The 57,671-nt window shown below is 45.6% G+C and carries 42 protein-coding genes, 1 pseudogene and 1 other annotated feature (1 of these 44 cut by a window edge); of the genes and pseudogenes, 18 read left to right on the top strand and 25 right to left on the bottom strand.

The features are described from left to right. Positions 1 to 144: 144 nt before the first annotated feature. The 5 genes from lysS to xerD form a co-directional block, all read right to left on the bottom strand. Entirely contained in the window at positions 145 to 1,677 is a 1,533-nt protein-coding gene (gene lysS, locus ACED41_RS02545; RefSeq protein WP_017059330.1) for a lysine--tRNA ligase, read from the bottom strand. Between the two features lie 98 nt (positions 1,678 to 1,775). Then, a protein-coding gene (prfB, locus tag ACED41_RS02540; protein ID WP_100208942.1) for a peptide chain release factor 2 occupies positions 1,776 to 2,874 on the bottom strand; the annotation gives its coding sequence in 2 pieces (ribosomal slippage) (positions 1,776 to 2,798 and positions 2,800 to 2,874; 1,098 coding nt in all). 235 nt (positions 2,875 to 3,109) lie between these two features. Beyond that, the gene (gene recJ / locus ACED41_RS02535; RefSeq protein ID WP_371724416.1) at positions 3,110 to 4,846 is read right to left on the bottom strand and encodes a single-stranded-DNA-specific exonuclease RecJ; all 1,737 of its coding nucleotides are present in this window, start codon (positions 4,844 to 4,846) and stop codon (positions 3,110 to 3,112) included. A gap of 80 nt (positions 4,847 to 4,926) precedes the next feature. Further along, the gene (locus tag ACED41_RS02530; protein WP_017067617.1) at positions 4,927 to 5,706 is read right to left on the bottom strand and encodes a thioredoxin fold domain-containing protein; all 780 of its coding nucleotides are present in this window, start codon (positions 5,704 to 5,706) and stop codon (positions 4,927 to 4,929) included. A 26-nt stretch (positions 5,707 to 5,732) separates the two neighbouring features. After that, the gene (gene xerD, locus ACED41_RS02525; RefSeq protein WP_017059327.1) at positions 5,733 to 6,647 is read right to left on the bottom strand and encodes a site-specific tyrosine recombinase XerD; all 915 of its coding nucleotides are present in this window, start codon (positions 6,645 to 6,647) and stop codon (positions 5,733 to 5,735) included. 150 nt (positions 6,648 to 6,797) lie between these two features. Between xerD and fldB the strand changes: the two genes are divergently transcribed. Beyond that, entirely contained in the window at positions 6,798 to 7,319 is a 522-nt protein-coding gene (gene fldB, locus ACED41_RS02520) for a flavodoxin FldB (RefSeq protein ID WP_017062875.1), read from the top strand. 146 nt (positions 7,320 to 7,465) lie between these two features. On the opposite strand, the gene brnQ is transcribed toward fldB, so the two are convergent. Further along, positions 7,466 to 8,779 carry a branched-chain amino acid transport system II carrier protein gene (gene brnQ / locus ACED41_RS02515; RefSeq protein ID WP_371724415.1) on the bottom strand — a complete coding sequence of 438 codons (1,314 nt, stop codon included), beginning with the start codon at positions 8,777 to 8,779 and terminating at the stop codon, positions 7,466 to 7,468. Between the two features lie 314 nt (positions 8,780 to 9,093). Between brnQ and ACED41_RS02510 the strand changes: the two genes are divergently transcribed. Both ACED41_RS02510 and srmB read left to right on the top strand, forming a co-directional pair. Continuing rightward, positions 9,094 to 9,822 carry a tRNA1(Val) (adenine(37)-N6)-methyltransferase gene (locus tag ACED41_RS02510; protein ID WP_017059324.1) on the top strand — a complete coding sequence of 243 codons (729 nt, stop codon included), beginning with the start codon at positions 9,094 to 9,096 and terminating at the stop codon, positions 9,820 to 9,822. Positions 9,823 to 9,929: 107 nt separating this feature from the next. After that, positions 9,930 to 11,195 (top strand): ATP-dependent RNA helicase SrmB, encoded by a 1,266-nt coding sequence (gene srmB / locus ACED41_RS02505; RefSeq protein ID WP_017059323.1) that lies wholly within the window; start codon positions 9,930 to 9,932, stop codon positions 11,193 to 11,195. A 115-nt stretch (positions 11,196 to 11,310) separates the two neighbouring features. Here srmB and yaaA read toward each other — a convergent pair whose 3' ends face one another. Then, positions 11,311 to 12,087, bottom strand: a complete 777-nt coding sequence (yaaA, locus tag ACED41_RS02500) for a peroxide stress protein YaaA (protein ID WP_017059322.1) — start codon at positions 12,085 to 12,087, stop codon at positions 11,311 to 11,313. A gap of 208 nt (positions 12,088 to 12,295) precedes the next feature. Next, a complete protein-coding gene (locus ACED41_RS02495) occupies positions 12,296 to 13,723 on the bottom strand; it encodes a sodium:alanine symporter family protein (protein ID WP_032545312.1) in 1,428 nt (475 codons plus the stop codon). A 709-nt stretch (positions 13,724 to 14,432) separates the two neighbouring features. Between ACED41_RS02495 and ACED41_RS02490 the strand changes: the two genes are divergently transcribed. Next, positions 14,433 to 14,621 carry a DUF3545 family protein gene (locus ACED41_RS02490; RefSeq protein WP_017059319.1) on the top strand — a complete coding sequence of 63 codons (189 nt, stop codon included), beginning with the start codon at positions 14,433 to 14,435 and terminating at the stop codon, positions 14,619 to 14,621. 154 nt (positions 14,622 to 14,775) lie between these two features. Here the strand turns inward: ACED41_RS02490 and ACED41_RS02485 are convergent, their stop codons facing one another. The 3 genes from ACED41_RS02485 to nfo all read right to left on the bottom strand — a co-directional run bounded on the left by ACED41_RS02485 (position 14,776) and on the right by nfo (position 17,400). Then, the gene (locus tag ACED41_RS02485; RefSeq protein ID WP_017070073.1) at positions 14,776 to 15,327 is read right to left on the bottom strand and encodes a hemerythrin domain-containing protein; all 552 of its coding nucleotides are present in this window, start codon (positions 15,325 to 15,327) and stop codon (positions 14,776 to 14,778) included. An 86-nt stretch (positions 15,328 to 15,413) separates the two neighbouring features. Further along, entirely contained in the window at positions 15,414 to 16,094 is a 681-nt protein-coding gene (ung, locus tag ACED41_RS02480) for a uracil-DNA glycosylase (protein WP_017059317.1), read from the bottom strand. Between the two features lie 397 nt (positions 16,095 to 16,491). Beyond that, positions 16,492 to 17,400, bottom strand: coding sequence for a deoxyribonuclease IV (nfo, locus tag ACED41_RS02475; protein WP_102319761.1), 909 nt, complete (start codon positions 17,398 to 17,400; stop codon positions 16,492 to 16,494). A gap of 326 nt (positions 17,401 to 17,726) precedes the next feature. On the opposite strand from nfo, the gene grcA reads away from it, so the two are divergent. After that, the gene (gene grcA / locus ACED41_RS02470) at positions 17,727 to 18,104 is read left to right on the top strand and encodes an autonomous glycyl radical cofactor GrcA (protein ID WP_371724414.1); all 378 of its coding nucleotides are present in this window, start codon (positions 17,727 to 17,729) and stop codon (positions 18,102 to 18,104) included. A 77-nt stretch (positions 18,105 to 18,181) separates the two neighbouring features. Here grcA and thrC read toward each other — a convergent pair whose 3' ends face one another. The 3 genes from thrC to thrA are packed head-to-tail and all read right to left on the bottom strand — an operon-like array spanning position 18,182 to position 22,895. Continuing rightward, positions 18,182 to 19,465 carry a threonine synthase gene (gene thrC / locus ACED41_RS02465; protein WP_017059314.1) on the bottom strand — a complete coding sequence of 428 codons (1,284 nt, stop codon included), beginning with the start codon at positions 19,463 to 19,465 and terminating at the stop codon, positions 18,182 to 18,184. Continuing rightward, the gene (gene thrB, locus ACED41_RS02460) at positions 19,462 to 20,418 is read right to left on the bottom strand and encodes a homoserine kinase (protein WP_032545653.1); all 957 of its coding nucleotides are present in this window, start codon (positions 20,416 to 20,418) and stop codon (positions 19,462 to 19,464) included. Before thrB ends, thrC begins: the two co-directional genes overlap by 4 nt. Positions 20,419 to 20,435: 17 nt before the next feature. Further along, complete coding sequence (gene thrA, locus ACED41_RS02455; RefSeq protein WP_371724413.1) at positions 20,436 to 22,895, bottom strand: bifunctional aspartate kinase/homoserine dehydrogenase I; 2,460 nt, start codon at positions 22,893 to 22,895, stop codon at positions 20,436 to 20,438. A gap of 29 nt (positions 22,896 to 22,924) precedes the next feature. Continuing rightward, positions 22,925 to 23,043 (bottom strand) — a sequence feature (Thr leader region). A gap of 317 nt (positions 23,044 to 23,360) precedes the next feature. On the opposite strand from thrA, the gene ACED41_RS02450 reads away from it, so the two are divergent. Next, positions 23,361 to 23,819: a hypothetical protein gene (locus ACED41_RS02450; protein WP_017070076.1), complete on the top strand. Its 459-nt coding sequence runs from the start codon at positions 23,361 to 23,363 to the stop codon at positions 23,817 to 23,819. 112 nt (positions 23,820 to 23,931) lie between these two features. Here ACED41_RS02450 and ACED41_RS02445 read toward each other — a convergent pair whose 3' ends face one another. Next, complete coding sequence (locus ACED41_RS02445) at positions 23,932 to 24,417, bottom strand: putative 4-hydroxy-4-methyl-2-oxoglutarate aldolase (protein WP_017059310.1); 486 nt, start codon at positions 24,415 to 24,417, stop codon at positions 23,932 to 23,934. A 47-nt stretch (positions 24,418 to 24,464) separates the two neighbouring features. On the opposite strand from ACED41_RS02445, the pseudogene ACED41_RS02440 reads away from it, so the two are divergent. Together ACED41_RS02440 and arcA are read left to right on the top strand one after the other, a co-directional pair. Further along, positions 24,465 to 24,566: pseudogene (locus ACED41_RS02440) on the top strand (ribonuclease activity regulator protein RraA); the annotation flags it as partial. Positions 24,567 to 24,995: 429 nt separating this feature from the next. Further along, entirely contained in the window at positions 24,996 to 25,712 is a 717-nt protein-coding gene (gene arcA / locus ACED41_RS02435) for a two-component system response regulator ArcA (protein WP_004741534.1), read from the top strand. A gap of 136 nt (positions 25,713 to 25,848) precedes the next feature. On the opposite strand, the gene ACED41_RS02430 is transcribed toward arcA, so the two are convergent. From ACED41_RS02430 to ACED41_RS02415, 4 genes are all read right to left on the bottom strand, one after another. Then, positions 25,849 to 26,292: a hypothetical protein gene (locus ACED41_RS02430; RefSeq protein WP_017062884.1), complete on the bottom strand. Its 444-nt coding sequence runs from the start codon at positions 26,290 to 26,292 to the stop codon at positions 25,849 to 25,851. Between the two features lie 7 nt (positions 26,293 to 26,299). Next, positions 26,300 to 28,669 carry an aerobic respiration two-component sensor histidine kinase ArcB gene (gene arcB / locus ACED41_RS02425; RefSeq protein ID WP_017062885.1) on the bottom strand — a complete coding sequence of 790 codons (2,370 nt, stop codon included), beginning with the start codon at positions 28,667 to 28,669 and terminating at the stop codon, positions 26,300 to 26,302. Between the two features lie 174 nt (positions 28,670 to 28,843). Further along, complete coding sequence (locus ACED41_RS02420; RefSeq protein ID WP_017059307.1) at positions 28,844 to 30,595, bottom strand: diguanylate cyclase domain-containing protein; 1,752 nt, start codon at positions 30,593 to 30,595, stop codon at positions 28,844 to 28,846. A gap of 91 nt (positions 30,596 to 30,686) precedes the next feature. Beyond that, positions 30,687 to 31,640 (bottom strand): TIGR01212 family radical SAM protein, encoded by a 954-nt coding sequence (locus tag ACED41_RS02415; protein ID WP_017062887.1) that lies wholly within the window; start codon positions 31,638 to 31,640, stop codon positions 30,687 to 30,689. Between the two features lie 529 nt (positions 31,641 to 32,169). On the opposite strand from ACED41_RS02415, the gene gltB (ACED41_RS02410) reads away from it, so the two are divergent. From gltB (ACED41_RS02410) to ACED41_RS02365, 10 genes are all read left to right on the top strand, one after another. Then, on the top strand, positions 32,170 to 36,717 hold the full coding sequence (gltB, locus tag ACED41_RS02410) for a glutamate synthase large subunit (RefSeq protein ID WP_371724412.1): 4,548 nt from the start codon (positions 32,170 to 32,172) through the stop codon (positions 36,715 to 36,717). Next, positions 36,717 to 38,186, top strand: a complete 1,470-nt coding sequence (locus tag ACED41_RS02405) for a glutamate synthase subunit beta (RefSeq protein WP_017066517.1) — start codon at positions 36,717 to 36,719, stop codon at positions 38,184 to 38,186. The genes gltB (ACED41_RS02410) and ACED41_RS02405 overlap by 1 nt, the downstream gene beginning before the upstream one ends. 428 nt (positions 38,187 to 38,614) lie before the next feature. Further along, positions 38,615 to 43,078, top strand: coding sequence for a glutamate synthase large subunit (gene gltB / locus ACED41_RS02400; RefSeq protein ID WP_371724411.1), 4,464 nt, complete (start codon positions 38,615 to 38,617; stop codon positions 43,076 to 43,078). Between the two features lie 16 nt (positions 43,079 to 43,094). Beyond that, on the top strand, positions 43,095 to 44,507 hold the full coding sequence (locus tag ACED41_RS02395; RefSeq protein ID WP_050651923.1) for an FAD-dependent oxidoreductase: 1,413 nt from the start codon (positions 43,095 to 43,097) through the stop codon (positions 44,505 to 44,507). Positions 44,508 to 44,684: 177 nt separating this feature from the next. Continuing rightward, positions 44,685 to 45,113, top strand: coding sequence for a DUF1499 domain-containing protein (locus ACED41_RS02390; protein ID WP_010434771.1), 429 nt, complete (start codon positions 44,685 to 44,687; stop codon positions 45,111 to 45,113). A gap of 127 nt (positions 45,114 to 45,240) precedes the next feature. Continuing rightward, entirely contained in the window at positions 45,241 to 45,936 is a 696-nt protein-coding gene (gene mtnN, locus ACED41_RS02385; RefSeq protein WP_012603226.1) for a 5'-methylthioadenosine/S-adenosylhomocysteine nucleosidase, read from the top strand. A 10-nt stretch (positions 45,937 to 45,946) separates the two neighbouring features. Then, positions 45,947 to 46,900 (top strand): cobalamin biosynthesis family protein, encoded by a 954-nt coding sequence (locus ACED41_RS02380; RefSeq protein ID WP_371724410.1) that lies wholly within the window; start codon positions 45,947 to 45,949, stop codon positions 46,898 to 46,900. A gap of 1 nt (position 46,901) precedes the next feature. Beyond that, complete coding sequence (gene btuF / locus ACED41_RS02375; RefSeq protein ID WP_017062892.1) at positions 46,902 to 47,771, top strand: vitamin B12 ABC transporter substrate-binding protein BtuF; 870 nt, start codon at positions 46,902 to 46,904, stop codon at positions 47,769 to 47,771. A 74-nt stretch (positions 47,772 to 47,845) separates the two neighbouring features. Continuing rightward, positions 47,846 to 48,463, top strand: a complete 618-nt coding sequence (locus ACED41_RS02370; protein ID WP_017062893.1) for a TRIC cation channel family protein — start codon at positions 47,846 to 47,848, stop codon at positions 48,461 to 48,463. A 204-nt stretch (positions 48,464 to 48,667) separates the two neighbouring features. Continuing rightward, on the top strand, positions 48,668 to 49,513 hold the full coding sequence (locus ACED41_RS02365; protein WP_017059296.1) for a LysR family transcriptional regulator: 846 nt from the start codon (positions 48,668 to 48,670) through the stop codon (positions 49,511 to 49,513). Here ACED41_RS02365 and ACED41_RS02360 read toward each other — a convergent pair. From ACED41_RS02360 to secA, 6 genes are all read right to left on the bottom strand, one after another. Next, positions 49,464 to 50,243: a TSUP family transporter gene (locus ACED41_RS02360; RefSeq protein WP_012603222.1), complete on the bottom strand. Its 780-nt coding sequence runs from the start codon at positions 50,241 to 50,243 to the stop codon at positions 49,464 to 49,466. The two genes, ACED41_RS02365 and ACED41_RS02360, sit on opposite strands and share 50 nt — an antisense overlap. A gap of 195 nt (positions 50,244 to 50,438) precedes the next feature. Beyond that, positions 50,439 to 53,669, bottom strand: coding sequence for a carbamoyl-phosphate synthase large subunit (gene carB / locus ACED41_RS02355; RefSeq protein ID WP_017059294.1), 3,231 nt, complete (start codon positions 53,667 to 53,669; stop codon positions 50,439 to 50,441). Between the two features lie 16 nt (positions 53,670 to 53,685). After that, complete coding sequence (gene carA, locus ACED41_RS02350) at positions 53,686 to 54,840, bottom strand: glutamine-hydrolyzing carbamoyl-phosphate synthase small subunit (protein ID WP_010434758.1); 1,155 nt, start codon at positions 54,838 to 54,840, stop codon at positions 53,686 to 53,688. 503 nt (positions 54,841 to 55,343) lie between these two features. Beyond that, on the bottom strand, positions 55,344 to 56,168 hold the full coding sequence (dapB, locus tag ACED41_RS02345) for a 4-hydroxy-tetrahydrodipicolinate reductase (protein WP_020628676.1): 825 nt from the start codon (positions 56,166 to 56,168) through the stop codon (positions 55,344 to 55,346). A gap of 92 nt (positions 56,169 to 56,260) precedes the next feature. Next, entirely contained in the window at positions 56,261 to 56,659 is a 399-nt protein-coding gene (mutT, locus tag ACED41_RS02340; RefSeq protein ID WP_017062897.1) for an 8-oxo-dGTP diphosphatase MutT, read from the bottom strand. A gap of 348 nt (positions 56,660 to 57,007) precedes the next feature. After that, positions 57,008 to 57,671 carry the final stretch of a preprotein translocase subunit SecA gene (gene secA / locus ACED41_RS02335; protein ID WP_371724409.1) on the bottom strand. Its footprint extends 2,063 nt past the window's final position, so only the last 664 of its 2,727 coding nucleotides appear in the window; its start codon lies off the right edge, out of view; its stop codon occupies positions 57,008 to 57,010.

Here is a 57,671-nt window from a genome sequence, read left to right as displayed (position 1 = left end):
GTCTCAATAGTAAGACTATGTCAGAAATAACGATTTTTCGAATCAAGAGTGCGGTACAGACTAGGTTTTGAAGCCCCAAAACAGAAAAAGCCACCCGAAGGTGGCTTTTTAATTACATATGCTGTTACGCCCTATAAACGAGAATTACGCCTGTGGACGCATTGCCGGGAACAAGATCACGTCACGGATTGTGTGCGTGTTTGTAAATAGCATTGCTAGACGGTCGATACCGATACCTTGACCCGCTGTTGGCGGTAGGCCGTGCTCTAGTGCAGTAATGTAGTCTGCATCGTAGTACATCGCTTCGTCATCACCCGCGTCTTTCGCGTTAACTTGCGCTTTGAAACGCTCGTCTTGGTCTTGTGCATCGTTAAGCTCAGAGAAACCATTCGCAACTTCACGGCCACCGATGAAGAACTCAAAACGGTCTGTGAAGAACGGGTTGTCATCGCTACGACGAGCTAGAGGAGAGATGTCCGCTGGGTAGCCAGTGATGAACGTTGGTTGAATTAGCTGAGGCTCAGCCGTTTCACCAAAGATCTCTTCTAGAAGCTGACCACATGTCCAGAACGTTTCTACGTCTACGTGTACAGATTTTGCGATAGCAACCATCTTTTCACGGTCTTGTAGGTCTGCTTCTGTTAGCGCTTGAATCTCAGCGTGCTCAGGGTTGTAGTGTTTGATTGCATCGAACATGCTCATGCGAGCGTAAGTGCCACCGAACTCAACCGTTTCGTCACCGTAAGGCATAGAAGTAGAACCAAGAACGTCCATTGCTGCCGTGCTTAGCATCTCTTCTGTCAGATCCATAAGGTCTTTGTAGTCAGAGTACGCTTGGTAGAATTCCATCATTGTGAATTCTGGGTTGTGACGTGGAGATAGACCTTCGTTACGGAAGTTACGGTTGATCTCGAATACACGGTCAAAACCACCCACCACTAGACGCTTAAGGTAAAGCTCTGGTGCAACACGTAGGTACATGTCGATGTCTAGTGCATTGTGATGAGTGATGAACGGACGTGCAGTTGCGCCACCCGGGATCACGTGCATCATTGGCGTTTCAACTTCTAGGTAGCCTTTCGCGCTCATGAAGTTACGGATTGAAGATACAAGCTTAGAACGCACGATGAATGCATTACGAGAATCTTCGTTCACGATTAGGTCAACGTAACGCTGACGGTAACGCATCTCTTGGTCAGTTAGACCGTGGAACTTCTCTGGTAGAGGACGAAGTGCTTTAGTCAGCAATTCAAACTCTTCCATGTTCACGTAAAGGTCGCCTTTACCTGATTTGTGAAGCGCACCTTTAACACCGATGATGTCACCGATATCTAGGCCTTGGTACTTCTCTTTCAGTACTTTTTGAACGTCTTTCGCTGCGTATGCTTGGATACGACCAGAAGTTTCTTGAATCGCAAGGAATGGACCACGCTTCGCCATAACACGACCAGCGATCGCAACGATGTGGTTAAGCTCTTCTAGCTCTTCCTTAGTCTTCTCACCGAATTCCGCTTGAAGATCGCCAGCTAGGTGCTCACGACGGAAGTCATTTGGGTGACCGTTAGCTTTGCAGTTTTGGCGGATGTGATCCAGCTTGCTGCGGCGCTCAGCGATTAGTTTGTTCTCTTCAGGTGAAGAAGCTTCTTGTGCGTTTTCGTTTTGAACAGCATCAGTCATTAGAGATGTACCCTGCTTTTAAAATTTGGACCGCTATATTTTTGCAAATATAGGCATTTTTACCAATATTATTGGTAAAGCTTAATAGTTGATAAAGCTTACAGACCTGATTTCAGGCTAGCTTCAATAAACTTGTCTAAGTCACCGTCAAGAACCGCTTGAGTATTACGGTTTTCGATGCCGGTGCGTAAATCTTTGATACGAGAATCATCCAGCACGTAAGAGCGGATTTGACTGCCCCAACCGATGTCTGATTTCGTCTCTTCGCTCGCTTGTTTTTCAGCATTTTGTTTTTGAATCTCAAGTTCAAAAAGCTTAGCACGTAGCTGCTTCATCGCTTGATCTTTGTTCTTATGCTGCGAACGGTCATTCTGACACTGAACCACAGTGTTAGTCGGAACGTGAGTAATACGTACCGCTGATTCCGTGGTGTTTACGTGCTGACCACCAGCGCCAGAGGCACGGTATACGTCAATACGTAGGTCAGAAGGATTAATGTCGATCGTAATGTTGTCATCAATCTCAGGATAGATAAACGCAGATGCAAATGAAGTATGACGACGACCACTTGAATCAAATGGTGACTTACGAACTAGACGGTGAACACCAGTCTCTGTGCGTAACCAACCGTAAGCATACTCACCAGAAATACGTACCGTTGCGCCTTTAAGGCCAGCAACATCACCATCCGACACTTCGATAACTTCAGTCTTGAAGCCTTTCGAATCTGCCCAACGTAAGTACATGCGCAACATCATTGAAGTCCAGTCTTGAGCTTCTGTACCGCCCGAACCTGACTGTAAATCGATGTAGCAATCTGATGCATCGTGATCACCAGAGAACATACGACGGAATTCCAGCTTCTCTAGCTTAGCTTCAAGCTCGGCCAGTTCTGGTTCAATTTCATCGAACGTTTCTTGATCTTCTTCTTCAACCGCAAGCTCTAATAGGCCATCAACATCCTCAACACCTTGGTCAAGTTGGTCGATCGTTTCTACTACCGCTTCCAATGCAGAACGTTCTTTACCTAGCGCTTGAGCACGCTCAGGTTCGTTCCATACATCCGGTTGTTCTAATTCTGCGTTTACTTCTTCTAGACGCTCTTTCTTAGCGTCATAGTCAAAGATACCCCCTCAGGATATTTGTGCGCTCAGACACATCCTGCAGACGGTTTTTTATAGGATTGATTTCAAACATTTTAGCTCATCATTTATGAGTAGAATTTAACCGAAGAATTGTACTCAAAAGTGTGACGGAGATACAGAATTTTTTAGAGTGGTGAACCAAGATTCAACAACTTAATGGGATATAAAATTGACAGGCATAAAAAACACGTAAATTTTGTAAGGGCAGGAAGGAAAACAAGCCCTGTTTTTGAACAGAGCTTGTTGAATTTGGCACTATATGATGAGCATTATTGAGCCCAAAATCACTATTTGGCTTCGATATGATCAATCATCAGCTGCAACGATTGGTTGCCGCGAAATTCGTTGATATCGAGCTTAAATGCAAGATGAACGGTTTTTACTGATGCATCAGGCCAGCGACGTAGGTCGACGTTAAAGGCAATACCGTCAATCATCACATTGGTTGGGTGGCCTTTGTAGAGCGGCTCAAGCATCAGCTTAAGGTGCTTTTCACCCACCAGCTTTTGGTGCAGCACTTTAAACTCACCATCGAAGATTGGCTCAGGGAAAGCTTGTCCCCACGGGCCACCTGAACGCAGCGTTTCAGCGGTGTGCATCGAGAACTCTTCTGGTAACAGCTCACCATCAGACAAGATAATGCCCTTCAGTGCTGTTTCTCCAAGTTCATTCTTCACCACATCATTGAACAGCTTGCTGAAGCGTTCAAAGTCCTTTTCCATGATGGTTAAACCAGCCGCCATTGCGTGGCCACCAAATTTAAGAATCAAGCCAGGGTTTTGAGTATCAATTCGGTCCAATGCATCACGCATGTGCAGACCCGGAATTGAACGACATGAACCTTTGATACTGCCTTCGCCGCCATCTGCAAACGCAATCACTGGGCGGTGGTATTTGTCTTTGATACGCGAAGCCAAAATACCAATCACACCTTGGTGCCAATCACGTTGGAATAGTGCCAAGCCAGAAGGTAGGTCGTCTTTACCAAATTCAAGGCGCTCACAAAAAGCCATCGCTTCTTGCTTCATACCCTCTTCGATCTCTTTACGTGTTTGGTTCAAGCCATCTAACTCACTCGCCATTCGACGAGCCGCATGGATGTTGTTACTCATTAGCAGCTCAACACCAAAAGACATGTCGTCTAATCGACCAGCTGCATTGATACGAGGACCAAGAGCAAAGCCAAAGTCAGACGCCACCAAACGCTTAGCGTCTCGCTTAGCAATTTCGATCAAGGCTTGAATGCCCGGACGAGCTTTACCCGCACGAATACGTTGCAAACCTTGATGAACTAAAATTCGGTTGTTTTCATCGAGTGGAACCACGTCGGCAACCGTACCCAGCGCCACAAGGTCAATCAGTTCCATCAACTTAGGTTCTGTCATGCCGCGCTCTGCAAACCAACCCAATTTACGCATGTGAACACACAATGCCATCATCAGGTAAAAAGCGACACCAACCCCCGCTAGGGCTTTCGAAGGAAAAGCACAACTTTCAAGGTTTGGGTTAACCATAGCATCGACCATTGGCAGTTCATTGCCCGGCAAGTGATGATCGGTAACCAGAACCTCTAGCCCTTTCTCTTTAGCAAAGCGAACACCTTCAATTGAAGATACACCGTTGTCGACCGTCATGATCACTTCAGCACCAAGCTCGATTGCCTGTTCAACAACCTCAGGGCTCAAGCCATAACCATCTTCAAAACGGTTTGGTACCAGATAGTCGACGTTAGAGCTGCCGAGCATACGTAACGCTAAAACAGACAGCGCCGAGCTGGTCGCGCCATCGGCATCAAAGTCACCAACAATGATGATGCGTTTTTGCTGCTGAATAGCTTTGAACAACAGCTCAACCGCAGCATCAATGCCGCCCAGTTTTTGATAAGAGTGCAAGCCTTTCGCTGCTGTCTCTAGTTGGTCGGCACTGTCGATTCCACGACTCACATAAATGCGCTTTAACAAGTCAGGTAAGTGAGCAGGTAAGACTGAAATGTCGACCTCAGGACGGCTTTGGATCTCTATCATATAAAAATGGGCCCGATATCAATCAGGCCACTCCTTAAATCAAAAACATGGGGGATAAATTGGCAATACAGAAAACGAGATTATTGCTCTAAACGTTGAAGAAGTTGTGCTGGCGGTAAGTAACCACTCACCAACTCACCACTTGCTAGCACGATAGCCGGTGTGCCATTGATGCCAAGCTCACGACCTAATTGGTACTGTTTAGAAATGATCTGCTTTTGCTCTGCTAGGTCTTTACCAGACGCTGGCATTTGACGGTTTACTTTAGCGTCATGCATCGCTGTTTTTGGATCATCTGACGCCCAGATTGCTGCCATTTGATCGGCAACTTGCCCTGTCGCACCTTGGCGTGGGTAAGCCATGTAACGAACGGTGATACCCAAATCGTTGTAGCCTTGCATTTGGCTGTGCAGACGAACACAGTAGCCGCACGTAATGTCAGTAAATACCGTCACAACATACTTTTCGTTATCGGCTTTGTATTCAATAACCGTATCCGACATCGCTGCCACTTTTTCAGCATTCAGCGGAGCTTGACGCTCAGCCAAAACATCACTGAACTTTCCGTTTTCATCCAAAGAGTAAAGTGTACCGGCTAGAAAGTGATCGCCCTCTGGAGAAGAAAAGATAATGCCGCTGTTGGTTTGAACTTCTAAAAGACCATCGATATCCGAAGGCACAATCTTATCGACCTTAATACCGATTTTTTCAAAACGCTTAGTTAACGCAGCTGTATCAATAGCTTGAGCTGGAGCAGCTTCTACGGCTGTTGATGTTGTTTCTACTTTCGCTTCTGATGCATTACATGCAGTAATCATAAGAGGAAGCGCTAGTAGAGGAAGACGGCGTAATACGCTCATTAAGTTCACCTTAAAAATAAATGGATTTAAGCACGTGGGTGATGCTGCGCGTGAATTTGCTTCAGCCTTTCAGTCGCCACGTGAGTATAAATTTGGGTTGTCGATAAGTCACTATGCCCAAGTAACATCTGTACGACCCTGAGATCTGCGCCATAGTTCAGTAAATGCGTCGCAAAAGCGTGTCTCAATACGTGTGGTGACAACAGCTCTGTATCGATCCCAGCGACGACCGAGTAGTGCTTAATACGATACCAGAACGTCTGACGGGTCATTTGCTTGGCGCGTTTACTCGGAAAAACCACATCAGAACTGTTTTCGCCAAGTAGATGTGGACGACCTTGTTCAATAAAAGTCTCTATCCAATCCACCGCATTTTCGCCCATTGGTACTAAGCGCTCTTTGCCACCCTTACCAATAACACGCACCACGCCCTGTCTTAGGCTGATGTTTTCCATCGTCAAGCTAACCAGTTCTGTCACACGCAAACCGGTTGCATAGAGTAACTCAAGCATCGCCTTATCGCGAAGCTCAATCGGATCGTTCGGATCTGGCGCATCGAGCAAAGCATCAACCTGCTCTTCGCTCAAATCTTTCGGCAAGCGTTGCGGCAGCTTCGGGCTGATCAACAAGGCACTTGGATCATCGCCTCTGATTTTCTCGCGGTGCAAATATTGGAACAAGCGACGAATCGCCGACAACATACGGGCACGAGAGGTCTGCTTAAAATCGGCGTCGGCTAACCAGCCTTGATAATCCTGTAAACCTGAAAGGCTAATGAAGTCGAGGCGGTAATTGTTCTTTTCCATCCACGCTAATAACTTGGACAAATCGGTACGGTACGAGACAAGCGTATTCTCCGATAATCCTCGCTCCATCCACATAGCATCTAAAAACTGCTCAACGAGACCGTGGTCTGCGCTCTGCCCTTGAGGCGACTGCATAGTGTTACTCACAATATTGGAAACTGTTTTGAGAGTATGCCAGAGCAAATATGAATGCCATAAAAATTACGACTTGAGCGGATAATCGCTGCAATCGAAGTCGATTTATGGTTAGAATTCGCCATCTGAAATTAAAATCGAACGTTTGCTATGAAAATTGGATTATTTTACGGCTCAACCACCTGCTACACAGAAATGGCAGCAGAGAAAATTCGCGGCATTATTGGTGAAGACCTAGTTGATATCCATAACGTGAAAGAAAGCCCTCTTTCATTGATGGCGGACTACGACCTTTTATTGCTGGGCATCTCGACTTGGGACTTCGGTGAAATCCAAGAAGATTGGAATGAACTGTGGGAAGACATCGCAACCACGCCTATGAAAGGCAAGGTTGTGGCTCTGTTTGGTTTGGGTGACCAAGAAGGCTACGGCGAATGGTTCCTAGATGCGATGGGTCTATTGCATGATGAACTGAAAACCGCGGGTGCAGAGTTTGTTGGCTTCTGGCCAAACGATGACAGCTACGAGTTCGAAGCGTCTAAAGCGTTAACCGAAGACAAATCTCAATTCGTTGGTTTGGCGCTTGATGAAGATTCACAATACGAGCTAAGCGACGACCGTATCGCAAGCTGGGTTGAGCAAGTACTGGTTGAGTACAGCGAAAAGCTATAACCAAACAGAAGTACTCCCGGCTAAGTAGCTAACCAAGTAACTAGCTGGATATAAAAAGACCACAGAATACAAAAAGGCCTCATTACTGCGAAGTAATGAGGCCTTTTCTATTTCATCTCGAAAGACAATCTAATCTCAACGGAAGATTAAAAAGTCTCCTCAGCCATCTCTTGCTCTGTTGATTTACCAACGAAGAACATACAGATGATTGCAGCAGTCGTTGGAAGCAACCAACCCATACCGATCTCAAACAGTGGCAGCATCTTAAGTGCAGACACGTCTACACCCGCTACTTTAGCGCCATCAATAAGAGCAAACAGCAGTGACACTAATACTACTACGCGGTAAGCCACTTTTGGATTAGGGAAACGGCTACGTAAGAATGTCAGAGCAACCAACGCGATAGCGACTGGGTACAGTGCAAACAGTACTGGAACAGACAGAGAAATCAGTTGAGAAAGACCAACGTTCGCAACGGTTGCACAAGCTACACCATTGATGATTACCCAAGTCTTGTAAGACAGAGGCGTTAGCGAGCTGAAGTAATCAGAACATGCTGACACAAGGCCAATCGCCGTAGTTAGACATGCTAATAGTACGATCACAGAAAGCACTAGCTGACCAGAAGGACCAAACAACGATTGAACGTATAGGCTTAAAATAGCACCGCCATTGTCTGCACCAGCTGCGACTGTTGCACTTGTTGCGCCTAGGAAAAATAGAGAGATGTAAACAAACGCCAGACCCGCTGCGGCAATACAACCCGCGCTAATTAGGTACTTAGTCGTCGCTGCACGGTCAGTAATGCCCTTGCTACGAATCGCATCAACAATCAGCATACCAAACATCAAAGAAGCAAAAGTATCCATGGTGTTGTAGCCTTCAAGGAAACCTTTGGTTAGTGGTTGAGTGATGTACTCACCGTGAGCCGCAAGAATATCGCCTTGAGGGTTAACGAATACAGCAATCGCCAGCACAACCAAACCAACGAACAGTGCAGGTGTTAGCACCTTACCAATGACGTCAATAAGCTTACCTTGCGACCATGAGAAGAACATCGCTACTGCAAAAAATGCAATCGAAAAGAGAGTTAGGTGAGCTTGAGAGGCATCGATGAAGAACGGTTTCACCGCCATCTCATAGGCAACAAGGCCAGTACGCGGTGCAGCAAATGCAGGACCGATAATAATAAAGATCAGTACAGCCATGATGGTTGCTGCTTTCTTAGGAAGATCTTTAGTTAAGTGACCCCAAGAGCCACCAGCCACTGCGACCGCGACGATAGTGATTAAGGGCAGACCAACGGCAGTCAGCAGAAAACCAGACATCGCTGGAAGGAAGTGATCACCGGCTAATTGGCCAGCTAGAGGTGGGAAGATGATGTTACCCGCACCCAAGAAAAACGCAAAAAGCATAAAGCCCAATGCCATTATATCTGTTAGTTTTAGACTCTGTTTCACAGATAATCCTTAATTATATTTATGAATTTATGTTGTGCTTACATGAATGTTACAGCTCAAAGCTGCCAATCAATCTATAAAATAGTCGCGCATAATGACGAAACAACTGACTAGCTGCAAGTCACCACACAAAAACACCATATAAATTTGCATATTAGAACAAAAAGCAGTGGATTCCACTAGCTATAGAAAAATAGCCACAATTATAAACTAACCATAATGCACAACAATATTTTTTCAAGCAGAACATTAACTCATACAAGCGGTTAACATTAGAGCTAATCACTTAAAATATCTCGATACTCAGAACATTAATGAAAGACAAAACAGTGCAAACTAAAAGCTTCAATTTTAAGCAATTCTCAATTTACGGCGGGAAAAGCGGTATGCCAGTCAGTACCGATGGCGTATTACTTGGCGCGTGGGTAAGCCTGCCACAAAGATCATGTGTACTCGATATTGGAACCGGGACAGGTCTGCTGGCTTTGATGGCTGCGCAGCGTTTTGAAGATGCTTCAATCTCTGCGATAGATATTGATCAACACGCTATTGATGCTGCCACTGTCAATATTGAGCAGTCGCCTTGGCAAAATCGTATCTCCCTTGATCACGGCAGCGTGTTAACAGCCGACTTTCCACAAAGGTTTGATGCGATCATCTGTAACCCACCCTACTTCAACTCTGGAGAACAGGCGCAGCAAAGCCAAAGAGCCACCGCCAGGCACACCGACAGCTTGGATCATTTAGCGCTTGCCCAGCGTTGTTTCGAGATAACAACCGACGCCGCGACTGCCAGTTTCATCCTACCGACGCCTGAGGGGGAAGGTTTTATCAAGCTTGCCGAGCAATGTGGTTGGTATCTAGCAAAACGCCTTGATGTAAAAACAACAGATAAAAAGCCAGCTAGCCGAATTTTATTCGAGTTATCTAAAGATCCTGCTTGCGAGCAAGATTTGCAGCGTGAATCGCTTACAATTCACCATCAAGGTGGTTATAGCGAAGCATTTATTGCGCTCACTAAAGATTTTTATCTCAAGATGTAGCAAATACCATGTGATCCTAATCACTAATGCTTCTATAATGTCCGACTACTCTTTTTTATCGTCTGCTTTTTGAGGCAGAAACATTTATTGCTTGTGGAGAAACAACAGTGATCAGAACCTTTGCAGAACTCGATCTAAACCAAGAGCTGCTTAAAGCAATTGACGAAATGGGCTACGAACGTCCAACACAGATACAAGCTGAAGCAATCCCACAAGCGTTAGATGGAAGAGACGTTTTGGCTTCTGCGCCAACAGGTACTGGTAAAACAGCATCATTTGTATTGCCAGCACTGCAATACCTACTGGATTTCCCACGTAAGAAATCTGGCCCTGCACGTATGCTTATCCTGACGCCAACGCGTGAGCTAGCAATGCAGATCACCGAACAAGCACGTGAGCTTGCTAAATACACCAGCCTAAATATCTTCACGATCACGGGCGGTGTTATGTACCAAGAGCACGCAGATATCTTAAGTACAACTCAAGATATCGTAGTAGCAACACCTGGCCGTTTGATGGAATACATTGAAGGCGAGCGTTTTGACTGTCGTGCGATTGAATGGCTGGTTCTAGATGAAGCCGACCGCATGCTAGACATGGGCTTTGGTCCTGTTGTTGACCGTCTGTCTGCAGAGTGTCGCTGGCGTAAACAAACTTTACTGTTCTCAGCAACACTAGAAGGTAAAGGCATTGAAGGCTTCACTGAAGATCTACTTAAAAACCCAGCGGAGATCGATGCGAAATCATCACTTCGTGAGCGTAAGAAGATCACTCAGTGGTATCACCGTGCAGACACGGCAGAGCACAAGCTAAACATCCTAAAGCACGTCATCACAGAGCAAGCTGAGCGCAGCATCGTATTCTTGAAGACGCGTGATCGTCTAGGTGATCTACGAGCTCAACTTGAAAGCGCGCAAATCCCATGTGCGTGGATCCAAGGTGAAATGCCTCAAGATCGTCGTAACAACGCGATTGCTCGTTTCCGTGACGGCTCTGTAAACGTACTACTAGCGACTGACGTTGCTGCTCGTGGTATCGACCTTCCAGACGTAAGCCACGTAATCAACTACGACATGCCACGTACTGCTGACGTATACCTACACCGTATTGGCCGTACTGCTCGTGCTGGTAAAAAAGGTAACGCGGTTTCTATCATTGAAGCGCACGATCAACTAATGATTGAGCGTGTGGCTCGTTACACAGACGAACCAATCAAAGAACGCTTTATTGAAGGCATGCGCCCTACGCATAAGAAAGCGGCCGTGACTAAGAAGAAGAAGCCGAAGAAAGAAGATAAGAAAGCGGTAGAGAAACAAAAAATCGCGAAGAAGAAAAAAATCGCGAAGAAAAAGAAAGCAGCAAAGAAGAAGTAATCTACCAGCTTCAACGATTCAATAAAAAAGCCCCATGCAGTTCGCTGCATGGGGCTTTTCTCTATCTGGTCTGTTATCAGGCTAAAACCGAGAGCTACTCGTTAGCCAAGGACTACTAGTTTTGCTCTTCGCGCTTAAAGACAAGCTCTTTCGCGTTCGACTCTTCTTCAACGAAGTAGTAGCCCGCCGTATCAAACTGGGTCAGCGCCTCAACCGAGTCGATCTTGTTCTCGATGATGTAGCGAGCCATCATGCCACGCGCTTTCTTCGCGTAGAAACTGATCACCTTGTACTGACCGTTCTTGCAGTCTTTGAATACAGGGGTAATCACTTGGCCATCCAAGTTCTTCGGCTTCACGGCTTTAAAGTATTCGTTAGACGCCAAGTTGATCAACACATTGTCGCCTTGAGCATTCAACGCTTCATTCAGCTTGTCTGTGATTATGTTGCCCCAGAACTGGTACAAGTTAGTACCACGAGCATTGGCTAAGCGTGTACCCATCTCTAGGCGGTATGGCTGCATCAAATCTAATGGCTTAAGCAAGCCATATAACCCAGAAAGCATGCGCAGGTGGTCTTGTGCGTAGTCAAAATCTTCATCCGATAGCGTTTCAGCGTCTAGGCCAGTGTATACATCGCCTTTAAAGGCTAGGATTGCTTGGCGTGCGTTGTCTTGGGTAAAGGTCTCGCTCCACTGCTCAAAGCGCGCTACGTTCAACCCTGCGATTTTATCGCTGACTTTCATCAGTGCAGAAATATCTACTGGCGTCAGTTTGCGGCACTCTTCAATCAGCTCAGCAGAGTGTTCAACAAACTCAGGCTGACTAAAGCGTTCCGTCGCTAATGGTGATTCGTAATCAAGTGTTTTGGCTGGAGAAACGACAACTAACATAACTTTACCCTAATCGGTTATCTAACTGGATGCTGCTAGAGTATAGAAAAAACATCAACTTGTCTTTATGACTCTTCCTATTACTTCGATAGGGAGAATGAGCTTCGATAGACAGAATGAGACAAATGACAGGCAAACAAAAAGGCTAAGGTCGAAACCTTAGCCTTTCTAATCACTTTAGGATGAGCCGTTTATCGCTCCAACAAGATTACTTCTTGTTGTTGTCCCAAATACCGTCTTCCAGCTGAGACTTAAGCTCTGGGAAGTCATTCGAATCGAATGTTGGTACTTTACCCGCGTCTAGTTGGCGGTTGTAGTCTTTCGCTAACTTAATCACGATACCTGATAGCAGGATAATCGCCACCAAGTTAACAATCGCCATTAGGCCCATCGATACGTCAGCCAGTGCCCATACCGTTGGTAACGTCGCTAGAGAACCGAACATAACCATACCCAGAACAACGATACGGAACAGCACTAGGCCCTTCTTGTTGTTGTGCTCAAGGAAGATAAGGTTCGTTTCAGCGTACGAGTAGTTTGCAATGATTGAAGTGAAAGCGAAGAAGAAAATCGCTACCGCTACAAAAATGCCGCCCCATTCGCCCACTTGTGCTGTTAGTGCACGTTGCGTTAGTTCGATACCCGTTACTTCACCGTGTGGTACGTACTCACCAGACATCAGGATGATTGCGACTGTTGCTGAACAGATAACAATGGTATCCATGAACACGCCTAGCATTTGCACGTAACCTTGTGATGCTGGGTGCGGTGGGTAAGGCGTAGCAGAAGCTGCTGCGTTTGGCGCAGAACCCATACCCGCTTCGTTCGAGAACAAACCACGTTTGATGCCGTTAATCATCGCTTGTGCGATTGCGTAACCTAGGCCACCCGCTGCTGCTTCTTGCAGACCGAATGCACTCTTGAAGATAAGAGCCAGTACTTCAGGCACTTTCTCGATGTTCGCGAACATCACGTACATAGCGATCGCTAGGTAAGCCAATGCCATGATTGGAACGATGATTTCTGCTGTGCGTGCAATCTTACGGATACCACCGAAGATAACGAACGCAGAGATGATTACGATACCAACACCAACGTAGCTACGCTCAAGGTCGAATGCCGTATTCATTGCGCTTGCAATCGCGTTCGCTTGAACCGCGTTGAATACAAGACCAAATGCAATGATGAGGAAGATAGAGAATAGAACCCCCATCCAACGCATGCCTAGGCCTTTCTCCATGTAGTATGCAGGGCCGCCGCGGTAGTTACCGTCGTTATCACGCGTTTTGTATAGCTGTGCCAGTGTGCTTTCTGCAAACGATGTTGCCATACCTAGCATTGCGATTAGCCACATCCAGAAGATAGCACCAGGGCCACCAGCGGTTAGTGCTACAGCAACACCTGCCATGTTACCCGTACCTACACGAGCAGCGAGACTAGTACAAAGAGCTTGGAAAGAAGAGATACCAGCACTGTCTGCTTTACGGCTGTTTCTAAGAACAGAGAACATGTGGCCGAAATGGCGGAATTGAATGAAGCCTAGTCGTACAGTGAAGTAGATACCCACACCAACCAGTAAGTAAACTAAGATAGATCCCCAAAGGAGATCGTTCATCAAATTGATTAAGTCTGTCACGTGAACCTCGTAATTGAGTTTAAGCACCGATCATGCTTCCTAGCCTTCCTCTTAATCGCCTATGCCTCTGTCAATGTTGTGTCGGCACTCTTGTTATATTCTTGCGGCGATTGAGACTGTAAATGTCGCTTCATGCATCCATTTTACGTATCAGTGTATTTTTTGACGGGCGGATAATGCAGCGAGACGGCCTAAAAATCAATATGCAAATACACTTATATTAAAATGACATTTCACTAATAACACACCTTTTGTTAACACAACTTTCAACAATGCAGCCCAATAAAAGTCACATTATCGGGACATAATATCAACAACAGCCACGGCACTACCCCAACAAGAACACCATCCTATAAAAATGACGTCAGCCTAGGTTTTACAAGGTATAGTGAAGATCTTCGTTTTTTTCTAGGCCAATGAGATCCCTATACCGCACGGTACCATGTGCACTTCAATGCATTGTAGTCAAAACGCTATTCCATTCGCACAATGAATTAACATTCAATAACCCCCAATTTAATCGTTTACTTAGGTTTGTTTGCCTGTTTTTTATACATAATAATTATCACAATGTGTGAGCATGCATAAGAAAATAGAACAAAAGCTTCATGGATTTGAAACAAATGAGAAACAAATCAAAGTTATTGTGAACCTAAATATGATATTTATTGGTTCGTAAGAACTAGTCCCACGGAAGGAGATATGGCTTATGGATAGCTTTCAATTCGATGAAGTATCAGAACTAGAAATGCCTCGTGTAACTCAAAAATCACGCTCGAAACCACTCAAGCGTAAGTGGCGTGAAATCGAAGCCATCAACGATCGTAGGCAGCTTGAGAAAGAGCTGAGAGAGATGAACCTAGGTCTTGATTTTAGCCTTGACGATATAAAACTTTAATCAGCACGATAAGAAATCAGATAGCAAAAGGCACCTATATTATAGGTGCCTTTTTTATTTTTTGAGGTAGTTAATCCGCTCAAAGCGCCATTTGGAAACCAACCCTCTAATATAGAGGACACCTAAAATAGGTGCACCTCAACATTACAACGGGCTAAACACACTCTTGTTCATTTTGTCGAACCCGAGCCGCGAGTTGGCGATATTGATCGGCGATGGTCTCTCCAAAAACAGGGTCATCTTCCGGTTGAAGCCATTGAGACTCCACTTCTTGCCAATCTTTCACCGTGAACGCCTCAACAATCATGGGTAGCACATGCTTCTCTTCATATTCCATGTGCTTTCGCTGAGCCTTAACAAACGCTTCAAGCTGCTCAATAAAGACTTGCTGAGGAACCACCGCATCTTGAAGGATCATATCGACCAAACCTAAAAAGTCCGCCGTTTTCTCAGAAAGCAATTGATGCTCTAACTCCAAGTCTTCAATCGCTTGCTCGCTGCCATATTGCTTAAGATAGTAGCGATAAATGACGTCTTCTTTAGGGTGATGCACTTTGTCTGAATGGTTCATAAGGTAATGAACCACCTCTGCGATCAGGCTATAGTTTATTTCTCGCTCCTGTTTCAGAAACTCTAACTTACTGTTGAGTATCGCGAGTAAACGAGCCATATAGCCATGCTCTCGTCTTATCCTTTCAATCATCATAGTATTGCACTCCATTACATCTACTATTTATAAGTGTATACGAATATGCTGATTTATGATTTGACCCTGCTCAGAAAACCACCAACCTACACTTCTGTTGGTAAACGCCAGTCAATAGGTTGTTGATCCATAGAAGAAAGCAGCTTGTTGGTTGTAGAGAAATGCTGACAACCGAAGAATCCACGGCGTGCCGATAATGGCGATGGGTGAGGTGCAACCAACACATGATGCTTGTCGTCATCAATCGCTTGACCTTTCTTCTGGGCGTGTGCGCCCCACAACAAAAAGATGATCGGTTCAGAGCGCTGATTGAGCTCAGCAATAATGGCATCGGTAAAGGTTTCCCAGCCACACTTAGCATGTGAGTGTGCTTTTGCCTCTTCGACTGTAAGGACTGTGTTCAACATCAACACCCCTTGCGATGCCCAAGAATCGAGATAACCATGACTAGGAATCTCAAAGCCCTCTATATCTTGTGCAAGCTCTTTGTACATATTGCGTAGAGAAGGTGGGATTTTCACACCAGGAAGCACTGAGAATGCTAAGCCGTGAGCTTGGTTAGCACCGTGATAAGGATCTTGCCCTAAGATAACCACTCGCACGGATTCGAAAGGCGTCATATCAAAGGCACTGAACACCTGTTCTTGTGGCGGGTAGACGGTTTTACCACTATTACGTTGCTGTTCAACAAACGCGAGGACACTCTGAAAGTACTCTTTATCACGTTCATCATTAATAATGGATTCCCAAGTCTTTGGTGCGGTCATCGTTTTACTTCCCAATCATCAAGGTTTCTAGCGGCTTTCGCCAGACAAAAAAATAGCTGTATCGGCTAACTGTCCTAAATAAGGCTCTAGTTATACCTCATACAGCTATCAATAAACATGATGTGTAGGGTTCACTTGTTGATGAATCATAATAATCAGTTCAAGTTGTGCTTATCTCGATTAACCACTTTTCTGCTGTGTACGATGGTGGCCGTGGTTATGCACGTGACGGTTTGGTGTAGGTAAACGGCGTGCGACAGCAATAGTTGAAGTTTGGGTGATTGAATACATAAAGGCACCTCCTCTAAGACATCGTGAACTACATATTCACTTTAATACTATGAAAGAAAGGTGCCAATTTTTAGAAATAGACGGAAATAAATTTCCCCCTCTATTATTACGCTTGTTCGCTCGCTAGCGTTGCTGAGCGATGAAACATTCTAAGTTGTTGAATTTCCTCTTTCCAGATCGTCGAATCAATGGTTTCCAAGATAAGAGGGATACCATTAAAGCGAGAATCAGAGGCAATATACTCAAAACAATCCCAGCCAATTTCGCCTTTTCCTAAAGAATGGTGCCGATCGACTCGGCTCGCGAACTCAGCTTTTGAATCATTGATGTGCATTGCTCTTAGATAGTGCATACCCACGATGCGGTCGAACTCAGCAAAAGTATGCTCACACGCCTCTTTTGTACGTAAGTCATAGCCAGCAGTAAACGTATGGCAGGTGTCTAAGCACACACCCACACGTGACTTATCTTCTACCTGCTCGATAATCTCGGCTAGATGTTCAAACTTCCAACCCAGATTAGTGCCCTGCCCAGACGTATTCTCGATCACTGCGATTACGTCAGGTACCGCTTGATGAGCTAGGTTGATCGATTCAGCGATCTTCGCCAAACATTCGCTTTCTGAGATTTTCTTTAAATGACTCCCAGGATGAAAATTCAAAAGCGTTAGTCCAAGTTGATTACAACGCTCCATTTCATCAATAAAAGCCGCGCGTGATTTCTCTAGCTTCTCTTCTTCTGGCGCTCCTAGGTTAATCAGGTAGGAGTCATGAGGAAGAATGTGCTCAGCACCGTAGCCCAACATTTTGCAATTGGCTTTAAAGGCACTAATGGTTTTCGCTTCTAGTGGTTTTGCCGCCCACTGTCTCTGGTTCTTGGTAAACAGTGCAAACGCATTGGCACCTATTTCACGTGCACGCATAGGCGCCTGATCAACACCACCAGCAGCCGACACATGAGCGCCAATAAACTTAATATTTGTTTCCGGTTTTGAGGATGAATTATTGTTTGTCATTAAATCACTTTACACTTTCAGAATGCTTAATAAATAAAGGGTCGTATCGGTTGTAGTTCAATAAAAACACAACAAATGTAGTAAACTTACAACAAATATGGCTGTTAAATATTTTTTATACTTTAAAATATTTTGTAATTACTTTGTTTTCAAAGGTTTTATTGATTTACCTCAATATAATCACCTTTGTAAAAATATGGTTTTTGGTTGTTTTTTGACTTAAATCAATGTTAACCTTGCTAATATTAGGTATACATTACCCAGCTCAATAAAAATCGAAAGTTAACACCATAATCAAACCACATTCAGTGGACTAGGAGATAGTTATGATCCAAGGTATTCAAATTACTAAAGCAGCAAACGATGACCTACTAAACTCAATCTGGCTACTAGACAACGAAAAGAATGAAGCTCGTTGTGTTGTTGCTACTGCAGGTTTCGAAGCTGACCAAGTTATCTCAGCTGCAGACCTAGGCGACTACGAAAGCCGTGAAGTTGCAATCGAAGCAGCACCACGCATCGAAGGTGGTCAACACCTAAACGTTAACGTTCTTAAGCGTGAAACGCTAGAAGACGCAGTTGCTCACCCAGAGAACTACCCACAGCTAACTATCCGTGTATCGGGTTACGCTGTACGTTTCAACTCTCTAACAACTGAACAGCAACGTGACGTTATCGCACGTACGTTCACTGAGTCTCTATAATTTTTAGAGCTTAAATTAGAATACAAAAACGGCGCTCATTGAGCGCCGTTTTTATTTGTTCGAAAAACAAATGGACGTTACGGTTGAACTCGACGAAGCACAGCTTTTAGCGCTTCAAAATCGTTATCAAGATCTTCAGACAACAATTCCATCGCCGCGTGTTTTGCTAGCGGGCCAGGCAGTTCGATATCAGAACCTAGGATGTCATCAACTACTTCTTTGAATTTCGCTGGGTGTGCTGTACACAGGAACAAGCCAGTTTCGTTCTCTTGCAGTTGCTCTTCCAGTAGACGGTAAGCAATCGCACCATGTGGTTCACATAGGTAACCTTGTGCTTTTAGGTCGCGAACTGACTCAGCGCTCTGCTCGTCAGATACTTTACCTTTGCCTAGTGTATCTAAGCCCCAACCTTTCAGTTGGCAAAGCTCTTCGATACGAGGCCAGTTGTTTGGTTGGCTTACGTCCATCGCGTTCGATGTTGTCGCAACAGTCGGTTTTGGATCCCATTGACCTGTTTCTAGGTAACGAGGAACAGTGTCATTTTCGTTAGTTGCTGCGATAAAACGCTTAACAGGTAGACCTAGCGCTTTAGCCAATAGACCAGCCGTTAGGTTACCAAAGTTACCACTTGGTACAGAGATAACGAGGTTTTCACGTTGCTCTTTAGTCAGCTGAGAAGCCGCCTCAAAGTAGTAACAGATCTGAGCCATTAAACGGCTGATGTTGATCGAGTTTGCCGAATTAAGACCGATCTCTTTACGCAGTTCAGCGTCATCAAATGAGTCTTTAACTAGAGCCTGACACGCATCAAAGTCACCATCAATCGCCACAGTGTGGATGTTCTTGCCAAGCGTACAGAACAGCTTCTCTTGCAGTGGGCTGATCTTGCCTTTCGGGTAAAGAATCACAACATTGATGTCTTCCATGCCGTAGAAAGCATGCGCAACCGCCGCACCAGTATCACCTGATGTTGCCGTTAAGATAGTGATTTGACCACCATCAGAAACAGCTGCTAAAGATTGAGCCATAAAGCGGCCACCGAAATCTTTAAACGCCAGTGTTGGACCGTGGAAAAGCTCAAGCGCGTAAACGCCGTCTTTTACTTGGTTGATTGGTGCAGGGAATTGGAACGCTGCATCCACCATTTGGTCGATCTGTTCTTTTGGTAATTCATCACCAATCAATGCTGACAGAATCTTTGAGCTACGAGGGACAAAGTCCTCTGCTAGCAGCGCATCGATATCATCAAACTTTGGCAGTTCAGATGGGAAAAATAGACCTTGATTACGGCCTAAGCCTTGACGAACGGCTTGGCCAAAAGAGACTTGTTCATCATTTTCTTTGATGTTGTACAGTTTCATAACTCACTTCCTGTAACGATCGAACCCTGCTTATCTAGGCGACAAACGTGAACGAATCCTTCTTCATTTTGTACGTAATTTTGTTCTAACCAGCGTGCAACACGCTCGGCGACATCTTGTTCTTTGCAAATGCTAAATAGAGTTGGACCACTACCAGAAATACCAGTAGCCAGTGCCCCAGCTGACAGCGCGTATTTACGAGCATCAGCAAACCCTGGAAGCAGTTTCTCACGATATGGTTCAGCGATCACGTCTTTGATCATCTTCGCCGCCAGTTCAGGTTGACCTGAATGACACGCGTGGATAAAGCCCGCTAAGTGACGACCATGAGCAATAATATCCTGACGACGATATTGAGATGGTAGGATCTCTCTCGCTTCAGCCGTTGAAACCTTAATACCCGGATAAGCCATTACCCAGTACCAGTCGTCAAAACACGGCACTTCTTGGCTGATGATGCCTAGCTCTTCAAGCATGAGCTGCACACCACCAAGGTAACATGGCGCAACGTTATCGTAGTGGATACCACCTGAAATCTTGCCTTCCATTTCACCCATCAGAGCAAGCAGTTCAGTTTCATTCAGGGGCTGACCGTGAAAACGGTTTAGCGCATCCAGTGCCGCGACGATTGAACATGCACTAGAACCCAAACCTGAACCGATAGGCATGTTCTTTTCTAGTGTCATTTCTAAAGGCTTTAGCGTAACGCCTTTTTTATCAAGCTCTCTCGAGAACACCACCCAGCAGTCGTAAACGATGTTTTCTTTTGCTTCAGTTGGCAGCTTAGAAACAAAGCTGCCTGCAGTTTTAAGTGAGAATGGTTCATCACCGGCTTTAACCATAACTCGGTCACCTAGCAGCGTGCCATCCACTGGAGACACAGCGGCCCCCAGCACATCAAACCCTACACTGACATTACCGATTGATGCAGGAGCATAAACGACAACATCCATATCACTTGAACTCATTCTTAAACTCCTAATTTCCAACCAAGAGTACGCATCACATCAGAGAATACGCCAGCAGCTGTTACTTCAGTACCCGCGCCGTAGCCACGCAGTACTAGAGGGATTGGTTGGTAGTAACGGCTGTAGAATGCTAATGCGTTCTCGCCATCTTTAATCTTGAACATTGGGTCGTCGCCATCAACAGCAGCGATACGAACCTTACACTTACCTTCAGCGATTTCACCCACATAACGAAGTACTTTACCTTCTTCTGCTGCGATAGCTGACTGCTCTTTGAAGTAAGCATCCGCTTCTGGTAGGCGAGCCATGAACTCTTCAACCGTACCTGAATCATCAAAACCCGGTGGCAGAGCTTGGTCTACTTCAACATCTTCAAGTTCAAGCGCCATGCCTGCTTCACGAGCAAGAATAAGCAACTTACGCGCCACATCCATACCAGATAGATCATCTCGAGGATCCGGTTCAGTGAAGCCGTTATCTTTTGCAATATTGGTTGCCTGGCTCAGTGTCATACCTTCATCAAGCTTGCCGAAGATGTAAGACAGTGAACCTGAAAGAATGCCGTTGAACTTCTCAAGTTCATCACCTGCAGAGATAAGGTTCTGTAGGTTTTCGATGACCGGTAGACCTGCACCTACTGTTGTCTCGTACATCAGCTTACGACGTGAGTTGCGTGCAACTTCACGAAGCTGATGGTAGTAAGCCATGCTTGCTGTGTTTGCTTTCTTGTTTGGTGTTACTACGTGGAAACCAGCCGCTAGGAAATCAGCGTACTGCGCCGCAATACCTTCGCTAGACGTACAATCAACCAATACTGGGTTGATGATGTGGTTACGTTGAACCAAAGCCGCTAAACGCGCTAGGCTGAACTCTTCAGTCGCACTCGACATACGGTCACGCCACTGCTCTAACGGTAGACCATCGCTGTCTAGCAACAAACCTTTACTGTTTGCTAAACCACATACGCGAATCACGATGCCTTTTTCAGCCAGTTTGCCTTGCTGACGTTGGATCTGGTCAACAAGCTCGCCACCAACACCGCCGACACCCACAACGAATACATCTAGGAAGTGCTTAGAGTTAAATAGGTTCTCGTGACACGCTTTGATTGCTTCAGAGATTTTGTCTTCAGGGATAACCGCTGAAATAGCACGCTCTGAAGAACCTTGAGCAATAGCAACAATGTTGACGTTCACTTCAGCTAAAGAAGAGAAGAACTGAGATGCTACGCCACGTGAAGTGCGCATACCGTCACCCACCAGCGTTACAATCGCAACGTCATCCATGAACTCAACCGGCTCTAACAGGCCATCTTTAAGTTCAAGTTCAAACGCGTCTGACAACACTTGTTTCGCTTTCACCTTATCAGCCGATTCAATACAGAAGCTGATGCTGTACTCAGAAGAAGATTGAGTAATAAGGACAATAGAAACGCCAGCAGAAGACATCGCGCCGAATACACGACTCGCCATACCTACCATGCCCTTCATGCCTGGGCCTGATACGTTAACCATGGTTAGGTCACTTAGCGTCGTAATACCTTTGATTGCTAGGTTATCTTCGCCAGTGTCTTGGCCAATCAAAGTACCTGCGCCTTGTGGGTTGAAGCTGTTTTTGATCAGACAAGGAATGTGGAATTGCGCAATAGGAGCAATGGTTTTCGGGTGTAGAACCGAAGCACCAAAGTAAGAAAGCTCCATCGCCTCTTGGTAGCTAAGAGACTTGAGCAGACGAGCATCATCAACTAAGCGTGGGTCACAGTTGTAAACGCCATCGACATCAGTCCAGATTTCACAGCAATCAGCACGTAGACACGCCGCTAACACAGCCGCTGAGTAGTCAGAACCATTACGACCTAGTGTGACTAGCTCACCTTTTTCATTACCCGCAGTAAAGCCAGGCATGATGTTAACGTGACCTTTAGGAAGTGGAGATTGTTGGAAGTTCTGAGTAGAGACATCCACATCGACCATAGCTTCAAGGTGATCGCCTTTAGCGTATAGGTATTGGACAGGGTCAATCAGGCTTGCTGGTTGGCCTTTCGCTTCCAGTACCGCTTTCATTAACTGGATAGAGATTCGCTCACCTTTACTGATGATGCGAGCATTAACGTGGTTCGGGCACATACCAAGTAGGTTGATGCCATTCACGAACTGCTTTAGCTGAGCAAGAGAGGTATCCACCTGCTCTTGAAACGCGGCACCATAGATAGAAGGCACGACCGCTTTGATCTCTGCAAACAGTGTGTTAAATGAAGATTCGATCTCTGTAATCTGTGCGTCAGCTTCACCATTTTTCAGTGCAGCTTCAATAACAGCGACCAACTTATTGGTTGTTTTTCCTGGAGCCGATAGTACAACGGCTAGCTCTTCTTGCTGGGCATTATTAGCGATGATATCAGCCGCTCGTAAAAAACGATCTGCATCAGCTAATGATGAACCTCCAAACTTTAAAACGCGCATCCCTTTCTCCATAAGTCATAAAAATGGTACAAAAAAAGGCCTGTATCTTGTTGGATACAGGCCTTTTTTTTAAAATCCGTTACTTAGCAGCCTGCCCCAACAATGTTAATGTCGGTAATAATAATGGTTGTGGTCATTACTAGGTGGCTTACGTGCTGCATATCAAATTCTCTGCTTGTGCTTTACTCTACGTGTATCAATTTTTACCACTGGACGTCAATGAAAAGTTGCGTTTTTTTTACATTCGCACCGTTTTTCAGAGCAAACCGTCATTTAAGGGATAAAACACCCTGTATAAACCCTCACTTAAGATACTGGATTTACTCATTGAACAGGCAAGAGTGATCAATTGCATATATAGTCATAACAAAATGCTATATCGATTGTGCAGCGAACGTACAAGTTCTGTGCTTTAATTGAACGATAACGTTCGAAGAACAATAATAATGACATCAGGAGTGGGAAATGAAGAGATTACTTATTCTTTTGGCTTTTGCTATGCCTGTTGTTTGTTCAGCGAATAGCTTGCCTCTACTACCCAGCCAGATCGATAGTTCTTCTCATAAATTCTTTATCTCCACACAAAACGCGTCGAGTGAAAGCTTCGATACTTGGAAGATAGACAGTGGCTACTCTTATAGCTTGTTTTCAGATGTGGATCTTTACGTCGGTACACGTATCAATAGTGCGGCACTGAAACAGGAAAGTGGATTCTTGAGTGGTGTCAGTTATCAGTTCTCAGAAAGAGTCTCTTTTAACAGTTCTCTACACACCTATAAAGACGAGACCGAAGACAATGAGAAATCGGTAGCCGCAGAGGTTTCCAGCCGAGTGCAACTAACAGATAACCTAGATTTGCATGCCACCCTTGATTATGAAGAGTGGCAGCAAGGTGTTGAAGTGGGACTAGGGTTTCGCTTTTAGTCTCTTTAGCTTGTTCTTTATTAACAGATTAGTGCGGATTGAGATCCAAACTTTTAGTACATCACAAACCATTCCCCGTTCTAATCTATCAACGGCATTCAATTTGAGTCAGTTACGATTCAATTAACAGCTCAGATGAAATTAACACGCCATTCCAATCGGCATAAATATAGTCACCAGGCTGAATCAGTTGATTATGTATAGAGAGTGTCACATTCACTTGGCCGACACCGCGTTTCTCTGTTTTGAATGGCGATGCACCTAACGCCTGAACGCCAAGGTCCATTTGCGACATCATGCCTACATCACGCACCGCACCGTTTACAATCACGCCTTCCCAACCGTTTTCTATCGCGAGAATAGCGAGTTGATCGCCAAGCAGCGCCTTCTGGCATGAGCCATTTCCGTCAACGACAAGCACTTTGCCACAGCCGTCGGTCTCTAAAACCTCGCGAACCTTGGAATTATCGTGATAACAACGAACTGTTACAATTTTTCCAAAGAACGCACCACGTTGGCCGAAGTTCTGCAATGGCATGTTCAGTAGGGTGACTTCGCTTTCAAACTCATCACACAAGTCGGGTGTTATATCGTGCATATATCCTCCGTGAGTAAGGCGTTACCGGTTATGTCAGGCTAGCCTCTATGCTTTTATATGTTATTAAAATTAATCCTTTGTTTTCATTGTTCTATGCTCAATTTATTACTCAATAAAAGTTGATTGAGCATATTTATCTACTAGACTCTTAAGACAGCTTTCAGCTTCCTTGGTTCATAATCCGGTCTTTAGCAGGCAAGATGTGAGAAGCATCTCGAATAATCATTCTTGTTTTGGTGCTAAATAGTCACCATAACATTGGTTAAGTTGTAGCCATACTATTAAAGTTTGTTGCGATACGGCAATTGATGTAAATCAACAAAGTGAATGGAATTAACATTCTCGCGTTGTTAGCATGCTGTTAACATTATAGAATCCACTCCAATCACTAAAAGAATGATTGAAAGGCGTACTGGATCTACGTTATTGGGCAATACTTCAAGGAAGGCAGATAGCTGGAAGTAAGTGTTTTTTTGAAAACTTTAAGTTATCATCAAAAATACATTACCTGTATGTTATGTTTTTGCCTAGAATTTATTCTATTAGCACAGTTTCGTCACAAATTTAGGTACCGCCAAATGCAAACCCCGCAGATTCTTATCGTTGAAGATGAGCAAGTAACTCGTAACACTCTAAAGAGTATTTTTGAAGCAGAGGGATATGCTGTTTTTGAGGCTAGCGACGGTGAAGAGATGCACCAAGTGCTATCTGACAACCAAGTTAACCTTGTAATTATGGACATCAACCTTCCAGGTAAGAATGGCCTACTACTTGCGCGTGAACTACGTGAGCAAGCAAACGTAGCGCTTATGTTCTTAACTGGTCGTGATAATGAAGTTGATAAGATCCTTGGCCTAGAGATCGGCGCTGATGACTACATCACTAAGCCTTTCAACCCTCGTGAACTGACTATCCGTGCACGCAACCTTCTGAACCGTTCAATGAGCACAAGCTCTGTTCAAGAAGAGAAGCGTAGCGTTGAGAAGTATGAGTTCAACGGTTGGGTACTAGATATCAACAGTCGTTCTCTGGTTAGCCCAGATGGCGAAGGCTACAAGCTACCTCGTTCAGAGTTCCGTGCTCTACTTCACTTCTGTGAGAACCCAGGTAAGATCCAAACACGTGCTGACCTTCTTAAGAAGATGACTGGCCGTGAGCTTAAGCCACACGATCGTACTGTAGACGTAACAATCCGTCGTATTCGTAAGCACTTTGAATCTGTTTCTGGTACGCCAGAAATCATCGCAACGATTCACGGTGAAGGCTACCGCTTTTGTGGTGACCTAGAAGACTAATTCGATTCGCGCCTCTTACCATTTAGCACTACTCACCAGTAAGTGTTTTGAACACTAGAAGCGTCATCAATAGTTATTAAAAAGGGAGAATGCCAACGCATTCTCCCTTTTTTATTGTTCTTAATTGGATAAGATTTTAGTAAACCGTATCCACCTTAACGTCTTTCTCTACTAACCACTTCACGGTTTCGCCATCTTTAAGTTCCACCGCCACATCAACAGGCTTGTCACTGTCGATTTCTAGCTGCCATACAAACGCGACTTCCCATTGAGTTTCACTGTGTGTTCTTAAATCAAGATCGTCAGCCGTTACCAACAAGGTGTCTGCACCCTGTTTAACCGTAACACTTTCAACCGCAAGCGTTGCTGGCAGTTGTGAGTCTGACTCTAGGTAGATAGCACCATGTAGGGTCTTATCTTGAGTCTCGCCAATCGTTGGCATCTTGTTGTGCCAAAGGTTGCTTTTCATGGTAACTGTTGCTGCAGATACTTCGACTTGATTATCTTGCTGCCATTCTACTTGTGGCGCAGAACAACCCGCTAATGCCACTACACATGCGGCGAATGCTAATTTTTTCATTATTCTTCTACCTTTGATTTAACCAACTCTTTAAAACTTCAATGTCATTCTGGTATTCGTTATTTATCTCATCAACCCAATCTGAAATGTTCTCCCACCACGCAGGCAAATCTGGAGATTGAGCTTTCTGGGCAACTTGTTGGATGCGTTTCAGACCAATAGAACCTGCAGCACCTTTAATCTTATGTGCCTCAGAAACGATACTGGCTTTATCTTTCGCGACCATGTTGGAGTTCAATATTTCCATATACTCCGGCATCATATCTTCGAACATCGCGATGCTATCCAAAACCGGTTTCGGTCCAACAATATCAACATAAGACTCTAGCATATCAATATCAAGCAAAGTGGTATCAATTTCTGAAAGAACAGGCTTACTCGCGTCGACTTTATCAATGCTCTCAACCTTATCGGTGCCCGCTACCTTCTCAATTACCTCTGGTGCATCTTCGATAAGTTCACTGATGACATCTTGGATAGCTCGAACCGACAAAGGTTTACTGATCGCTTCGTCCATGCCTTTCTGGAAGTACTCTTGCTTGTTGTTTAATACGTTCGCAGTTAACGCCACCAAAGGCGGTAGCTGGCTGTATTTCTCGCGGTAGTATTGAGCAATATCGAAACCCGTCATATCTGGCAGTTGGATATCCAACAACACCAAATCATAGTCTTCAGGATTGAAAGCAATTTGCGCCTCTTTACCCGTCATCACGACTGTCACTTCATGGCCAAGGCTTTCAAGTAGAGAGCGAGCCACTGTGATATTGAGTTCAATGTCTTCGACCATAAAGATCTTAAGATTCGACTGTTTTCTTGGCGTTTTGATCAGAGCCTGAGTATCGTGATTCACTGGAACTCGAATCGAAACCGTAAAGGTACTGCCAAAGCCCTCTTCACTGATGACTTCAATGTGGCCATCCATCATATTAATTAGCTGTTGAGAGACAGCGAGACCAATACCCGTGCCGACAGCGTGCAAGTTGTCCGTGCCCGATTTCACCTGATAGTACATCGCGAAGATCTTCTCGATTTCACTTTCAGGGATACCAATACCAGTATCTTCCACTTCCATCGTAATGTTGGCAAAGTCACCATCAATGTCGGCGCTGACTGTCATCACCACTCCACCATCTTTGGTGAACTTCATCGCGTTACTAACAAGGTTCCACAGTACCTGTCTAAGACGAGTACCATCCACCTCAACAGCAGCTGGAAGATCAGACAATCTTTCTAGATCGAACCTTAACCCTTTCTGCTCAGCCATCAACGCAGAGATACTTTCGATCTCGACAACGAAATCTTCAAAGTTAATAGGCGTAGGGAAGAGTTCAAGCTTACGGCGGTCGAACTTATCCATATCAATAATATCGTTGAAGATATTACCCAGTGTCACCGCGCTCACCTTGATGGTTTGCATCTGCTTGCGCTGTTCGGTGGTCAGTTGGCTATCAAGCAGCATGCGGCTCAAGCCAATGATGCCGTTGAGCGGCGTTCTTAACTCGTGGCTAATAGTTGAGATAAAGGTGGTCTTATCGCGGCTGGCTTTTTCTAACGACTCTTGATGCTCTTTACGTTCAGTAATATCGCGGCCAAAACCAACCAAGCCCAAGTGACGACCATCTTTGCTGTAGAAAGGCACTTTACGCAGTTCGAAGTAACTCTTGCGGCCATCTGGGTATTCAAGCCATTGGTCATAAGTCAATGCTTGGTTGTCAGCAAATACTTTCTTATCGGTTTCAACAACTTGCTGAGCGACCTCTTTACTGTAAACATCCCAAGGAGTTAAACCAACTAGCTCTTTTTCTGTTTTACCAGTGAGCTCTTCAACCGCACGGTTACAACCAGAGAACACACCATCTTCATTACGGTAGTAAATAAGGTCAGGCGAGGCATCAATAAACGAGCGTAACAGTGCAGTACGTTCTGCGAGTTCAAGCTGAGTACGCTCGCGCTGGAACACCTCGTTTTCGAGATCTTGCATTGCTTCTGCGCGCGCTTCTTCCGCTTTTTCACGCTCTTCAATTTCTTGATTAAGCTTCTCGATATTGAGCTGCATTTTATTGTTGAGTTCTTGGTCTCGCTCACGCATGTCGCCAAGTTTAGAGACCAATTTCGCTAACCTTTGACGTGATTCTTCCAACTGGTCCACGACCACTGACAGAAAATAAACCGCCCAAGGCGTGATCACTAAACCGAAGAAAACTGAACGGACAATGTCGATGTCATCAACATTGCCTTTGAGTGCAAGGGTGATACCGACTTGCACAACAACAGCGAGGGCAACAAGCGCTAGGGCGAGTAAGATAGAAAAGCGGACAATCCCCAGTTTTACGAGTAGATCCACGTAATACTGGGCAAGATTTTTCATGGGTTTCATTTAGCGCTCCATGCGATAAGACTAGCAATATTCTACCCTGTTTGAAGATGGGAGGTAAGCTAGCTACATCACACGCAGCAAGTGTTCAGCGGTAATTTCGAAGGTTAATTAACCAATACAAATACTAACTAAGCAAAAATAGCCGGGGATAATCAAATTGCCAATTTTATAGCGTTAGCGAATTGAGTATGGATGCACCATTGAACGGTTGCGACCGTCTGATTTCGCTTGATACAACGCACTATCAGCCAAGGCAACAGCCGATTCCATTTCATCATCAGGTGTAGGAATGTAAGAGATAATACCAATACTCACCGTGATGAATTCAGAGACTGTCGACTTCTCATGCGCAAGTTCCAATTTTAGGACTTCATCATGAATACGCTGCGCCACCAGCTGAGCACCTTCGGTCGTTGTATTTGGCAGAATAAAGCCGAACTCTTCACCACCATAACGAGCCACACAATCAGATGAACGATTCAACACCTGCTTAAATGCCTGAGAAACCTGAATCAAAGCATCATCGCCTTGTTGGTGTCCGTAAAAGTCGTTGTAGCCTTTAAAGAAGTCGATATCACATAGCATGATCGTCAGTGGCAGCTTCTCACGCACATGATAATGCCACAGTGTAGAGAGCTGTTCATCGAAACGACGTCGGTTAGACACTTTAGTCAGGCTATCCATAAAGCTGAGGCGTTCAAGTTCAAGGTTGGCTTCTTCAAGCTTTTGTTCTGCTAGATAACGCTCTGTAATATCACGCGCCATGATCAACACACCATTAGTGCTCGATGCTGGATCTCTAAACGGTGATTTGACTACATCATACCAAGTAAATGTTCCATCACTTGAGACCACTTTGTCGATATAACGCAGTGATTTACTTTGATGAAGCACTTGATGATCGGTTTCTGATATTCGCGTATAGATGCTATGTGGCACCACATCTTGTAAACGTTTACCGATCAAGTCACTGACTTCAGAGATACCCAGCGCAGCCACAAATGGTTTATTACACGCTTGATAAACCATGTTTTCATTAAAGATACCAATCGAGTCTGGGCTGGCCTCCAGGAGGTTTTGCAAGATGGTGTCACGCTGCGCAAGTGCCACTTCGGTATCTTTTCGCTTCTCCATCTCGCCACGCAGTTTCTGCTGCATGTCATGCCAATCGGTCACATCATGACTAATAGAGAGCGTGCCGATGGTTTCTCCATCTTGGGAAAGCAGCACACTTTGGTAGGTTTCAAGCAAGCAGCTTTTTCCATCTTGATCTGTAGTCCAAGAGCGTTCACTTACACGACCTTTTAATACTCCACCAGAAACACTCAGGGTGCCCTCTTCAGCACGACCATGCCAAAACTTTTTAAACGAGCGATTACTCGTCACTAACTGACCTTTCTGATCTTTCACGTAGATCAGCTCAGACAAAGAATCCAAAGCGGTACGAGCAACATTCAGTTCTCGAACTTCTTGGGACAGTTCTTCGTTAGTGTTTTTATAAGGTGAGGCGTGAATCATCCAAGCCTGCTTATTTCTAAAATGGATCTTACGACCGATCAAGTTGATCTTGAACGACTCAAATTCAGAAAGCGCCCACAGGGAGACCTGCTCGAAGGCTCGAGAGTTGATGTGGTTGGTTAAGTAGTGACGAAAGCTGTTCTCGCTTTCCACAGTAGGAAAGCGAAAATTAACACCGATTTGGCGGATACCAAGCAACTGCATGGCTTGGCGATTGGCATAGAGTATTTCGCCACTTCGAACATCAACAAAGTAGAGTGGCGACGGGGTAGCAAGTAGAAGCGTTTCGATATGCGACTGATAACGAGAATAGAGATGCCAGCAGATGAGAGCAATCAGCAATACAACAACGATATAAATACCGTAGCCATACGCCCTGTCCCACAACCAAGTCATTACCAGTTCCATTTACTCTCAATCTATACCATAAAATCTGCTAGGGAAATGTTACCACTATTTATTGGTTTTATCTGCTGTTACCTACAGTCACCCATTTCTATTAATTGGCCGCGTTTAAAACAGGCAACGTGTACTCGAATGCAGAGCCCGTTTTGATGCCTTGAGCACCGGTTTTATCCAACGAACGACCTATTTCAGTCATCGCTAACCAGCGGTTCTCACACCATAAAGGAGAAAGTAAGGTTGGGCGTCTCGCCGCTGAAGAAACACGGTGATAAACCACGTCCGCAGGCGTGCGTTGAATGATCTCACTCGCGATATCGATGTACTCTTCAAGGCTTGGGGCTTCTAGCTTTCCTGCCTTCCACGCCTTAGCCATGGTACTGCCCTCTACTATATGAAGGCCGTGCAGCTTAATACCATCGGTGCCAACGGCTAATACCTTGTCTAAGGTTTCAAGGTTATCCGCTTTGGTTTCTTTTGGTAGACCAACAATCAGGTGAGTACACACCTTGATACCTAAAGCGCGTGCGCGTTGGGTGATCGTTTCATACACCGCAAAATCGTGGCCGCGGTTAATTCGCTTGAGGGTTTTATCATTGGCGGTTTGCAGGCCAAGCTCGAGCCAAATCTCATAGCCTTGTTTAACGTAGCCCGCTAACAGATCCAACACCGCATCAGGCACACAGTCTGGTCGCGTACCAACACAAAGGCCGACGATCTCTGCACCGGGTGCTTTTAGCGCCTCTTCATACATATTCTTGAGCACTTGCACCTCAGCATAAGTGCTGGTGTACGCCTGAAAGTAAGCCAGATACTTCTTAGCACGAGCAATTTCACCCGCACGATCTTTTAGTTGTTCTGCAATACTCTGAACCTGAGTTTGTTCATCGGCAAAGGAAGCCACGTTACAAAACGTGCAACCTCCACGGCCAATTGTCCCGTCTCGGTTTGGGCAGCTGAAACCACCATGAAGCGTCAGCTTGTGAACCTTCTCGCCATAACGGCGTTGAAGGTCTTGGCCGATAGTATTGACCAACTCGTGTAATTGCATATTTTCAAAGCACTCAAGTAAATAAGAATGAATATCAGTCTTTTTTGAAAAAAAATTACATCCCTGCAAAATTCGACCAATTAGTTTACTCAAGGCTTTTTGCGAGCAACCTAACAAATATCAATAAACATGCAAAAAATCGGCTCTATTTGCCTAATGTTGCACATTTGTTAGGCATTAAATTCAAAATAAAACGAAAAAAATGGTCTACATGGGTCAACTTTCATTGCAATTCGCCTAGACAAAATTGTAGGATACTTACACATATTGGCTATTTTTGAGTATTTACTTACAACGAAAACTTGCTAATAAGTCGGTGATATCTAACTCCCACCTATATAAACCACTAGTTTGTGGTTAAAAATAAACAGGTATCACTAAGGATTGTTTTTCTCGCAATACTTTTCCTGCGAGATACGGAAAGGATTCAAACCGCCAGCATAGGCAGGTTTAGACCCATAAATATAAAAGGACAAGGCTGACTTTATACAAATAAGTTGCGCCTAGATTTAACTGGAAGGATGTATCTATGGTAGATCAAGAGCAGAACTCACAGGGTCTGTATACTCCTGAATTGGAGCATGACGCTTGTGGTATCGGTTTTGTTGCGCATCTAAAGAATCGCAAATCTCATGATGTAGTAACTCAAGCACTCGATATGCTTGCACGTATGGAACACCGTGGCGGCCAAGGCTGCGATCCGTGTTCTGGTGATGGTGCAGGTATCCTGCTACAGAAGCCGCACGAATTCTTACTAGAAGAAGCCGTAAAGCTTGGAATTAAGCTGCCATCTTTTGAAAAATATGGTGTTGGTGTTGTACTTTTCCCTAAAGATGAACACAAACGTGCACAGTGTCGTGACATTCTAGAACGCAATGCACAACGCCTTGAGTTAGAAGTTATCGGTTACCGTGAACTTCCAACGGACAATTCAATGATTGGTGCTGACCCACTAAGCACTGAACCTCAATTTGAACACGTATTTATTTCTGGCGGCCCTGGTATCACACCAGAAGAGCTTGAGCGTAAACTGTATGTTCTACGTAACTACACGGTTCGTGTATGCCTAGAAAGCGTTTCAAATATCGGTGATGACTTCTATATCAACTCTATGTCTTACAAGACATTGGTGTACAAAGGTCAGCTAACAACTGAACAAGTTCCTCAGTACTTCCTAGATCTGCAAAACCCAACCATGGTGACAGCTCTAGCACTAGTACACTCTCGCTTCTCTACCAATACATTCCCACGTTGGCGTCTAGCTCAGCCTTTCCGTTACATCGCGCACAATGGCGAAATCAATACGGTTCGCGGCAACCTGAACTGGATGAAAGCACGTGAAGCAATCCTAGAATCGGATCTGTTTACACAAGCTGAAATCGACATGCTGCTTCCTATCTGTCAGGAAGGTAGTTCGGATTCATCAAACTTCGATATGGCACTGGAACTACTTGTTCTTTCAGGTCGTACTCTGCCACACGCGTTGATGATGATGATCCCGGAAGCATGGCAAGAAAACAAAAACATGGATCCAACTCGTCGTGCGTTCTACCAGTACCACGCGAACGTAATGGAACCATGGGATGGCCCAGCATCAGTATGTTTCACCGATGGTGTTCAAGTAGGTGCAACACTTGACCGTAACGGTCTGCGTCCTTCTCGCTACACAGTAACTAAAGACGACTTCCTAGTAATGGCGTCTGAGTCTGGTGTTGTTGAGATTGCACCTGAAAACGTTGAGTACCGTGGTCGTCTACAACCAGGTCGTATCTTCGTTGCTGACCTTGAGCAAGGCCGCATCATTTCTGATGAAGAAGTGAAAGACAGCATTGCTAAAGCACAACCTTACGAAAAGTGGGTTGAAGAGAACCTTCTGAGCCTGAAAAAGCTACCGGATGCGAGCAACGAATTTAGCCAACCTTCTCCAGAGAAACTACTACACAAACAACAATCGTTTGGCGTGAGTTCTGAAGAAGTAAACGAAATCATTCTACCTCTTGCGAAAACAGGCTACGAGCCACTTTCTGCAATGGGTGCTGACTGGCCGCTAGCGATTCTTTCTCACCAATCGCAGCACCTTTCAAACTACTTCAAACAGTTGTTTGCACAAGTAACTAACCCGCCGATCGACCCGATTCGTGAGCGCATGGTTATGTCTCTGAACACTTACCTAGGTAAAGACCAGAACTTACTTGCTGAAACACCTGAGCACTGTCAAAAAGTAGAACTTGAGTCTCCAGTACTGTCTAACTCTGAGTTAGAAAAACTGCGTGCAATCGATAACGAGCACCTTCAGGCGAAGACGCTGGATATCGTATTCCAAGCAAATGGCGACCAAGGTAAGTTAGAGCGCGCACTTAAGCGTATCTGCCAATACGCAGAAGACGCAGTGATTGATGGCTACTCTATCATCCTACTGACAGACCGTGCGGTTAACTCTAACCATGCCGCTATTCCAGCAATGCTGGCGGTTGGCGCGGTTCACCACCACCTAATCCGTAAAGGTCTACGTGCTAAGTGTGACATCGTTGTTGAAACGGGCGACGCTCGTGAGACACACCACTTTGCAACGCTTATCGGTTATGGTGCAAACGCAGTTAACCCATACCTAGTTATTGAAACGATTGTTGAACTGCAACGTACTAAGAAGCTAGATCCAAACGTACACCCACGTGAGTTATTCGATAACTACCGTAAAGGTGTTAACGGCGGTCTACTTAAGATCTTCTCTAAGATGGGGATCTCTACGCTGCAGTCTTACCACGGTGCACAAATCTTTGAAGCACTTGGTGTTAGCAAATCAGTGGTTGAAAAATACTTCACAGGTACTGTTTCTCGTATCCAAGGTCTAACGATCGACGATATCGCGCGAGAAGTATTGGTTCGTCACCGTGTTGGTTACCCAGCTCGTGAAATTCCAGCTCAGATCCTTGATGTTGGTGGTGTTTACCAGTGGAAACAACGTGGTGAGAAACACTTATTCAACCCAGAAACGATTTCTCTACTTCAAGAATCGACGCGTAACAAAGATTACGGTCAGTTCAAGAAGTACGCAAAAGCAGTTGATGACCAAGGCGACAACGCAGCAACGCTACGTAGCCAACTGGACTTCATCAAGAACCCTGCAGGCTCTATTCCTCTAGCAGAAGTAGAACCAATCGAGAACATTCTTAAGCGTTTCGCAACCGGCGCAATGAGCTTTGGTTCAATCTCGCATGAGGCTCACTCAACACTGGCTGTTGCGATGAACCGCATTGGCGCGAAATCAAACTCAGGTGAAGGTGGTGAAGATCCAGCACGTTTCGAACGTAAAGAAAACGGCGACTGGGAACGTTCAGCAATCAAACAGGTGGCTTCTGGTCGCTTTGGTGTAACGTCTTACTACCTATCTAACGCTGATGAGCTACAAATCAAGATGGCTCAAGGTGCGAAACCGGGCGAAGGTGGTCAACTACCTGGTGATAAGGTTGATGACTGGATCGGCGCAACGCGTCACTCGACTCCGGGCGTAGGTCTTATCTCGCCACCGCCACACCACGATATCTACTCAATCGAAGATTTGGCTCAGCTGATCTACGATCTGAAAAACGCGAACCGTAACGGCCGTGTCAACGTGAAGCTAGTATCAGAAGCTGGCGTAGGTACGATTGCATCGGGTGTAGCGAAAGCGAAAGCTGACGTGGTACTTATCGCAGGTTTTGATGGTGGTACGGGTGCATCTCCGATGTCTTCTATCCGTCATACCGGTCTGCCTTGGGAGCTGGGTCTAGCGGAAACGCACCAAACACTACTGAAAAACGGCCTACGTAACCGTATCGTTGTTCAATCTGATGGTCAGATGAAAACACCACGTGATCTTGCAGTAGCAACGTTACTTGGCGCTGAAGAATGGGGCGTAGCAACAGCAGCTCTAGTGGTTGAAGGCTGTATCATGATGCGTAAGTGTCACAAGAATACATGTCCTGTTGGTATCGCTACACAGAACAAGACTCTGCGTGAACGTTTCGACGGCCGCGTAGAAGACGTAGTCACTTTCTTCCAATACATGGCTGAAGGTCTGCGTGAAGTAATGGCTGAACTTGGCTTCCGCTCTATCGATGAGATGGTTGGTCAATCGCACAAACTTAAAGTTCGTGATGACATCGGCCACTGGAAGTACAAGAACCTAGATCTAACACCTGTACTGCACATTGAGCAGGCACGTGAAGAAGATGGTATCTACAACCAGACGCAACAAAACCACAACCTAGAAGACGTTCTAGACCGCAAGTTGATTCAAGCTGCGATTCCAGCTCTTGAGAAAGGCGAAGCCGTGAATGCGAGCTTCCCTATCATCAACACGGACCGCTCTGCTGGTACCATGCTGTCGAACGAAATCTCGAAGGTTTACAAAGACCAAGGTTTACCACAGCCAATGAACGTTAAGTTCCACGGTAGTGCTGGTCAATCTTTCGGTGCGTTCCTTGCGAAAGGCGTTAAGTTCGAAGTAGAAGGCGACGCGAACGATTACTGGGGTAAAGGTCTGTCTGGCGGTACTTTGGTACTGTACCCAGATGCGAAATCTTCTATCGTTGCTGAAGATAACATCGTGGTTGGTAACGTATGTTTCTACGGTGCGACCTCAGGTGAATCTTTCATTCGCGGTATGGCAGGCGAACGTTTCTGTGTTCGTAACTCAGGTGCGAAGGTTGTTGTTGAGGGCGTTGGTGACCACGGTTGTGAATACATGACTGGTGGTGTTGCCATTATCCTTGGTTCAACAGGTCGTAACTTTGCTGCGGGCATGAGTGGCGGTGTTGCTTATGTTTGGGACAAAGCGGGTGACTTCGAAACCAAGCTCAACCCTGAACTTGTAGACCTAGATCCAATTGAACAAGAAGATAAAGATCTTCTACTGGATATGCTAACTAAGCATGTTGAATTCACAGGAAGTGAAGTTGCTCAATCTTTCCTAGACAACTTTGAAGCAAGTGTTGCATCGCTAGTTAAAGTAATGCCACGCGACTACAAAACTGTTCTTGAAAAGCGTAAAGCTGAAGCACAACAGGCACAAACGGAAGAAGTGGAGGCAGTATAATGGGTAAGCCTACTGGATTTTTAGAACACGGTCGTGAGCTTCCAAAGAAGCTCGACCCGTCAGTTCGAATTGAAGACAACAAAGAGTTCGTACTTAACGAAGAGTTTGGTGAAAAGATCAATACTCAAGCCTCTCGTTGTATGGACTGTGGCGTACCTTTCTGTCACAACGGCTGTCCGATTGGTAACATCATCCCAGAATTCAATGATGCGGTTTACCGTGACAGCTGGGAAGAGGCTTGGAACATCCTAAGCTCTACCAACAACTTCCCTGAGTTTACCGGTCGTGTTTGTCCTGCTCCTTGTGAAAGTGCCTGTGTTCTTGGTATCAACCAAGACCCAATCACTATCTGTAATATCGAGAAAACGATTGTCGAAACTGCGTACCGTGAAGGGTACGCAAAACCTAAAACACCACGCTCTCGCACAGGTAAAACTGTCGCAGTTATCGGTTCAGGTCCTGCTGGCTTAGCCGCAGCGGAGCAGCTAAACAGCGCTGGTCACTCGGTAACGGTATTTGAACGTGACGAGAAAGTCGGTGGTCTACTTCGCTTCGGTATCCCAGACTTCAAACTGGGTATGGACGTGATTGATCGTAAGATCAACCTAATGGCTGAAGCGGGCGTTGAGTTTAAAGTTAACCAACACATCGGTGTTGATGTTAACGCTCAGCAGCTACGCCAAGAGTTTGATGTGGTATTGCTAACGGGTGGTTCTACGGTTCCACGTGACTTGCCAATCCCTGGTCGTGAGTTGAAAGGCGTTCACTTTGCCATGGAATTCCTTGGTCAAAACAACCGCCGTGCTAACAACCTAGATCTTAAAACAGAAGAGATTCACGCTAAAGATAAGCACGTTGTGGTTATCGGTGGTGGTGATACTGGTTCTGACTGTGTGGGCACATCAAACCGTCATAAAGCAGCAAGCATTACTCAAGTTGAGATCATGCCGATCCCACCAGAGAAGCGCCCTGCAAACATGCCTTGGCCTCAATACCCAATGATCATGAAAACCACCACTTCTCACGAAGAAGGTTGTGAACGTCACTGGAACATCTTAACCAAAGAGTTCATCGGTAACGAGCAAGGTCAAGTGACGGGTCTACGTATTGCTGACATCGTTTGGCAAGATGCGAAACCAGGTGAGCGTCCAGGCTTTGATGAAGTCGCGAACTCTGAACGTGTTATTCCTTGTGACATGGCATTCCTAGCAATGGGCTTCTTACACCCGGAGCCAACCGGCGTGCTTGCTCAACTAGACATTAAACTGGACGAGCGCGGTAACGTCGCTTCTGAAGGTTTTGCAACGAACCAGAAAGGCGTTTTCGCTGCTGGTGATATGCGTACTGGTCAATCTCTAGTTGTACGTTGTATTAATGAAGGTCGTGAATGTGCAATTGCGATTGATGACTTCTTAATGGGTAACTCAAACTTAGAAGCGAAAGCTGATTCACTCATGCTTTCCGCATAATATTTCTCGGGCTAACGTCAATTACGTTAGCCTAGAGGAAAAGCAATACCCTTCCTAACTTTTATATTTGGCTAGCACTCGATGCTAGCCTTTTTTCTATCTGGTCTTTGGCGTTTTCAAAATCATCCTGTTGTATATGTTAAATCTCGTTAACATTCACCTTATATATCTCATTGATATCCATCGACTATTTTAGATTATTAAGTGGCTAATCGCGTTTATGCATGATAATTAACCATGAACTTGACCTTAAACACAATTAGCTATACGTTGTAAAGCTGATGAAAATAAAATCAATCGGTTTTGTTAACACAACCAATAACGTTTTAACTGGCTAAAGCAAACTATCAGTTTATAAAAAACAACAAGTATATGAATAGTTAGTCATTTACTGTCTGGATGACAGAGAAGCAAAAGGGAGAATTGCAATGGCTCTATATGATCCTAGTCTTGAAAAAGACAACTGTGGATTTGGTTTAATAGCGCAAATGGAAGGCCAACCTAGTCATAAGTTGGTAAGAACTGCTATTTCAGCCCTCGATCGCATGACACACCGTGGTGGAATCGCTGCGGATGGTAAAACCGGGGATGGCTGTGGCTTATTACTACAGAAGCCTGACTCTTATCTCAGAATTATTGCTGAAGAGAATAACTTCAAGCTCGGCAAGCAATACGCTGTCGGCATGATTTTCTTCAGCCAAGATCCAATCAAAGCGCAATCCGCGCAAGACATCGTCAATAAAGAGCTCGCTCAAGAGACCTTAACGGTTGCAGGTTGGCGCGTAGTACCGACCAACACCGACGTATTAGGTCCAATCGCAAAAGATTCCGTTCCCAATATTCAGCAAGTGTTTATCTCAGCACCTGCAGGGTGGCGTGAACGCGATATTGAACGACGCCTTTACATCGCTCGTCGTCGAATTGAAAAGCAGATCACAGAAGACAAAGATTTCTATATTTGTAGCCTTTCGACACAAGTCATGGTTTACAAAGGCTTGTGTATGCCGGCCGATCTTCCACGATTTTACCTCGATCTTGCTGACTTACGTATGGAATCGGCGATATGCCTGTTCCACCAGCGCTTCTCAACCAATACTCAGCCGCGTTGGCCACTGGCTCAGCCATTCCGCTATTTGGCGCACAATGGTGAGATCAATACCATCGAAGGTAACCGTCAGTGGGCTAAAGCTCGTGCCTATAAATTCTCTTCACCACTGCTGCCCGATTTACAAACGACCGCACCCTTTGTGAATGAGACAGGCTCAGATTCATCAAGTCTAGATAACATGCTCGACCTGTTCCTTGCCGGTGGTATGGATGTATTCCGAGCGATGCGTATGCTCGTGCCGCCCGCTTGGCAAAACCACCCAGACATGGATCCCGATCTGCGTGCATTCTACGACTTCAACTCCAAGCACATGGAACCGTGGGATGGCCCTGCAGGTATCGTCCTTTCTGATGGTCGTTACGCTGCGTGTAACCTAGATAGAAACGGCTTACGCCCTGCGCGTTATGTGATTACCAAAGACAACCTAATCACGCTGGCCTCTGAAGTAGGCATCTGGAATTATGCGCCAGACGAAGTGGCAGAGAAAGGGCGTGTCGGCCCGGGTGAACTACTCGTCATAGATACGCGCCGCGGTAAACTGTGGCAATCTAACGAGATCGATAATGACCTTAAAGGTCGCCATCCCTATAAAGAGTGGATGGAAAAGAACGTTCACAAACTCACACCGTTTTCCGATCTGCCCGATGAGCAAGTCGGTAAGCGCAGCTTTGACGATGACACGCTCAAGACCTACCAAAAACAGTTTGCGATGAGCAACGAAGAGTCGGACCAAGTACTGCGTGTGCTTGGTGATATGGGGCAAGAAGCAGTAGGCTCAATGGGCGACGACACGCCAATGGCTGTGCTCTCTTCAAAAGAACGCTTGGTCACTGATTACTTCCGTCAAAAGTTTGCACAAGTCACCAACCCACCGATTGATCCATTGCGTGAAAAACACGTGATGTCTTTGGCGACCAGTATTGGTAAAGAGATGAACGTGTTCTGTGAAACAGACGGTCACGCCTATCGTGTCACGTTTGATTCACCAGTACTGCTTTACTCAGACATGCAGCAGCTTCTGCAGTTGAGTCAAAAACATTATCGTCATGTCATTCTCAGCATGCACTACGACCCGAATAACCAAGATCTAGAACAAGCAATCAAAGCAGTATGTGATAGCGCCGAACAAGAAGTCAGCGAAGGTGCGGTTTTAGTTGTGCTGTCGGACAAAGGTTTAGAGAAAGGAAAACTACCGATCCCTGCAGCCATGTTGGTTGGTGCGGTGCAAACAAGGCTTGCTGATACCAACCTGCGTTGTGATGCCAACATCGTTGTTGAGACAGCAACTGCGCGCGACCCACACCAATTTGCTGTGCTGCTTGGCTTCGGTGCAACCGCGGTTTACCCATACCTCGCTTATGAAGCGTTAGGTAAAATGTTGGATGATGGCTCTTTAGATAAAGATTATCGTGCCGCAATGCAAAATTACCAAAACGGCATCAACAAAGGTCTGTACAAGATCATGTCGAAGATGGGAATTTCAACCATTGCCTCTTATCGCTGTTCACAGCTTTTCGAAGCCGTTGGCCTTCATTCCGATGTTGTTGAGCTCTGTTTCCGCGGAGTTACCACTCGAATCCAAGGCGCAAGCTTTAGCGATTTCCAACAAGATATCTATAACTTATCGCGTAAAGCCTGGACTAAGCGTAAGCCAATCGAGCACGGTGGTTTACTCAAATACGTACACGGCGGCGAATATCACGCCTATAACCCTGATGTGGTTGGCACTCTGCAAACTGCAGTAAAAACAGGTGAGACATCGGATTATCTCTCTTTTGCTAAGCAAGTAAATGCTCGTCCAGCTGCGATGTTACGCGACTTAATGAGCCTCAAAAAAGCCGATCAGCCTCTACCACTAGAGCAAGTCGAGCCTAACAGCGATCTGTTTAAACGCTTCGACTCTGCGGCAATGTCGATCGGTGCTTTGAGCCCAGAAGCGCATGAAGCATTAGCAATGGCGATGAACCGCTTGGGTGGTTACTCAAACTCTGGTGAAGGTGGTGAAGACCCTCGACGCTTTGGTACTGACCGTAACTCTCGTATCAAGCAGATAGCTTCCGGTCGTTTTGGTGTGACGCCACATTACTTAACCAATGCGGATGTTTTGCAGATCAAGGTCGCGCAAGGTGCGAAGCCTGGAGAAGGTGGTCAACTGCCCGGCCATAAAGTTACCGCAGAAATCGCTAAGCTGAGATATTCAGTTCAAGGGGTGACACTGATCTCCCCTCCTCCACATCACGATATTTATTCTATCGAGGATCTAGCGCAGCTGATTTTCGACCTTAAACAAGTGAACCCTAAAGCCTTGGTTTCAGTAAAGTTAGTATCGGAACCGGGTGTAGGCACGATTGCAACTGGTGTAGCGAAAGCCTATGCCGATCTGATCACCATTTCTGGCTACGATGGCGGTACCGCGGCAAGCCCTCTAACCTCGGTAAAATACGCAGGTTGCCCTTGGGAGCTCGGCTTAGCAGAAACTCAACAAGCACTGGTTGCTAACGGGCTTCGTCATAAGATCCGCCTGCAAGTCGATGGTGGTTTAAAAACTGGCCTTGATGTGATTAAAGGTGCGATTCTCGGTGCAGAAAGCTTTGGTTTTGGTACCGCGCCAATGGTCGCAATGGGTTGTAAGTTCTTACGAATTTGTCACCTAAACAACTGTGCGACGGGTGTTGCGACTCAAGATGAAACACTACGCCGCGAATACTTCAAAGGCCTGCCAGACATGGTGGTGAACTACTTTACAGGCCTAGCTGATGAAGTTCGCCAATACCTTGCAGAACTCGGCGTAGAAAAACTCACGGACCTGATTGGTCGTACTGACTTACTTGAAGCCGTTCAAGGCCTCACCGCGAAACAGAACAAGCTCGATCTCTCTTCAATACTCGAAGCTCCGGTATCTCCAGAAGGTCACCCTCTGTTTTGGACCGAGCCAAACGCACCATTTGATAAGGCTCAGCTCAACCAGCAGATCCTTGATGATGCCATTGATGCGATTGAGAAACGTCAATCCACCAGCCTTTACTACAACGTAATCAACACCGATCGCTCGGTTGGCGCTCGTATCTCTGGCGAAATCGCGAAACGCTACGGTAACCAAGGCATGGCGGGCTCACCAATTAAGTTGTACCTCGATGGTACAGCAGGCCAATCTTTTGCGGTTTGGAACGCCGGTGGCGTCGAGTTATACCTAACGGGCGATGCCAATGACTATGTTGGCAAAGGCATGGCTGGCGGCAAAGTGGTTATCAAGCCTCACCAAGGCACTGCATTTGTTTGTAACGAAGCGACCATCATCGGTAACACCTGTTTGTATGGTGCAACCGGAGGCAAGCTATTTGCAGCAGGAACTGCCGGCGAGCGATTTGGCGTGCGTAACTCAGGCACGGTTACTGTGATTGAAGGCGCTGGTGACAACGCCTGTGAATACATGACCGGCGGTATTGTTGCCATTCTTGGCGCAACTGGCGTCAACTTCGGTGCGGGTATGACAGGTGGCTTCGCTTATGTCATGGATAAGAACGAAGACTTCCAAGGTCGAGTAAATAACGAGTCGGTCGAGGCACTTTCTCTGTCTGACTTATTTATCCACCAAGAACATCTGCGTGGCTTAATTGCAGAGCACTTAGAAGAGACTGGCTCAGTACACGCTGAAGCTATTCTGGCGAACTTTGATGAATGGATTCCGAAGTTCTACCTAGTGAAGCCGAAGACGGCGGACCTTAATACCTTGCTCGGTCATCAAAGCCGCAGCTCTGCTGAACTTCGTGTTCAAGCGCAATAATTGGAAGGAGCCAATAATGAGCCAGAATGTATACCAATTTATTGATGTGAATCGCGTAGATCCAGCGAAGAAACCAATCAAAATTCGTAAGATTGAGTTTGTAGAGATCTACGAACCTTTCACTAAACAACAAGCTAAGGCGCAAGCTGACCGCTGTTTAGACTGTGGTAATCCTTACTGTGAATGGAAGTGCCCAGTCCACAACTACATCCCTCAATGGCTCAAGCTTGCCAATGAAGGGCGCATTATCGAAGCGGCTGAACTTTCCCACCAAACCAACAGCTTGCCTGAGGTTTGCGGACGAGTTTGTCCTCAAGACCGTTTGTGTGAAGGCTCTTGTACCCTCAACGACGATTTCGGCGCAGTAACCATCGGCAACATTGAAAAATATATCAATGACAAAGCGTTTGAGATGGGTTGGAAGCCAGACATGTCGCATGTCGAATGGACTGATAAAAAGGTCGCAATCATCGGTGCAGGCCCCGCAGGTCTTGCTGCTGCTGATATCTTAGTTCGAAACGGTGTGAAGGCCGTAGTATTTGACCGCTATCCGGAGATCGGTGGCCTGCTCACGTTTGGTATCCCATCGTTCAAACTAGAGAAAGGCATCATGGAAAACCGTCGCCGTATCTTTAGTGGTATGGGTGTCGAATTTAAGATGAATACCGAAGTCGGTAAAGACGTTCAACTACAACAACTGGTCGATGACTACGATGCTGTCTTCTTAGGTGTCGGTACCTATAAAAACATGCGTGCTGGGTTAGATAACGAAGACGCACCGGGCGTTTATGATGCACTGCCATTCCTTGTTTCCAATACCTACAAGGTCATGGAACTGGATAACCCAACACCATTCATCGACATGAAAGGCAAAAAAGTGGTTGTGCTCGGTGGTGGTGATACCGCGATGGACTGTGTCCGAACTTCGATTCGTCAGCATGCAGCTAATGTTGTTTGTGCTTATCGCCGAGATGAAGCGAATATGCCGGGCTCTCGCCGTGAGGTGAAGAATGCGCGTGAAGAGGGTGTGAAGTTCAAGTTCAACCTCCAACCTATTGGCTTAGAGCTTAACAGCGCTGGTCATGTGGTTGGCGTTAAATTCGTGAAAACCGCTTTGGGTGAACCTGATGAAGCAGGCCGTCGTCGCCCAGAGCCTGTCGAAGGCAGTGAACATGTTCTTGAAGCCGATGCTGTGATCATGGCATTTGGTTTCCAACCTCATGCGATGGAATGGCTAGAACCCTTCGGTGTGGAACTCGATCAGTGGGGTCGTATCAAGGCTCCCGGTAAACAAGAGTTTCAATACCAAACCACCAACAGCAAGATCTTTGCAGGTGGCGATGCGGTTCGAGGATCTGACTTGGTAGTAACCGCTATCGATGAGGGCCGTAAAGCCGCAGAAGGGATCTTGGATTACCTAGAAGTGTGACTAATCTAAGGTTTCCTTTATTACTCAGGCCGTTACTATAAAAAAGGGATCCAATGATGGATCCTTTTTTAAATTAGATACGTTTATCACAAGCATCACGAAAATACGTAAAACAATTACAAATAAACCAATGCCGATAACTACAATTAGAATTAAAAACAAGCCATAGGAAACACCATGAAAAAAGCCGCTCTCCTTTCTCTATCTCTTTTAACTTTAACCGCATGCAGCCAAGGAATCACGAACATGAAAGACAGAACTTCATCACCTTGTGGAGACAAACCAAACTGCGTATCAACTCAAGATGACCGTGAGCAGCATGCATTGGACACGTTTGAGTTATCTGACTCAGCAAACTTAGATGCGATTGAGCAGGTTGCACTAACTTTACCTGGATCGAAAACCGCGAGTAAAACAGAAGATTATCTGCGTATTGAATGTACTTCTCGCATCATGCGCTTTGTCGATGACTTAGAACTTAAGATCACTGATGACAAACTGATCGTGCGTTCAGAATCTCGCACTGGCCATTCTGATTTTGGCGTAAACAGAAAACGTGCAGAACAACTTCGTGCTAGCTTAAAAAGCGAAGGCCTAATCAAATAGATAAAAGAATCCGCAGATAAATCACTGCTATTCGGATGAGAAGTGCCTCTGGGCAGTCGCTCGACACTTCTTATCCATGCTACAATTTCGCTCTACTGTTTAAATATTATTTATTAAGAGACTACACATGAAAATCGGCATCATTGGCGCAATGGAGCAAGAAGTTGCGATCCTAAAAGCAGCAATTTCAGACATTACTGAAGTTAATAAAGGCGGTTGTACCTTTTTCTCTGGTCAGCTAAATGGTGTTGACGTTGTTTTGCTTCAATCAGGCATTGGTAAAGTAGCAGCAGCAGTTGGTACTTCAATCCTACTAAGCGAATACCAACCAGATGTCGTTCTAAACACTGGCTCTGCTGGCGGTTTTGATTCAACACTGAACCTTGGCGATGTTGTTATCTCGACTGAAGTTCGTCACCACGATGCAGACGTAACGGCTTTCGGTTACGAAATCGGCCAAATGGCAGGTCAACCTGCAGCGTTCAAAGCTGACGACAAACTGATGGCTGTTGCTGAACAAGCTCTAGCACAAATGGAAGATAAGCATGCCGTTCGCGGTCTAATCTGTACTGGCGACGCATTTGTTTGCACAGCAGAACGCCAAGAGTTCATCCGTAAGCACTTCCCATCCGTGGTTGCTGTAGAGATGGAAGCATCGGCTATCGCTCAAGCTTGTCACCAATTCCAAGTACCATTCGTGGTTGTTCGTGCAATCTCTGATGTTGCAGACAAAGAATCACCAATGAGCTTCGAAGAGTTCCTGCCACTAGCAGCGCAAAGCTCTTCTGAAATGGTTATCAAGATGGTTGCCCTACTAAAGTAAGCGACTAGACATGCAAACACTGTTTGATCAGGTATTTGCAAATGGCGTGCTCCTTGTGATGTGGGGAGCACTGCTTTTTCATTTAATTTTACCTATCCCCCATGCCGCACACCCCACGACCTTATGGCATAAGTTTGCTGAGCTTTTAGCAAGCAAGGTTAATAACAACCACAACTATTCCCAAAGTTTAATCTCAGGCACATTAGCCTGGGGGTTAATGGTACTGCCAACTCTGGTTATTCTATTGGCACTGCAACCATTGGTTTGGCAATCTCAACTGTTTGAATTGGCACTGTTATTACTCGCGATTGATTGGCGCAATAATGAAAAACTGGCTAACCAACTGATCAAAGTACTTGGCCGAGAAGATAAAGCGGCCGCTCGTCAGTTACTGGCTCCGATTGTCAACCGTCAAACCGAATCACTTTCGTCACTTGGCCTCGGCAAAGCCGCCACAGAAACCATAGTCATGGGTTACGCTCGTAACGTAGTTTGTGTGTTGTTCTGGTACGCCATTGGTGGTGGAATCGCTGCGTTAATGTATCGCCTTGTGGTCGAGTTAGCTCGAGCTTGGTCGCCAAGTCGCAAGCAGTTTTCTCCTTTCGGCTCAACGGCAATCAAGATCGTCGCTATCCTAGAACTTATACCAATGCGCTTATTTGCCTTGATGATCGTCTTTGGTGATAAAGCAACGCACACATTTAAGATGATGCTAGTCCAAAGTCGCTCTTGGCCACTACCCGGCCCAGCCTGGTTAATCACGGCTGTTGGCAACAAGCTGGAGTTATCATTAGGTGGCCCTGCGATTTACGACAACACTAAAGCCATTCGCGCAAAATTAGGCGGAAGAATCGCACCGTCAGCTCTGCATCTATCTCAGGTTCAGAAACTACTCTTTGGTCGCATCGCTATCTGGATCTTTTTACAAAGCCTAGCCTTACTATTTATTCACCAAGGGATTTAGAGTGGAATCTTCAGCACTTGTTACAAGTCTTACTATTTTGTCTTCCAGCTTATGGCTGCCTTTATCATTTGCAGAAGAAGTACCACTGACTCAAGAACAAGTACAGCCGGCTCAACGCGTGGTCAGCCTTGCTCCTCATGCCACTGAACTCGCGTACAGCGCAGGTTTAGGTAACAACCTTGTCGCCGTAAGTGAACGAAGTGATTACCCACCACAAGCCGATAAGCTTGAAAAAGTGGCAAACTATCAAGGCATCAAGGTTGAGAAGATCATCGCACTTCAGCCTGATTTGATTCTTGCGTGGCCAGCGGGAAACCCGCCCAGAGAGCTCGCGAAACTAGAGCAATTTGGTTTTAATATTTACTACTCCAAGACCAAAAGCCTAGACAGTATCGCAACCAATATTGAACAACTGAGCCAATACGCTAGCGATCCAAGTATTGGCGAAAATAACGCTCAGCAATACAGAGAGCAGCTCAACGCCTTGAGACTAAAATACAAAGATGCCGAGTCAGTAAACTACTTCTACCAACTCAGTGAAAAGCCGATCATCACTGTTGCTCAAGGACACTGGCCAAGTGAGGTGTTTGAGTTTTGTGGTGGACACAATATTTTTGAAGACAGCGCCTCTCCCTATCCGCAAGTTGGTATTGAACAAGTTGTATTAAGAAAACCGCAAGTGATCTTCACTTCTCAGCACGCGATTGAGAATGGAACCATGTGGCAAACATGGGAAGATGAGATCCCAGCTGTCGCTCAAAATCAGATTTGGTCCCTCAATTCAGACTGGATTAATCGCCCGACAACAAGAACTTTGAAAGCGATCCAACAAGTATGCGATTTCTTCGATAGAGCTAGGCAAAATCACTAACTATTTGCTGCGTTTTTTCGTACAATTCGCCACCGACCTGTCCCTACAATTTTAACTATAAGAGCACCAGTATCATGGACTCCATGCTGCTTTATATTATCGATTTATTTGGCACTGCCATCTTTGCTGTCTCAGGCGTATTTGTCGCAGGCCGTCTTAAGATGGATCCCTTTGGCGTAGCCGTTCTAGGCAGTGTTACCGCAATTGGTGGCGGTACTATTCGTGACATGGCATTGGGTGCAACTCCCGTGTTTTGGATCACCGATACCACCTACCTTTGGGTCATCATCATCACCTGTTTGCTGACCATGATTATTGTAAGACGCCCGAAACGTCTGGCTTGGTGGATATTGCCGGTATGTGATGCGATTGGCCTAGCGGTGTTTGTTGGCATTGGTGTAGAAAAAGCACTTATCTATCAAGATTCAGCACTAGTGGCGATCATCATGGGTGTCATCACCGGCTGCGGTGGCGGTATTATCCGCGACGTACTTGCCCGTGAAGTGCCTATGATTCTAAGAAGTGAAGTCTACGCGACCGCTTGTATCATTGGTGGTACTTTCCATACCATGGCGATCAGCATGGGGCACGATTCAGAAACTGCATTTCTGGCCGGCGTGTTCTCAACACTATTGATAAGGCTTGGCGCTATTCGTTGGCATTTATCATTGCCGACCTTCGCCATCAAATAAGCTAACGTTACAAAGTGAAAGGCTCCGTAAAGGAGCCTTTCTTAATTTGAGCTCCCCAACACAATTATTATGCTCTCGCGCTACACGTGCGAGCATAGCTAAAAATACCTAACTTGGTTCAAAGCTTTAGTTTCAAGACTAGAGAATGAATGTTGTTTGAGGTAAGTTGAAAAAATCATTCCCAAATTTCATGAATATAACCCAATGCTACTCGAAGGAATCGAAACTCTACTGGTATTGAGTAAAGCAAAGACCATGAGCCGCACAGGCAGTTTGCTTTATATCAGCCAATCAGCGGTCAGCAAACGGATTGCGAATTTAGAAAAGAAGCTAGGTAAAAAGCTCATTGAACCGAGTGGCCGACAGATAAAACTCACGCCAGATGCGATAGCATTAATAGAGAGTATTGGCCCGACATTCAATGAACTTCGCGGGCTTATTTATGAACAGCAAGAGTTGGAAGATACTACTCTCATCACCCTAGACAGCTCTAAGTCTCTGATAGCCGGTTATTTAGGTGAGATGATGGGCCAGTTCATCCAGCAAGATAAGTACATCACCATTACCACCAACCACACGCCGAGAATCATAGAGCGAGTGCAATCTGGTAAGGCGACCTTGGGGTTGTGTGCTGGCTTACTGCCACCGCATCATGGGTTGATGACCTTCCATCTATTTGATGAGCCGTTTTACATAGTGAGTAAGTCACCGCTAACGGAGCTTCCTCCAATGGTCATCACTAACGACATGACCAACCCTGCCAATTCTTATCAACTTTCTGTATTAGAGAAGTTTGGTATCAAACCCTTGATGGAGATGGATGCCTACACCGCAGCGGCTCAACTTGCATTGGGCGGGACTGGGCCAGCGTTAATACCGCTCTCTATCGTAAAAACACTCAATATTGAGCCTCAATATCTGTATAGCTTCACCGAATTAGCAGGCTTGATTCGGCCGATTCATATCTGTGTCAGACCAAATAGTTACCAGTCTCCACGAGTTAAAACACTGATAGAATCCATTGTTGATGCTGTTCCCAAAGCAGTTTAGACGCCATTAGCATCGACATCACGATCACAAGGGGGCGAATCCATTTCTGCCCTTTTGTCACCACCACTTTAGCGCCAAGCTGAGCGCCCATAAATCCACCGACCGCCATCACTAATCCCAACTCCCAAATAGGCAAACCAGCCAAAATAAAGAAAATTAAGGCAGCGATATTCGAGGTAAAGTTAAGTACTTTAGTACGCGCCGTAGCATCGACTAACGAGAAGTGACCAATAGCAACAAAGCAGACGGTGAAGATAGAACCTGTTCCTGGGCCAAAAAAGCCATCATAGAAACCCACGCCGCCACCAATACACAGAGCAAACATCGCCTCAGAGATCTTCTGTTTTCCTTCAGACGCTCTAGTTTGGGGTGCCAACAGGAAATAGAGAGAGATAGCGATAAGCAGCAGTGGGATAACACTGGTCAGTAGGCTCGCATCAATGTGCTGGACTAACTCAGCGCCAATTGCAGAGCCAATAAAGGTACAAAAGATAGCAAGGCGCATCTCTTTGATGCTGACGATACCGTTGCGCACGAAATACCAACTCGCAGAGAAGCTGCCAAATGAGCTTTGGAGTTTGTTAGTTGCCAATGCCTGCGTCGGTGGAACTCCAGCCGCTAGCAATGCAGGTAGAGTCAGTAACCCACCGCCGCCAGCCATTGCATCAATAAAGCCTGCTGCCGTTGCAACAACAAACAAGATAGCCAATATTTCTAGAGTGATTTCCATATACCCAACGCCTTAAAATCCTGTGTAACGACAAGTTACCACTCACAGCAGACGAGCAATAACGAAACACAAGATTCTAACCTATTCCAAATATTCATCATTAAGCTACCGCGGAATAACAGACATAAAAAAGCCCACTCCGAGGAGTGGGCTTTGAGCATTTATATCCGCATATCAGCGATACACTTTAGGCGATTAAGCTTGAGAAGCTTTAACCTGAGCGTGTAGCTCTTGAACTGAAGTTACTGACGTTTTCGCGTCTGCAGTGTGCGCCATACAAGTCGCGAATGCAGCATTTAGCGTAGTCGTGTAGTTAACTTTCTCAGCAAGTGCACCACGACGAAGAACTTTAGAATCTTCAATCGCTTGACGGCCAGCTGCAGTGTTCACGATGTACGTGTACTCGTTGTTCTTGATACGGTCAAGAATGTGAGGACGACCTTCGTGTACCTTGTTTACTAGACGTGGGTTGATGCCCGCTTCGCCAAGGATAACCGCAGTACCGTGAGTTGCGTCTAGCTGGTAACCAAGCTTAGATAGCTTAGATGCTAGGTCAACAACACGCTCTTTGTCGCCTTCGCGAACAGAAAGAAGTGCACGACCGCCTTCTGGGTAGATGTTACCACAACCCAATTCAGCTTTAGAGTATGCTTCTGCGAACGTCGCACCAACACCCATAACTTCACCAGTAGAGCGCATTTCTGGGCCTAACAGTGGGTCAACACCAGGGAACTTGTTGAATGGAAGTACAACTTCTTTCACTGAGTAGTAAGGTGGGATGATTTCTTTCGTAAAGCCTTGAGACTCTAGAGATTGACCCGCCATTACACGAGCGGCAATCTTAGCGATTGGCGCACCAGTTGCTTTAGATACGAATGGAACCGTACGTGCTGCACGAGGGTTAACCTCGATTAGGTACACTTCATTGTTCTTAACAGCAAACTGCGTGTTCATCAGACCACGAACACCCAACTCGAACGCTAGCTTTTCAACTTGCTCGCGCATTACGTCTTGGATTTCTTGGCTTAGCGTGTATGCAGGAAGAGAACATGCTGAGTCACCAGAGTGAACACCCGCTTGCTCGATGTGCTCCATAATACCGCCGATTACAACGCGCTCACCGTCACAAATCGCATCTACGTCTACTTCAACAGCGTCATCTAGGAAGCTATCAAGTAGTACTGGAGATTCGTTTGATACGCTAACTGCTTCGTTGAAGTAGCGACGTAGGTCTTGCTCGTCGTATACGATTTCCATCGCACGACCACCAAGTACGTAAGAAGGACGTACAACAAGTGGGAAGCCGATTTCACGAGATTTCTCTACCGCTTGCTCCATTGTTGTTACTGTCGCGTTTTCTGGTTGAAGTAGGCCTAGACGGTCTACAGCAACTTGGAAACGCTCACGGTCTTCTGCACGGTCGATTGCGTCTGGGCTAGTACCGATGATTGGTACGCCAGCAGCTTCAAGAGCACGTGCCAGTTTAAGTGGCGTTTGACCACCGTACTGAACGATAACGCCTTTTGGCTTCTCAACACGAGCGATTGCTAGTACGTCTTCCAGAGTTACTGGTTCGAAGTACAGACGGTCAGACGTATCGTAGTCTGTAGAAACTGTCTCAGGGTTACAGTTAACCATGATAGTTTCGTAGCCATCTTCACGTAGCGCTAGTGATGCGTGTACACAACAGTAGTCAAATTCAATACCTTGGCCGATACGGTTTGGACCGCCGCCTAGAATCATGATTTTTTCTTTGTCTGTTGGGTTTGCTTCACACTCGTCATCGTAAGATGAGTACATGTAAGCCGTATCTGAAGAGAACTCAGCTGCACACGTATCTACACGCTTGTATACCGGGTGGATATCGTATTGGTCACGTAGACGACGGATTTCGCTTTCCGCCACACCTAGAATCTTAGATAGGCGCGCATCAGCAAAACCTTTACGCTTAAGCTTGTTTAGCTCGTCTTTATTTAGACCAGCAAAGCCTTTCGCTTTAAGTTCTTGCTCTAGCTTAACGATGTCTTCGATTTGAACTAGGAACCAACGGTCGATTTGCGTTAGGTTGAATACACCATCTACCGACATACCAGCACGGAATGCGTCAGCGATGTACCAAATACGCTCTGCGCCAGCTTCTTTAAGTTCGTGACGGATAGTCGTTAGAGCATCTGGTGCGTCTAGGTCTACCATTTCGTCAAAACCAGTCGCGCCAACTTCTAGGCCGCGAAGTGCTTTTTGTAGAGATTCTTGTTGGTTACGGCCGATAGCCATAACTTCACCAACCGACTTCATTTGCGTCGTTAGGCGGTCGTTAGCACCTGCAAACTTCTCGAAGTTAAAACGAGGAATCTTAGTTACTACGTAGTCGATTGTTGGTTCGAATGATGCTGGAGTTGCGCCGCCAGTGATGTCATTCATTAGCTCGTCTAGCGTGAAACCAACAGCCAGTTTCGCTGCAATCTTAGCGATTGGGAAACCTGTTGCTTTAGATGCTAGTGCAGAAGAGCGAGATACACGTGGGTTCATTTCGATGATAACCATACGGCCATCTTTCGGGTTGATACCAAACTGTACGTTTGAACCACCTGTTTCAACACCAATCTCACGCAGTACTGCTAGAGATGCGTTACGCATTAGTTGGTATTCTTTATCTGTCAGCGTTTGAGCTGGAGCCACAGTGATTGAGTCACCTGTGTGAATACCCATTGGGTCGAAGTTTTCAATCGCACATACGATGATGCAGTTGTCGTTTTTGTCACGAACCACTTCCATCTCGTACTCTTTCCAACCGATAAGTGATTCATCGATAAGAAGTTCATTAGTTGGAGATAGATCCAAACCACGACGACAGATTTCTTCAAATTCTTCTTTGTTGTAAGCGATACCGCCACCAGTACCACCCATCGTGAACGATGGACGAATGATACAAGGGAAGCCAACCATGTCTAAAACTTTGTAAGCTTCTTCCATCGTTTTCGCTGTATCAGCAGTTGGACACTCAAGGCCAATTGCTTTCATTGCTTTATCGAAGCGTGAACGGTCTTCTGCTTTATCGATAGCGTCAGCCGTTGCACCAATCATTTCAACACCGAACTCTTCAAGAACGCCGTGCTTTTCTAGGTCTAGAGCACAGTTCAATGCAGTTTGGCCACCCATAGTAGGTAGAACTGCATCAGGCTTCTCTTTAGCGATGATGTTACGCACAACTTCCCATTGGATAGGCTCGATGTAAGTTGCATCTGCCATGTCTGGGTCAGTCATGATTGTCGCTGGGTTCGAGTTTACAAGAATAACTCGGTAACCTTCTTCGCGAAGCGCTTTACAAGCTTGAGCACCAGAGTAATCGAACTCACATGCTTGGCCGATAACGATCGGGCCAGCACCTAGAATAAGAATACTTTTAATGTCAGTACGTTTTGGCATTGTCTACTACTCCGAATTACGCTGTGTGCTGTTTGATTAGTTCAATAAAGTGGTCGAATAACGGCGCTGCGTCTTCTGGACCTGGGCTCGCTTCAGGGTGACCTTGGAAGCTGAATGCTGGTTTGTCTGTACGGTGAATACCTTGTAGAGAACCATCAAATAGTGATTTGTGCGTTGCACGTAGTGTCTCTGGAAGGGTTTCTTCGTCAGCAGCAAAGCCGTGGTTTTGCGAAGTAATCATCACAACATCACGATCTAAATCTTTAACCGGGTGGTTTGCGCCGTGGTGACCAAACTTCATCTTCACTGTCTTAGCGCCTGACGCAAGAGCAAGAATCTGGTGACCTAGACAGATACCGAAGATTGGTAAGCCTTTTTCTAGGAACACTTTTGTCGCTTCAATTGCGTAAGTACATGGTTCTGGGTCACCAGGGCCATTTGAAAGGAAAACACCGTCTGGGTTCAGAGCAAGTACTTCTTCAGCTGAAGTCTCAGCAGGAACAACCGTTAGGCGGCAGCCGCGGTCAACAAGCATTCGTAGGATGTTTCGTTTTGCACCGAAGTCATAAGCAACAACGTGGTATGGCAATTCTGAGTCTGCTTTCGCTTCAGGAAGTCCACCCGTAAGCGTCCACGAACCTTGTTTCCATTGATACGCTTCTTTTGTTGTAACTTCTTTCGCAAGGTCCATACCTTTCAGGCCAGGGAATTCTTTTGCTTTAGCTAGAGCCAAAGCTTCGTCTAGGTTTCCGTCGTTTACTGAAGAGCCAGCTACAATACAACCGTTCTGTGCGCCTTTTTCACGAAGAATACGCGTCAACTTACGAGTATCAATATCAGCGATACCAACAACGTTTTGCGACTTAAGGTAATCAGAAAGGGATTGTTCATTACGGAAGTTAGAAGCGATTAGAGGGAGATCGCGAATCACAAGGCCTTGAGCGTGGATTGAAGAAGATTCTTCGTCTTCGGAATTGGTTCCGGTATTGCCAATGTGAGGGTAAGTAAGGGTAACGATTTGTTGAGAATAGGAAGGATCAGTGAGGATTTCTTGGTACCCCGTCATCGAGGTATTAAAAACGACTTCACCAACTGCAGAACCTACAGCGCCAATGGCTTCACCGTGAAATACTGTCCCATCTTCTAGGACGAGTAGTGCTGACTTCTTCAAGACAACCTCCAGAAATAAAAATGCATTAAAATTGATTTAATTTGCAAATCTACCTTCCTGCAACACCAAAAACTGCGTGTTTATGGAAATTAGACAAATTGGCGGTATTTTAGTGATCTGCGTGATACGTGTCAACATTTAACTCAAAAGAAATTAAACATTTGTAAGGACTAATTCAATTTACCCCCTCAAAGCTCCAAAAGTTCAACTTTCATGCGCATTTAGCTCGAATATTACGATTTTCTAATTTTCACTCCTCATTTTAGCCAACCATAGAGTGATAAAAATATCAGCAACAAAACGCAATCGATAAATACCAAGAGAAAACATGACAATTTAAAGATCTAAAACAAAAAACATACTAAAGACCACATAAACAGCATAGAAATGGAGTCAAAAAGGCGATAAGAAGAAAGTAGAAGGAAGATCGGAGAAGTGAGATTACTAAGGAAAAGGCACCAAATAAAGAAAGCGCCGGCAATTGCCAGCGCATAAATATCTATTTATAGGTCATTCAAACCAAGCACATCCGTCATGGTATAAAAGCCTGCTGGTTTATCATTTAACCAAACCGCGGCCTTGATTGCGCCATTAGCAAAGGTCATTCGATCAGTGGCTTTATGGGTAATTTCCACTCGTTCACCGATATCAGCAAACATAGCGGTGTGTTCACCAATAATGTCACCGGCACGAATCGTCGCGAAACCAATCTCATCTTTAGTGCGCTCGCCAGTAATACCCTCGCGTGACCATACAGCTACATCGTTCAGCTCGTTGCCCATAGCACCCGCAATAGCTTCGCCCATACCAATCGCAGTACCTGACGGTGCATCGACTTTATGACGGTGATGAGCCTCAACGATCTCGACATCACAGTAATCGCCCATCACTTTAGCGGCCTTCTCTAGCAGCTTAAAGACCAGGTTCACACCAACGCTGTAGTTAGGTGCCATTACGATAGCCATCTCTTTTGAAGCAGCATCAATCACCTGCTTCTCTTCTTCAGAGAAGCCCGTTGTACCGATGATCAGTTTTTTACCGTGACGTTTACAAAGTTCAATATTCGCTAATGTGCTAACAGGGGCAGTAAAATCGACAATCACATCAAACTCTTCGATGGCTTTAGACAAATCATCGACTAAAGCAACATCAAAACGACCTTCACCGCATAACTCGCCGACATCTACGCCGACCAAAGATGACTCTGGACGCTCTGAACCAGCTCCAACACTTGCTTCTGAATTATGATGAGCGGCTTTCACCAAGTTGCGGCCCATGCGGCCCGCTGCTCCTGCAATTGCAATTCTTACCACTGCGAATATCTCCATTGTTTTGGTTACCGTTGCCACTTATCTCTTGCAGCAACGTTCAATCGATTAATCTCTTTAAACTAACAACAATCTCAAACTCAGGCTAGCAATTACGAAAACTCTTTTATTACTCGCTCTAAAATTGGCACATTTGCCTCTGGGAAGGCGTATTGATTCAATGATTCTAGGCTTACCCATTCACCTTGCTGACCTTCTTTACCATAAGGCTGCTCTTCAAAATCAGTCACGAGAATGAAATCGAACTTAAGTGACTTATCCGTGTAATCAAATTCAAGATGCTCAAACAGAGACTGCTCGGTCACCTTGATACCGACCTCTTCATCAAGCTCGCGAGTCATCGCTTGCTCAATAGTTTCGCCCTCTTCAACCTTGCCACCTGGAAATTCCCAGAAGCCACCTTTGTGCTTGTCATCTGGACGCTTAGTGATAAAGACCTGTGACTTATCTTGATTGAAGATAATACCCGCTACGATATGGATTCTTTTCATTGATGGTGTTCCTTAATAAAACGCTGAACTCACATAGTCCCTAAATACGTCATCCTCAAGAAAGAGGAACGACTGAGTTGGGGATCTAAAACTACGCGAGCCTAACTAAACAAGATTCCCTACTACGCTCACTCCTCGCTATAGGGAATGACAACTTCCTTGCGTAACAAAGTAAGCCATGAAATTTACATACAAAAAGAGCCGCCTAAGCGACTCTTTATATTCTATTTGTCAGTTTTATGAAGCTAAGTTGTAGTGTATGAGAGCAAGGCGGTGGCACGGAGCTTACGACTGTAAGTGAGTACCACCAACGCAGCTATCATGCGCTACAGCAACGATTCATTAAACTTACGCGATTTTACCGTGACACTGCTTGTACTTCTTACCGCTACCACATGGGCATGGCTCGTTACGGCCAACTTTACGCTCGTCACGCACTACCGTTTGTGGAGATGCCGCTTCAGCTTCATCGTCAGCTAGCTGGTTTTCAGCTGTTGCATGTTGCGCTTGTGCACGACGCGCCGCTTCTTCAGCTTGAGCTTGACGTTGAGCTTCCATCTTTTCAACTTCTTCTTGTTGCTGAACGCGCACTTTAGAAAGGATGGTAACAACGTCTGTTTTCAGTACATCTAGTAGGCCTTCAAACAGTTCAAACGACTCGCGCTTGTACTCTTGTTTCGGGTTCTTCTGAGCATAACCACGTAAGTGGATACCTTGACGAAGGTGATCCATCGCAGCCAAGTGCTCTTTCCAAAGGCCGTCTAGCGTTTGTAGCATCACAGATTTCTCGAAGTTACGCAGTACTTGAGCACCAACCACTTCTTCTTTCTGTTTGTACGAATCAACCGCCATAGCAAGAATACGCTCACGCAATGCTTCTTCATAAAGCTTGTCGTCTTCGTCTAACCAACCTTGAATATCAAAGTCTAGATCGAAGTCATTCTTCAGACGATCTTGCAGACCCGCGATATCCCACATATCTTCAAGAGACTGAGGTGCGATGTATTCATCA

This window comes from Vibrio sp. 1F255 (assembly GCF_041439145.1).
In the GTDB taxonomy this organism is placed as follows: domain Bacteria; phylum Pseudomonadota; class Gammaproteobacteria; order Enterobacterales; family Vibrionaceae; genus Vibrio; species Vibrio crassostreae_C.
Note: the sequence above shows the minus strand (reverse complement) of the source record. Positions and strands in the feature narration are given on the sequence as shown.

Coding starts and splice junctions, on each gene's coding strand:
- lysS (WP_017059330.1), bottom strand. CDS start 1,677: ATGACTGATGCTGTTCAAAACGAAAACGCACAAGAAGCTTCTTCACCT.
- recJ (WP_371724416.1), bottom strand. CDS start 4,846: ATGATAGAGATCCAAAGCCGTCCTGAGGTCGACATTTCAGTCTTACCT.
- ACED41_RS02530 (WP_017067617.1), bottom strand. CDS start 5,706: ATGAGCGTATTACGCCGTCTTCCTCTACTAGCGCTTCCTCTTATGATT.
- xerD (WP_017059327.1), bottom strand. CDS start 6,647: ATGCAGTCGCCTCAAGGGCAGAGCGCAGACCACGGTCTCGTTGAGCAG.
- fldB (WP_017062875.1), top strand. CDS start 6,798: ATGAAAATTGGATTATTTTACGGCTCAACCACCTGCTACACAGAAATG.
- ACED41_RS02510 (WP_017059324.1), top strand. CDS start 9,094: ATGAAAGACAAAACAGTGCAAACTAAAAGCTTCAATTTTAAGCAATTC.
- yaaA (WP_017059322.1), bottom strand. CDS start 12,087: ATGTTAGTTGTCGTTTCTCCAGCCAAAACACTTGATTACGAATCACCA.
- ACED41_RS02490 (WP_017059319.1), top strand. CDS start 14,433: ATGGATAGCTTTCAATTCGATGAAGTATCAGAACTAGAAATGCCTCGT.
- ACED41_RS02485 (WP_017070073.1), bottom strand. CDS start 15,327: ATGATGATTGAAAGGATAAGACGAGAGCATGGCTATATGGCTCGTTTA.
- ung (WP_017059317.1), bottom strand. CDS start 16,094: ATGACCGCACCAAAGACTTGGGAATCCATTATTAATGATGAACGTGAT.
- nfo (WP_102319761.1), bottom strand. CDS start 17,400: ATGACAAACAATAATTCATCCTCAAAACCGGAAACAAATATTAAGTTT.
- grcA (WP_371724414.1), top strand. CDS start 17,727: ATGATCCAAGGTATTCAAATTACTAAAGCAGCAAACGATGACCTACTA.
- thrC (WP_017059314.1), bottom strand. CDS start 19,465: ATGAAACTGTACAACATCAAAGAAAATGATGAACAAGTCTCTTTTGGC.
- thrB (WP_032545653.1), bottom strand. CDS start 20,418: ATGGATGTTGTCGTTTATGCTCCTGCATCAATCGGTAATGTCAGTGTA.
- thrA (WP_371724413.1), bottom strand. CDS start 22,895: ATGCGCGTTTTAAAGTTTGGAGGTTCATCATTAGCTGATGCAGATCGT.
- ACED41_RS02450 (WP_017070076.1), top strand. CDS start 23,361: ATGAAGAGATTACTTATTCTTTTGGCTTTTGCTATGCCTGTTGTTTGT.
- ACED41_RS02445 (WP_017059310.1), bottom strand. CDS start 24,417: ATGCACGATATAACACCCGACTTGTGTGATGAGTTTGAAAGCGAAGTC.
- arcA (WP_004741534.1), top strand. CDS start 24,996: ATGCAAACCCCGCAGATTCTTATCGTTGAAGATGAGCAAGTAACTCGT.
- ACED41_RS02430 (WP_017062884.1), bottom strand. CDS start 26,292: ATGAAAAAATTAGCATTCGCCGCATGTGTAGTGGCATTAGCGGGTTGT.
- arcB (WP_017062885.1), bottom strand. CDS start 28,669: ATGAAACCCATGAAAAATCTTGCCCAGTATTACGTGGATCTACTCGTA.
- ACED41_RS02420 (WP_017059307.1), bottom strand. CDS start 30,595: ATGGAACTGGTAATGACTTGGTTGTGGGACAGGGCGTATGGCTACGGT.
- ACED41_RS02415 (WP_017062887.1), bottom strand. CDS start 31,640: ATGCAATTACACGAGTTGGTCAATACTATCGGCCAAGACCTTCAACGC.
- gltB (WP_371724412.1), top strand. CDS start 32,170: ATGGTAGATCAAGAGCAGAACTCACAGGGTCTGTATACTCCTGAATTG.
- ACED41_RS02405 (WP_017066517.1), top strand. CDS start 36,717: ATGGGTAAGCCTACTGGATTTTTAGAACACGGTCGTGAGCTTCCAAAG.
- gltB (WP_371724411.1), top strand. CDS start 38,615: ATGGCTCTATATGATCCTAGTCTTGAAAAAGACAACTGTGGATTTGGT.
- ACED41_RS02395 (WP_050651923.1), top strand. CDS start 43,095: ATGAGCCAGAATGTATACCAATTTATTGATGTGAATCGCGTAGATCCA.
- ACED41_RS02390 (WP_010434771.1), top strand. CDS start 44,685: ATGAAAAAAGCCGCTCTCCTTTCTCTATCTCTTTTAACTTTAACCGCA.
- mtnN (WP_012603226.1), top strand. CDS start 45,241: ATGAAAATCGGCATCATTGGCGCAATGGAGCAAGAAGTTGCGATCCTA.
- ACED41_RS02380 (WP_371724410.1), top strand. CDS start 45,947: ATGCAAACACTGTTTGATCAGGTATTTGCAAATGGCGTGCTCCTTGTG.
- ACED41_RS02370 (WP_017062893.1), top strand. CDS start 47,846: ATGGACTCCATGCTGCTTTATATTATCGATTTATTTGGCACTGCCATC.
- ACED41_RS02365 (WP_017059296.1), top strand. CDS start 48,668: ATGCTACTCGAAGGAATCGAAACTCTACTGGTATTGAGTAAAGCAAAG.
- ACED41_RS02360 (WP_012603222.1), bottom strand. CDS start 50,243: ATGGAAATCACTCTAGAAATATTGGCTATCTTGTTTGTTGTTGCAACG.
- carB (WP_017059294.1), bottom strand. CDS start 53,669: ATGCCAAAACGTACTGACATTAAAAGTATTCTTATTCTAGGTGCTGGC.
- dapB (WP_020628676.1), bottom strand. CDS start 56,168: ATGGAGATATTCGCAGTGGTAAGAATTGCAATTGCAGGAGCAGCGGGC.
- mutT (WP_017062897.1), bottom strand. CDS start 56,659: ATGAAAAGAATCCATATCGTAGCGGGTATTATCTTCAATCAAGATAAG.